Below are 56760 nucleotides of genomic sequence, written 5' to 3'. Positions count from 1 at the left end.
TTGAGCGCCAGCACCCCCGCGCAGCGGCTGAACAGGCCGGGCCGGTCGGGGGCCCCGAAGGTGACCTGCTGCCCGTCGGCAACGTTCTGCACCCCGACGGTGACCGTTCCACCGCTCCCCGGCACCCCCGGCGTGGATGCAGTGACCTGCGGCTCGGTCGGTTCGAGCACCGGCCCGGGCGCCGGCGCGGCGACCAGGTGCGCGTGCACCCGGGCCACCAGCGCCGCGACCAGGTGCGCCTTCCACGGCGACCACGCCGACGTGCTGGTGGCGGCGCCGTCGGCCTGGGCCAGCGCGTGCAACAGCTGCAGCAGCCCCGGGTCCCCGCCGATGGTGGCGGCGACCCGCTCGATGGTCGCCGGGTCGTCGATGTCGCGCCGGATGGCGGTCGCCGGCAGCAGCAGGTGGTGGCGCACCAGCGCGGCCAGCACCGCGACGTCGGGCGGGGAGAAGCCCATCCGGGCGGCCATCTCCGCGGCGATGACCTCCCCGACGACGCTGTGGTCGCCGGACCACCCCTTGCCGATGTCGTGCAGCAGGGCCCCGACCAGCAGCAGGTCGGGCCGGTCGACGTCGCGGGTCAGCTCCGCCGCCGCAGCCGCGGCCTCGACCAGGTGCCGGTCGACGGTGAACCGGTGCCACGGATGGCGCTGGGGCAGCGAGCGCACCCGGTCCCACTCGGGGAGCATCCGGGACAGCAGCCCCTCCTGGTCCAGCTGCTCCAGAACCGGCACCGCACTGCGCCCGCTGGCCAGCAGCCGCAGGAAGGACCAGCGGACCTCCGGCGGCCACGGCTCGGGCAGCGGCGGAGCGTGCGCGGCCAGCACCTTGAGCGTGTAGGGCGACAGCAGCAGGTCGGCCCGGGCGGCCGCGGCGGCGCCGCGCAGCACCAGCCCGGATCGACGGCCGGACGCGCGTCGCGGGCGAGCACGACCTCGTCGCCCTGCCGCACCAGCCCCTCGGCGAGCGGCTCGCGGCGGACCCGGCGGTAGCGCGAGCGGGGACGGCGCACCATCGCGGCATCCACCCGGCGCCAGGTCTCGTCGGCGACGAAGGCGAGCCGCCGTCCGGCCAGGCTGACCTGGCGCAGCAGGACGTCGTCGTCGGCCATCCCGAGCGCCTCGGCGACCGGGCGCTGCGCCTGCCGGACGAGGGCGTCGCCGGCCCGGCCGTTGGACCGGCGCAGGGCGTCCCGGACGTCGAGCAGGAAGGCGTAGGCCTCCCCCGCATCGGCCGGCGGCTCGTCGGCCAACTGGGCCGCGGCCAGCGCCCGCAGCACCTGCCCCTCCCGCAGCCCGCCGTAGGCCTCCTTGAGGTCAGGCTCCAACAGGAAGCCCAGCTCGCCGACCTGCCGGCCCCGGGTGCGCCGCAGGTCGCGCAGCTGCGGCAGCAGCTCGTTCGCGTGCTGGCGCCAGGAGGACAGCGTGGCGCTGCGCAGGGTCGCGGCGAGTGCGGCGTCGCCGGCGACCAGCCGGACGTCGAGCAGACCGAGGCCGGCCTTGACGTCTCCCGCGGCGACCGACACCGCTTCCCCGACGGTGCGCACCGAGTGGTCCAGCCGCAGGCCGGCGTCCCAGATCGGGTACCAGAGTGCGTCGGCGATCGCCCCGATCCCGGCGCGGCCATCGTGCACCAGGACCAGGTCCAGGTCCCCGTGCGGCGGTAGCTCCCGGCGTCCGAGGCTGCCCACGGCCACCAGCGCCACCCCCGTGTCGTCCGGGACGGAGGCCGCACCACGGCGCGGCGCGGGCCGCGGCGTGCCGGCCACCGCCTCGGTCAGCAGACCGGTCAGCCAGCTCTCGAGCACCGCCCCCCGTTCAGTGCGGCTCAGGCCTGGCAGTACGTCGGTGTCGAGCACGGTTGCCATTCCCCGGAGGTCAGAGCGCGTCGGCGCCACGTTCGCCGGTGCGGACCCGGACGATCTCGTCGATCGTGGTGACCCACACCTTGCCGTCGCCGATCTGGCCGGTGGAGGCCGACTCGACCACGGCGTCGACCACCCGGGCGGCGTCCGTCTCGCTGACGACGACCTCGATGCGCACCTTGGGGACGAAGTCCACCTGGTACTCCGCACCGCGGTAGACCTCGGTGTGCCCACGCTGCCGGCCGAAACCCTGGACCTCTGAGACTGTGAGCCCGGCGATGCCGATCAGCTCGAGGGCGTTCTTGACGTCGTCGAGCTTGAATGGCTTGACGATCGCGGTGACGAGCTTCATGCCCGGGTCGCTCCTTCGGTGTGACGGGCCGTGTCCTGGGACGGAGGGCGCGCCTGGCCGACCAGTGTGGCGCCACCGCTCCCGCCGAGGGAGGCGAAGTCGTAGGCGGTCTCAGCGTGCACGACGCTGTCGATGCCGCTGACCTCCTCCTCCTCGGTGATGCGGAAGCCGATGGTCTTCTGGATGAGGGACCCGATGGCCAGCGTGAGGACGAACGAGTACACCAGGACGGCGAGCGCCCCGACGACCTGGCGCCACAACTGGTCGAGGCCGCCGCCGTAGAAGAGCCCGTCCACGCCGGCCGTCGTGGCCGCGGAGGCAAAGAAGCCGACTGCAATCGTGCCCCAGAGCCCACCGATCAGGTGGACGCCGACGACGTCGAGGGAGTCGTCGTAGCCGAGCTTGTACTTCAGGCCCACGGCCAGGGCGCAGAGGACGCCGGCGACCAGGCCAACGACGATCGCGCCCAGCGGCGTGACCGAGGAACAGAACGGGGTGATGGCGACCAGCCCGGCGACAACCCCGGAGGCCGCACCGAGTGAGGTGGCGTGCCCGTCGCGGATTTTCTCCGTCAGCAGCCAGCCCAGCGCCGCGGCACCGGTCGCGACCAGGGTGGTGACGAACACCTCCGCGGCCTGGCCGTTGGCCGACAGGGCGGAACCGGCGTTGAAGCCGAACCAGCCGAACCAGAGCAGGCCGGCGCCGATCATCACCAGCGGCAGGTTGTGCGGGCGCATCGGGTCCCGCCCGAAGCCGCGGCGCTTGCCGAGGACCAGGGCGAGGGCGAGGCCGGCCGCACCGGCGTTGATGTGCACCGCGGTGCCGCCGGCGAAGTCGATGGCCAGCAGCTTGTTCGCGATCCAGCCGCCGGTCTCGGACTGCGCGCCGTCGAAGGCGAAGACCCAGTGCGCAACAGGGAAGTAGACGATCGTCGCCCAGACACCGGCGAAGAGCATCCACGGGCCGAAGCGGGCCCGGTCGGCGATCGCACCGGAGATCAGGGCGACGGTGATGATGGCGAAGACGGCCTGGAAGGCGACGAAGGCCATCGAGGGGATGGTGGCGACCAGGTGGGTGGCGGCGAAGCCGCCCTCGATGCCCTCGGTCCCGAGCAGGCCCTGCAGGCCGAAGAACTCGAGCGGGGCGCCCAGCAGGCCGCCGCCGACGTCGTTCCCGAAGGCCATCGAGTAGCCGTAGAGCACCCAGAGCACGCTGATCAGCGCGAGTGCCCCGAAGCTCATCATCATCATGTTCAGCACGCTCTTCGCGCGGACCATGCCGCCGTAGAAGAGTGCGAGACCCGGGGTCATCAGCAGCACCAGTGCGGCGCTGGCCAGGACCCAGGCGGTGTCGCCGGTGTCCACGGCAACCTCCTGAGGAGTCGGGAAGGCGCTGCCGGGGACGGCGACGCGGGGACAACCGTGCCGACACCGTGTTTCCGCAGGCGGCGCGGACGTGTTTCGCAGTGGTGAACTCACCACTGCGTGTCGGCCCCCGTGTTCCAGTCCTGTTGCGCGGCCCTCAGGGGCCTCAGTGACCCCTCAGCGGATCAGCCGACGATCGCCTCGGCGAACGCCTCCGGCTCGAACGGCGCGAGGTCGTCGGGGCCCTCGCCGAGGCCGATGAGCTTCACCGGGATGCCCAGCTCGCGCTGCACGGAGACGACGATCCCGCCCTTCGCGGTGCCGTCGAGCTTGGTCAGCACGATGCCGGTGACGTGCGCGGCCTCGGTGAACACCCGGGCCTGGACGATGCCGTTCTGGCCGGTGGTCGCGTCCAGCACCAGCAACACCTCGCTGACCGGTGCCTGCTTCTCCACCACTCGCTTGATCTTCCCCAGCTCGTCCATCAGCCCCGACTTGGTGTGCAGCCGGCCGGCGGTGTCGACCAGGACGGCGTCCACCTCGGCCTCGGCGCCGGTGCGCACCGCCTCGAAGGCCACCGATGCCGGGTCGCCGCCCTCCCTGCCACGCACGGTGAGCACGCCGACCCGCTCCCCCCAGGTCTCCAGCTGGTCGGCCGCCGCCGCGCGGAAGGTGTCGGCGGCACCCAGCAGCACGCTCTTGCCGTCGCCGACGAGCACCCGGGCAATCTTGCCCACCGTCGTCGTCTTGCCGGCGCCGTTCACCCCGACCACCAGGATGACGGCCGGCAGGCCATCGTGCCGGTCGGTGGCCAGCGTGCGGTCCAGGTCCGGCCCCAGGACGGCGGTCAGCTCCCGCACCACCAGTGACCGGAGGTCCGCACCGGAGGCGGTGGCCAGCACCAGGGTCTGGGTGCGCAGCCGCTGCACGATCTGGGTGGTCGCGGAGATGCCGACGTCGGCGGCCAGCAGCGTCTCCTCGACCTCTTCCCAGTCGTCCTCGGTGAGCTTCTCCCGGGCCAGCACCGTGAGCAGGCCGCGACCGAGCGAGGACTGGGACCGGGCCAGCCGGGAGCGCAGCCGCACCAGCCGGCCGGCCGAGGGCAGTGGGGTCTCGAAGACCAGCCCCGGCTCCGGCTCGGCCGGCGGCAGCTCCACCGGTGCCTCGGGCGGGGCGGGTGGCCCGGTGTAGAGGTCCGCGGCCGTCGCTCCTCCGAGGGCGGGCGGCGGTGCGCTGTCCGTTGTCGGCTGCGGTGGCCGCGGCCGGGTCAGCGTCGTGCCCGCCGCGTCGTCGGCGTCCAGCCGGGTGGTCCGGCGTCCCCGGCCGACTAGCAGGCTGACCCCGACGAGCAGGGCCACCACGAGGATCGCGATCGCGATCAGCACGAACTCCATGCCGCCAGTCTCCCAGCCCCTGCACGTCCCCGGCCGGGCACCGTCGCACCCGGTGGCCCCGTGGATCGGGCAGGCTGTCGGACATGCCCGAGACCCCCGGCACCCGGCCCCTTCTGCTCCTCGGCCCCGCGCTGCGCCACGTCGACCCCGTCTCGGCCACCATCTGGGTGGAAACCGACCGGCCGTGCGAGGTCACCGTGCTCGGCCGCAGTGCCCGCACGTTCTGCGTGCACGGCCACCACTACGCCCTGGTCGTCGTCGAGGACCTGGAGCCCGGCAGCACCACGCCCTACGAGGTGCACCTGGACGGGCAACCGGTCTGGCCGCAGCCGCACTCGGCCCTCCCGCCCAGCCGCATCCGCACCGTCGGTCGCCCGGGGCCCTTCCGGATCGCCTTCGGCTCGTGCCGCTACGCCACGCCCACCACGGTCGACGTGCGCGACGGCATCCCGCCGGACGCGCTGGACAGCTACGCCCGGCAGATCTCCGACACCCCCGAGGGCGAGTGGCCCGACGCCCTGGTCCTGCTGGGCGACCAGGTCTACGCCGACGAGGTGGCGCCGGGGACGGAGAACTGGCTGGCGCTGCGCCGCGACCTGGAGCCGGGCACCGACGCCCAGGCCTCGGACTTCGAGGAGTACACCCGGCTCTACGCGGAGTCCTGGGGCGACCCGCAGGTGCGCTGGCTGATGTCGACCATCCCGTCCTCGATGGTCTTCGACGACCACGAGATGATCGACGACTGGAACACCTCGGCGACCTGGCGCGCGCAGGTGACGCCGACCGACTGGTGGAAGAAGCGCATCTGCGGCGGCCTGACCAGCTACTGGGTCTACCAGCACCTGGGCAACCTGTCCCCGCACGAGTTGTCGCAGAATGTGACCTGGCAGGCGATCAGCACCCGGGACGACGGGTCCGACGACGCCGGCCCGATGCTGGACGAGATGGCCCGGGCCGCCGACGAGGAGCCGGAGTCGGTGCGCTGGAGCTACGTGCGGCACTGGGGCTCCGCCCGGTTGATCATGGTCGACAGCCGGGCCGGCCGGGTGCTGACCGAGAACGACCGAAAGATGCTCGACGACGACGAGTTCGCCTGGATCGACGCCGCGGTCCAGCGCTCGGTCGAGGACGGCGTGGATCACCTGCTCATCGGCACCTCGCTGCCCTGGCTGCTGCCACACGCCGTCCACCACATCGAGCGCTGGAACGAGACGCTCGCCGCCCGGCACGCCGGCCGGCCGCTGGGGAAGCTGGCCGAGAAGCTGCGCCAGGCCGCCGACCTCGAGCACTGGGCCGCCTTCGGGCAGTCCTTCGAGCGGCTGGGCCGCACCCTGGTCGCCGCCGCCCGCGGCGACTTCGGCGCGGCACCGGCCACCGCCCTGGTGCTCTCCGGCGACGTCCACCACGCCTACGCCGCCGAGCTGGTGCGGCCCGGTGGGCTGCGTAGCAGGGTGCACCAACTCACCGTCTCCCCGCTGCACAACCAGGCTCCGCACGCCATCGAGATCGGCTTCAAGGTCGGCTGGAGCCGATGGGCCCGGGCGATCACCCGGGGCATCGGCGGGCTCGCCCGGGTGGGCACGTCCCAGCTGCGGTGGGAGAAGGAGGCGGGTCCGTTCTTCGGCAACGAACTGGGCGAGCTGGTGCTCGAGGGCCGCAATGCCCGGTTCCGGCTGTTCGCCACCAGCCGGGACGACGACGGGCGCCCGCACTTCGACCAGGTGCTGGACGCCGAGCTGTCGTAACCCGCCCGCCAGGCCCGGCCGCCGTCCCGGTTCGCCTGGTGACGTTCAACGTTCACCACGGCGTGGGCGACGACGGCCGGCACGACCTGGCCCGGGTGGCCCAGCTGCTGGCCTCGACCGACGCCGACGTGATCTGCCTTCAGGAGGTCGACCGGCACTTCGGGCCGCGCAGCGAGGGGGTCGACCAGGCGCTGCTGTTGGCTCGGGCGCTGGACATGGGGCTGGCCTGGGGCCCGGCGATCGACCGGCCGGGCACGCCCGAGCGCCGGCAGTACGGCAACGCGCTGCTGTCCCGACTGCCCGTCCTGGACCGCGCCGTGCACCTGTTGCCCGGCGGCGGGGAGCCGCGCAGCGCCCTGCGCGTCCGGGTGCGGCTGAACGGCTGCGCGCTGTGGGTGACCACCACCCACCTGAGCTCCCGGTCGGCGGCCGACCGGGCCGCCCAGGCCGCGGCGGTCGTGGAGTTGCACACCGGACCCGGCGAGGCCGGCGTGGTGGCCGGTGACCTCAACGCCGACGCCGGTGCCCCGGAGCTCGACGCACTGCGCCAGCGGTTCGCCGACGCCTGGCCCCTGGCTTCGGTGCGGGCCGACCAGGGCGGCCGGTGGTCGCTGCACCGCGACGAGGGCCGCACGCACCCCGCCCGCCGTCCGCACGTCCGGATCGACCAGGTCTGGGTGTCGGCGGGCGTGACCGTTCCCGCGGCCCAGGTGCTCGACGGCTCGGCGTGCTCCGATCACCATCCGTTGCTGGTCGACCTCGGGGTCCGCTCCGGCGTCTGACCCTGCCGGTCGGCTCCGGCCAGCACCGTCAGGTGCCGGTGCACCGCGGCGGTCGTCCGTTCGAGCTCGCCGGTGGCGAGCAGGTCGAGCAGTCCGCCGCGCAGCACGGCCAGGGCGAGCGTCCGTTCCGCTCGTCCGGTCGCGGTGTGCCGCTGGCTGGGATCTTGCGCGCCGGCCAGCACGGCGAGCCAGTCCTCGACGGTGGCGAGGGCGAAGCCGGCCCACGGCCCCTCCGGATCGACCAGGGAGCGCGCGTACCCCTCGACCCACAGGGTCAGCAGGTCCCGGTGTCCCGGTGCCGCCAGCCAGGACCACACCTGTTCGGCGACCTCGGCCAGCCCGGCTCCGTTCCCGTCGTCCCGTCGGTCTCCCGTACGCAGCCGGGCGAGCAGGTCCAGTTCGTCGGTGCGGGCACGTACCAGCAGCGCCCGGACCAGGCCCTCCTTGCTCCCGAACAGGTAGAGCAGAACTCGAGGGCTCGATCCGATCGCGGCTGCGAGCGGCCGCAGCGACAGAGCGCCCAGCCCATGCTGCAGGACATAGCCGTAGGCAGCTTCGAGCAACTCCGTCTGTCGTGCCGATGGGGTTGCCTCCCGGTCCCGCATGCCGCCATGCTGGCACGACTGAAACAGTTGTGTCAGTTGGGCGCGCATTGAGCGAGGAACAGACATGGTGCAGTCGGGAGGTCAGGGTCTTCGACCCGCGGGCGGTCCTCCGCAGGTCGTGATCCGCCGGCTCGGACGGCCGGGCGACCTCGGCTGGGTGGTGATGGCGCACGGCGAGGTCTACGCCGAGCAGTTCGGCTGGGACACCAGCTTCGAAGCCCTGGTGGCCCGCATCGTGGCCGACTACGCCGGCGATGACGACCCGGCGAGGGAGGCCGCCTGGATCGCGGAGGTCGACGGCGAGCGCGCCGGGTGCGTCTTCTGCGTGACGGCGGACGAGGCGACCGCCCAGCTGCGGATTCTCCTTATCCATCCCGCTGCGCGCGGCCTCGGTGCCGGGGGCCTCCTCGTCGGCACGTGCCTGGACTTCGCCCGGGCGGCCGGCTACCGGCGCATGACCCTGTGGACCAATGACGCGCTGGCCTCGGCCCGCCGGATCTACGTGGCGGCCGGGTTCGAGCTCGTCGACGAGGAGCGCCACGCCAGCTTCGGACACGACCTCGTCGGGCAGAACTGGGCACGGGACCTGTAGGCCGCCGGATGGACGCGCCCGCGACCGCACCGGTCGCCGACATCGCCGGCCGGCGATGGATCGGCGCAGCGATCATGTTGAGCCTGGCGGCGACCGTGCTAGGACTGTCCCGGTTCGGCTACGGCGTCCTGCTGCCGGCGATGCGGGCGGAGCTGGGCTGGAGCTACGCCCAGGCCGGACTGCTGGAGACCGCCAACGCGGTCGGCTATCTGGCCGGCGCCCTGGGCCTCCCCGCGCTGTTGGCGCGCGTCGGGCTGACGACCACGCTGCGGAGCTGCGCCGCGGTGGCGACGATCAGCCTGCTCGGCTGTGCGGCCACCCCGGACCTGGCGCTGCTGCTCGCGTTGCGAGGGATCGGTGGGGCGGCCTCGGCCGCGCTCTTGGTCGCCGGAGCCCTGCTCGCAGCCAGGCTGGCGACCGCCACCGACGTAGCCGCCGGCCTGCTGATCCTGGCGACCGTGACCGCGTGCCTCCGACTCGCGCCGGACCGGCCCTGAGCCGAGAGGCGACGCCGCGAACGACGTGACGGCCTCGCTGCAGCCCTCGACGGGCTCAGGCGGTGCCCGCCGGCCTGACCCCGCGCCCCGATCCGCTCCCTCCTCGCAGAGCTCGGTCGATGCTCCCGTGGCTGTCGTCAGGCGACGTCGGGCTCCCGCAGCCGCTGGCTGATCACCCCGGTGATGCCGTCGCCACGCATGCTGACCCCGTAGAGGGCGTCGGCGATCTCCATCGTCCGCTTCTGGTGGGTGATGACGATCAGCTGCGAGGTGCCACGCAGCTGCTCGACGAGGGTGAGCAACCGGCCCAGGTTGACGTCGTCCAGGGCGGCCTCGATCTCGTCGAGCACGTAGAACGGCGAGGGCCGGGCCCGGAAGATGGCGACCAGCAGCGCGACGGCGGTCAGCGAGCGCTCCCCGCCGGACAGCAGCGACAGTCGCTTGACCTTCTTGCCCGGTGGCCGGGCCTCGACCTCGACGCCGGTGGTGAGCAGATCGTCGGGGTCGGTGAGGAAGATCCGCCCCTCCCCGCCCGGGAAGAGGGTGGCGAAGACCTCGGTGAATTCCCGCTGGGTGTCGGCGAACGCGGCGGCGAAGACGTCGTGGATGCGCGCGTCGACCTCGCGGACGACGGTCAGCAAGTCACGCCGGGTGGCCTTGAGGTCCTCCAGCTGAGTGGCCAGGAACGTGTGCCGCTCCTCCAGCGCCGCGAACTCCTCCAGGGCCAGGGGGTTCACGCTGCCCAGGGTGGCGAGGTCGCGCTCCGCGCGGGCCGCCCGCCGTTCCTGGGTGGCCCGGTCGTAGGGGACCGGCTGCGGCTCGGGGTCGCCAGCCGCCTCGGCGGCCGCGACCTGCGCCTGGGTGGGCGGCACCAGCGCGGCCGGGCCGTATTCGGCGACCAGGGTGGGCAGGTCGACGCCGTACTCCTCGGCGGCCCGCGCCTCCAGCGCCTCGATGCGCAGCCGCTGCTCGGCGCGGGCGACCTCGTCGCGGTGCACCTCGTCGGTGAGCCGGTCCAGCTCGGCGGTGTGTTCCCGCACCTGCGCCCGGACGACGAGCAGCTGCGCCTCCCGCCCGGTGCGGGCCTCGGCCAGGGCCTCCCGCTCGGCCTCGGCCCGGGCCAGCGAGGTCGCCAACGCGGTGAGCACGGCCTCGGCGCCGGCCTGGACGCCGGCGGCCACCCCGGCGCCACGCTCCCGGGCCACCCGGGCGGCGGCCGCCCGTTCCCGTGCCGCACGCTCGGCGCGGGCCTGCCTGCGCAGCGACTCGGCGCGCCCGGCCAGGGAGCGGGCACGCTCCTCGGCGGTGCGCACCGCCAGCCGGGCCTCGGTCTCGGCCTGCCGCGCGGCGCCGGCCGCGGCGCGCAGCCGGTCCCGCTCGTCGGGGGCCGGCTCGGCGTCCATCGGTGCGGCCTCGGCCTCGGCCAGCCGCTGCTCCCACTCGATCAGCCCCGCACCGGCCTGCTCCCATGCCTGCTCGGCCCGGACCCGCGCGGCGTCGGTCCGTTCGGCCTCGGCGACCGCGGACCGGGCCGCCGCCCCCAGCTCCGCCAGCTCGGTAGCCACCGCGGAACGCGCCCGGTCGCCGACCTGCCGGGCGGCCAACGCCGCCTCGACGTCGGCGGACCGGTCGGCGGCGGCCTGCCGAGCCTGGGCCAGCCGCTCGGCGAGGTCCTCGGCGCCGGCGGTCGCCTGGGTCAGCTCGGCGGCGGCCTCGTCGACGCGGGCCCGCAGCTCGAGCCCGGACGGTGCGTCGGGCTGGCCGCCGCGGGACCAGTCGGCGCCCAGCAGGTCCCCGTCGGCGGTGACCGCCCGGACCCGGGGGTGCGTGCGGAGCAGGGCGACCGCCGCGGGCAGGTCGGCGACGACGGCCACCCGCTCCAGCGCGCGGGCCAACGCAGGGGCGAGCTCGGGAGGAGCCGCCACCAGGTCCAGCGCCCAGCAGGCCCCGGCCGGCAGCTCCGGCCAGCCGTCCCGGGTCACCGGCGGCAGGCCGGCGGCGACCAGCAGCCCGACCCGGCCGCCGGCGCCGTCCTTGAGGTGGGTGAGCGCGTCCGCGGCCTCGGCGACCCCGGCGACGATGACGGCATCGGCCATGCCGCCCAGGGCCGCGGCGATCGCCACCTCGTCCCCGGTCCGGACGTGCAGGCACTCGGCGAGGGGGCCAAGCACCCCGGGCAGGTCGCCGGCCAGCACGACCGCGGCGCCGTCGGCCGGAGTCAGGCCCTGGGCGAGGGCGTCGCGGCGGGCCAGCCAGCCGGCCCGGTCCCGTTCGGCGGAGCGCTCGGCCGCGGCCAGCTCGGTCACCGCCCGGACGGCGGCGGTGTGCGCGGTGACCGCGTCGGCGTGCGCGGTGACCAGGCCGAGGTCGGAGTCGGCGGCGTCGTCCAGCGACCCGCGCCGCTCGACGAGCCGATCGGCGGCGGTCTCGGCGCGGTCGGCGGCCTCGGCGGCCGCGGCGGCCAGCCGCTCGATCTCCGCCTGCCCGGCGGCGGCCCGGGACCGGCCGGCGGCCACCTGACCGGAGAGCCGGGCGAGCTGCTCGCGCCGGTCGGCCAGCGCCCGGGCGGCGGCGACCAGCGCCCGTTCGGCGTCGGTGAGGGCCTGCTCGACCTCGGTGCGGGCGGTCACCGCGGCGGCCAGCCTGGACCGCTCGGCGGTGAGGTTGTCGGCCAGCTCGCGCTCGGTGGCCTCGATCCGGTCGGCCTCGGCGTCCAGGGCGTCGGGGTCCCGGCCGGGGGCACTGGCCGGGGCGACGGCGGTGAGGTGGCGGTGCCGTTCGCCGGCGAGCTGTCCGACACCGCGGAAGCGCTCGGCCAGGGTGGACAGCCGGTGCCAGGTGTCCTGGGCGGTGGCCAGCCGAGGGGCGTCGGCGGCGAGCTGGGTCTCCAGCGCCGACTCGGTGCCGGCCGCCGTCCCGAGGGCTGCCTCGACGGTGGCCCGGCGCGCCCGGGCCGCGTTCTCGTCGGCGACATCGGAGTCCAGGGCGTCGCGCAGCTGCACCAGGTCGTCGGCGAGCAGCCGCAGCCGGGCATCGCGCAGGTCCGCCTGCACCCCGGCGGCCCGGCGGGCCACCTCGGCCTGCTTGCCCAGCGGCTTGAGCTGGCGGCGCAGCTCGGCGGTCAGGTCGGCCAGCCGGTCGAGGTTGGCCTGCATCGCGTCGAGCTTGCGGAGCGCCTTCTCCTTGCGCTTGCGGTGCTTGAGGACGCCGGCCGCCTCCTCCACGAACGCACGCCGGTCCTCTGGGCGGCCGGACAGCACGGCGTCCAGCTGTCCCTGGCCGACGATGACGTGCATCTCCCGGCCGATGCCCGAGTCACTGAGCAGCTCCTGGACGTCGAGCAGCCGCACCTTGTCGCCGTTGATCTCGTACTCGCTCTCCCCGGAGCGGTACATGCGGCGGGTGATCGACACCTCGGTGTACGCGATTGGGAGCGCACCGTCGGTGTTGTCGATGGTCAGGGTCACCTCGGCCCGGCCGAGCGCCGGACGGCCGGCGGTGCCGGCGAAGATGACGTCTTCCATCTTGCCGCCGCGCAGGCTCTTGGCGCCCTGCTCGCCGAGGACCCAGGCGATGGCGTCGACGACGTTGGATTTGCCCGAACCGTTGGGGCCGACGACGGCGGTGATGCCAGGCTCCAGGCGCAACGTCGTGGCGGACGCGAAGGACTTGAAGCCCTTGAGCGTCAGGCTAGACAGATGCACAGGAGCACAATCTAGTCCAGCGGCTGCACTGCCGGCCCCGTCCCGGAGCCCGCCCTGAGCGTGCGAAGGGTGGGGAGGACGGGGTCCTTCAGGGGGCCACCACGCCTACGGCGTCAGGCGGAGGTGCTGGCGAGCGCGGGCTCGGCCGTGTGCTCGCCGGCCATGCTGAGCAGCTCGCGGGCGATCGCCGCGTCGCGCTCCTCGCGCAGCTCGGCCAGCTGCTGCTCCAGGCGGCGCACCCGGGTGCGCAGGGCGGCGTTCTCCTCGGCTACTCGAAGCTCGTGCGGAGCGACGATCGAACCGAACAGTGCCTTGGCCATGGCTGAGCGGCCTTTCCGAGTGCGAGAGGGATCCCGTCGCACCGTCGGTGAGGGCGGTCGGCGCGGGTGGGGTGCACTCAGGGTGACACCAGCGGGGACCGCGGTCAACGGCGCGGCGCAGTCCCCGAGCTCGGCAGGATGTCATCTTCGTCACCCCGCGGTGAAGCCGGCTAGACCCCGCGGCTCCTCCTCGCGCTGCTCCACCCCCGCGACCCGGCCGGGAGCGTCCGGCCCGGACAGGTCCGCGACGAGCGCACGGACGTCGGCGGCGGGACCTTCCGCGATGACCTCGACCCGCCCGTCGGCCAGGTTGGTCGCCGAGCCGGACACTCCACCCGCGGCGGCCCGGCGGACGACGAAGGCGCGGTAGCCGACGCCCTGCACCAGCCCGCCCACCTGCGCGACGACACGCACCCGGTCGCTCATCTCGCGCTCCGACGGGGCCGCGGGGGTGGCTGGCAGCTCGGGCAGCTGTAGCTGGACCGGTTCATGAACGACTCCCGGACGATCGCCATCCCGCAGCGCGGGCACGGCCGGTCCTCCTGCCCGTAGACGGCCAGGAACCGGGAGAAGTAGCCGCTCTGGCCGTTGACGTCGACGTAGAGGGAGTCGAAGGACGTGCCCCCCTGGGCCAGCGCCTCGGCCAGCACGCTGCGGACGCCGTCCAGCACGTCGGCCACCTGCGCCCGGGTGAGCCGGTCGGTGGGGCGGGCGCCGTGCAGCCGGGCGCGCCAGAGCGACTCGTCGGCATAGATGTTGCCGACCCCGCCGATCAGCGTCTGGTCCAGCAGGGCGCGCTTGACCTCGGTGCGCCGCCGGCGCAGCGCGGCGGTGAACGCGGCCTCGTCGAAACCGGGGTCCAGCGGATCGATCGCGATGTGCGCCAGCCGCGGTGGGAAGCCGTCCCCGTCGGCGTCCTCGACCACCAGTCCGCCGAAAGTGCGCTGGTCGACGAAGCGCAGCTCGCGCCCACCGTCGGCGAACCGGAACCGGGCGCGCAGGTGCACCTCGTCGGGCTCCTCGGGCTTCTCCACGAGCAGCTGTCCGCTCATCCCGAGGTGGGCGACGAGCGCCCGCCCGGACGACGCGCCGTCCGGCTCGGCCAGCGGCAGCCAGAGGTACTTGCCACGGCGGTGCGCGGCGGTGAGGGTGCGACCGGTCAGGGTGGCGATGAAGGAGTCGCCGCCCTCCAGGTGCCGGCGGACCGCGCGCGGATGGTGCACCTCGACCGCGGCGATCGGCCGGCCGATGACCCAGCGGTCCAGTCCGCGCCGGACCACCTCGACCTCGGGCAGCTCGGGCACGGCTCAGTCCTCGGTGGTCAACGCGCGCCAGGCGGTCTCGGCGGCCTCCTGCTCGGCAGCCTTCTTGGTGCGCCCGGTGCCGCGGCCGTAGACGGTGCCACCGAGGAGGACCGCGGCGGTGAAGGTCTTGGCGTGGTCGGGACCGTCGTCCTCGACCGCGTAGATGGGGGCGCCCACCCCCCGGGCGGCGCCCAGCTCCTGGAGGCTGGTCTTCCAGTCCAGGCCGGCGCCGCGGGTGGCCGACTCGGCCAGCAGCGGGTCGAAGAGCCGGTGCACCAACTGTGAGGCAGTGTCCAGGCCGAGTCCGAGGTGGACCGCGCCCAGCAACGCCTCGAGGGCGTCGGCCAGGATCGAGTCCTTCTCCCGGCCGCCGGTGGTCACCTCCCCGCGGCCGAGCAGCAGGTACGGCCCGATGCCGCCGTCGCCGAGGGCGCGGGCCACCCGTGCCAGCGAGGTCATGTTCACCACCGAGGCCCGCAGCTTGGCCAGCTGCCCCTCGGGCAGCTCTGGGTGGCTGCGGTACAGCTCATCGGTGACGACCAGGCCGAGAACCGAATCGCCCAGGAACTCCAGACGTTCGTTCGTCGGCAGGCCGCCGTGCTCGTAGGCGTACGAGCGGTGGGTCAGCGCCAGGTACAGCAGGTCCCCGGGGAGCTCGACGCCGAGGGCGTCGAGCAGCCAGGCGGCCGCCGTCCGGCCGTGCTCAGGTCCAGCGGGCGACCCACCGCTGGCCTCCCCGGCCGCCGTCCGGCCGGCCGGGGACACCTCAGAAGTGGTTGTCGTCGCCACGCTGGGTTCTGCGGAGGATCGGGTCAGACCGCGAGGACCTGGCGGCCGTCGTGCTGACCGCAGGTCGGGCACGCCTGGTGCGGCGGCTTGAGCTCGCGGCAGGCCGGGTTCGGGCAGGGCGCCAGGGTGGGGGCCGTGGCCTTCCACTGCGACCGGCGGGAGCGGGTGTTGCTCCGGGACATCTTCCGCTTCGGGACGGCCACGGTCAGTTCTCCTCTGGGTTGGTGCGGGTGGATCCCGGCTGGGACCCCTCCGCGCTGTCGGTCTGATCGGCGAGACGGGCGGCGAGCCCGGCCCACCGGGGGTCGATGACCTCGTGCGAGTGGTCGGCGGGGAGGTCGTCGAGGCGCTCGCCGCAATCGACGCACAAGCCGGCACAGTCCGGGGTGCAGGTGGGGGCCAGCGGCAGGGTGAGGACGACGGTGTCGCGGACCAGCGGCGCGAGATCGAGGCGCTCGCCCTCGATGCGGCGGACCTCGTCCTCCTCGCTGGTCGCCTCGGTGGTGCTGCCGGCGTAGGCGTAGAGCTCCTGGACGTGCAGGTGCAGGGTGTCCGACAGCGGCTCCAGGCAGCGGGCGCACTGGCCGGTGACCGGCGCGTCGACCTCGCCGGAGACCAGCACGCCCTCCATGACCGACTCCAGGCGCAGGTGCAGCTCCACCGGGGCGCCTTCGGGTACGCCGATCAGCTCGATCCCCCAGCGCTCGGGGGCGGGGATGGTCTTCTTCCAGTCGCGCATCGAGCCGGCCCGGCGGCCGAGCTCACGCAGGTCCACCTTCCACGGGTCGGCAGCGGGACGCCGGGCGTCCGGAGACGCGGCGCCTGGGCGGGGCGAGGGTGCAGCAGGCATGTCAGTACTCATCGTCGGCAGTGGGGGCGGCCGGCGCGGCCCCCACGGGTGCGGGGGCGGTCAGCGACCGGACAGACGTCGAGCCTACCCGATGCTGTGCACGCGCCGTCCCGGTGCGCGGATCCGGGCACCGGGCGGTCAGGGCTGGCGCAGGGTCCCCCGCGCCGCATCGACCGAACGCATCATGTGGGACAAGGTGTTCCCGAAGTCGGCCAGCCGCGTGTCGACGTACTCGTCGACCTCGGCGCGCATACGCGCCACCTCGGCGGCGGTCTGCGCCCCCAGCTCATCGGCCCGGTCGACCGCGCCACGGTAGACCTCGGTCTCGGTGACCAACCGGTCGTGCTCCTCCTGCCCGGCAGCCACCAGCTCGTCGTGCTGCGCCTCGCCGTCGGCGATCAGCTGGTCGCGTCGGCGGCGACCCTCGGTGACCAAGCGCTCGGCCGCGGCCTCGGCGCGGGTCAGCAGGTCGTCCGCCTCGGCCTGGGCTGCGGTGAGCAGCTCGTCGCGGTGACGGCGGGCGGTGCCCATGAGCTCGTCGCGCTGACGGCGGGCGGTGCCGATCACCGACTCGCTCTCGCTGCGGGTGCGCCCGGTCAGCCGCTCCGCCTCCGCTTGGGCCTGCTGGAGGATTTCGGTGCGCTGCTCGACGATGGCGCCGGCCTGCTGCACCTCCTCGGGCAGGAACTCCCGCAGGTCGTCGAGCAGGTCGAGCAGGTGGTCGCGCGGGACCATGCAGGAGCTGGACATCGGCAGGCTGCGGGCGTTCTCGATGACCGTGGTCAGCTCGTCGACGGTCTCGTAGAGCCGGTAGACGACCTCGGTCATGAGGTACCTCCTGCACTGGTCGGGCGGGCGGCGACCAGCCGGTCGTTGACCGCCTTGGGCACCAGCGAGGAGACGTCGCCGCCGAACTTGGCGATCTGCTTCACCAGGCTGGAGGACAGGTGGCCGACCTGCGGGGCCGTCGGCACGAACAGGGTCTCCACGCCGGCGAGCTCGCGGTTCATCTGGGCCATCTGCAGCTCGTACTCGAAGTCCCCGACCGCGCGCAGACCCTTGACCACCACGGGAACGTCGTGTGCCCTGCAGTAGTCGACCAGCAGGCCCTCGAAGCTGTCGATGGTCACGTTGGGCAGGTCGACCACGGCCTCGTGGATGAGCGCCATGCGCTCATCCACCCCGAAGAGCCCCGCCTTGCCGGGGTTCACCAGGACCGCGACCACCAGCTCGTCGTACAGCGCGGCGGCACGGGTGATTACGTCGACATGGCCGTTGGTGACCGGGTCGAACGAACCGGGACAGACCGCTCGCCTCACGGTGCCCGACCGTACCGGAGCAACGCCTCGCCGTAGCGCCGATCGCGGAGCCCGGTCAGGGGTGTCGGCCACGCCCAGAGCTCCTCCCGGCTGGAACGCTCCACCACCACGACCGCCTCGGGAGCGAACCAGCCGCCGTCAGCGAGCGCCTGCAGCACGCTGAGCACCGGTACGACGCCGAGGGAGTAGGGCGGGTCGGCGAGCACGAGGTCGAAGGACCCGAGCGCCGCCCCGGCCACCACCGAGGGCACCGAACCCGCGACCACGCGCGCGCCGGCGAGCCCGAGGGAAGCGACATTGGCGCGCAGCACGGGCAGCACCTTCGGGCCGTTCTCGACCAGCACTGCCTCGGCCGCCCCCCGCGACAACGCCTCGAGCCCGAGGGCGCCGGAGCCGGCGTAGAGGTCGAGCACCCGGGCGCCGTCGAGATCGAGCAGCGAGCCGAGGGAGTTGAACAGGCCCTCGCGGGCCCGATCGCCGGTGGGCCGGACCCCGGAGGCCGGCACCGCCAGCCGCCGTCCGCGTGCCTGACCCGAGATGACCCGGGTCACGCCTTCTCCAGCCAGTCGGCGCGCTCGTCCGTCGCCAGCGCGGCGACGGCGGCGGCCAGCTCGGGGTGGTCGGCCAGCCCCCGGTCGCTCTCGACGAGCGCGGTGGCCTCGACCCGGGCCTCGCTGATCAGCGCCTCGTCGTCCAGCAGCGACAGCAGGCGCACCCCCGAGCGGCGGCCGGACTGGGCGGCGCCGAGCACGTCGCCCTCCCGGCGGGTCTCCAGGTCGAGCCGGGCCAGTTCGAACCCGTCGGTGGTGGCGGCCACCGCGGCCAGCCGCTGCCCGGTGGGCGAGGAGCTGGACGCCTCGCTGACCAGCAGGCACAGCCCGGCGTGCGCACCGCGGGCCACCCTGCCGCGCAGCTGGTGCAACTGGCTGACCCCGAACCGGTCGGCGTCCATCACGACCATGACCGTCGCGTTGGGCACGTCGACGCCGACCTCCACCACAGTGGTGGCCACCAGGACGTCGACCTCCCCGGCGGCGAAGGCCCGCATCCGGGCCTCCTTCTCCTCGGGCGGCAGGCGGCCGTGCAGCACCTCGACCCGTAGCGTCGACAGCGGTCCGGCGCGCAGGCCCTCGGCGACGTCGAGCACCGCCAGCGGCGGACGGCGGTCGCTGCTGCTGCCCTTCTCGTCGGGGGGCGCACCGTCGGCGTCGTCCGGGCCCTCGTCGGGGCCTCTGCCGTCGTTCGCGTTGCCCTCCTCCTCGCCGATCCGCGGGCAGACGACGTAGGCCTGTCGCCCGGCGGCCACCTCCTCGCGCACCCGCACCCAGGCCCGGTCCAGCCAGGCGGGCTTCTCTCCCACCGGCACCACGGAGCTGGACACCCCGCCGCGGCCGGCGGGCAACTGGCGCAGCGTGGAGGTCTCCAGGTCGCCGTAGACGGTCATCGCCACCGTGCGGGGGATCGGCGTCGCGGTCATCACGAGCACGTGCGGCGGCCGGGTGCCCTTGGCCCGCAGCGCGTCCCGCTGCTCGACCCCGAAGCGGTGCTGCTCGTCGACGACCACCAGCCCGAGGTCGGCGAACTCCACGCCCTCCTGGAGCAGGGCGTGCGTGCCGACGACGATGCCGGCGCTGCCGTCGGCGGCCGCCGCCCGGGCGGTGCGGCGGGCGGCGGCCTTCTGCGAGCCGGTGAGCAGCGTGACCCGGGTGCCGGCCGGGTCGCCGTCGAGCTCGCCGGCGCGGCCGAGCGGGCCCAGGATCGCGGTGAGGCTGCGGGCGTGCTGGGCGGCGAGCACCTCGGTGGGGGCCAACAGCGCGGCCTGACCGCCGGCGTCGACGACCTGCGCCATCGCGCGCAGCGCCACCACCGTCTTGCCGGACCCCACCTCGCCCTGCAGCAGCCGGTTCATCGGCTGCTCACGGCCCAGCTCGGCGGCCAGCTCGTCGCCGACCTCCCGCTGCCCCTCGGTCAGGCTGAACGGCAGCCGGGAGTCGACGGCATCGAGCAGGCCGCCGCTGCGTCGCGGCCGGGCGATGCCAGGCTCCAGCGCCGCGGCCCGGCGGCGGGCGGCCAGGGTCACCTGGAGGACCAGCGCCTCGTCCCACTTGAGCCGCTCGTCGGCGCGCTCGACGTCCTCGAGGGTCTCCGGGCGGTGCTTGTCGACCAGCGCCCGGGCCAGGGTGATCAGCCCGTGCCGACGGCGGACCGGCTCGGGGATCGGGTCGTCGAGGGCGGCATCGAGTGAGTGCGGGTCGTCCAGGAGCAGCTTCACCGACCGCTGGATCACCCAGCTGGAGACGTCCTTGCTCGCCGGGTAGATCGGCACCAGGGCACGGGCCCAGTCGTCGTCGTCACCGGTGATCACGTGGCAGTCGGGGTGGGTGAACTGCAACGCGCCCTGCCACTTGCCCACGGTGCCGGCGAACAGGCCCCACTCCCCCACCTTCAGGTGGGCGTGCTTGCTGGTGAAGAAGACCAGCCGCATGCTGCCCGCGCCGTCGCCCACGGTGACCTCGGTGAGGGTGCCGCGGCGCTGCCGCATCGGCCGGGTGCTGGCCGACTTCACCTGGGCCAGCACGGTGACCCGGTCGCCGACCTCGAGGTCGTCGAGCTTGCTCATCTCTCCGCGGCGGGCGTACCGACGCGGGTAGTGGCGCAGCAGGTCGCGGACGGTGTGCAGGGCCAGCTGGTCGGCCATGGCCGTGGCGGTCTTGGGCCCCAGCACCCTGACCAGCACGGTGTCCATCGCGATCACCACGTCACTCACTCCACCCCGATCAACAGCGGCACCGCCCCCGGGCCGCCGGTGTAGCGGACCACCTCGACGGTCGGGTGCTCGGTGGCCAGGTGTGCGCAGACCGCGTCGCCGAGCCCCCGGGTGACGTCGTCCTCGTCGCCCACGACCAGCGTGGCCAGCTCGCCGCCGGCCGACAGCAGCCGGTCCAGCAGCTCGCGGCCCACGGCGGCCGGGTCGCTGCCCAGGACGACGACGTCGCCCTCCGCGGAGCCGAGCACGTCGCCGGCCGAGCAGCGACCGGCGGAGGTCAGCGCCTCCCCGTCGGCGACGACGACCTCCGCCCAGCGGGTGGCCGCGGCCGCCTCGGCCATCGTGACGACGTCGTCGCCGAAGCGGCGGGTGGGGTCGGCGACGGCCAGGGCGGCCAGGCCCTGCACGGGCGAGCGGGTGGCCACCACGACGGCGTCCCGGCCCTCCTCGCGGGCCCGCTCGACCGCGCGGGCGGCCAGAGCGGTGAGCCCGGGGTGGTTGGGCAGCACGACGACCTGCTCCGCCCCGGTGCCCAGCACGGCGGCCAGCACCGCCTGCTCCTCGACCTGGTCGGCCGGCGCGGTCAGGACCGCGACGCCCTCGCCGCCGAAGAGGTCGGCCAGCCCGGCGGAGCAGGCGACGGCGACGACCGCGCGTTCGCCGGCGGCCGGCGCGGGCGGGCGCAGCCGGGCCAGCGGGGTCACCGAGATGCGGTGCGGCCGGCCGGCCTCGATGCTGGCCTCGACGGCGGCACCGACATCGCTGACGTGGACGTGCACGTTCCACTCGCGGCCGCCGGGGGTGTCGACGCCGACGACCACCAGACAGTCGCCGAGCTCGCCCAGCCGGGCCTGCAGGCGACCCACGGCGTCCTCGTCGGAGTTGGCGAGCAGGAACTGCACCTCGCTGCCCGGGCCGTCGGCCGGCTGGTGCACCGGGGGCGGCACGGGCCGGCGGCCGGGGCGAGCGTTCGCCCCGGACAGCGGGGGCCGGCTGGGCTCGATGCCGGTCACGACGGTGAGGAGGGCGTCCAGCACCACGCACCAGCCGGCCCCGCCGGCGTCCACGACGCCGGCGTCGCGCAGCACGGCCAGCTGGCCGGTGGTGGCCAGCAGGGCGGTGCGCGCACCGTCGGCCGCCGCCCGGACGACGTCGGCCAGCTCGGGGTGCCCGGCCGCCACCGCGGCGGTGGCGGCCTCCGCGCCGGCCCTGGCCACGGTGAGGAAGGTGCCCTCCTCGGGTTCGGCGACGGCGCCGTAAGCGGTGCGGGCGGCGCCGGACAGCGCGGCGGCCAGGGTGGCGCCGTCGACCTCGCGGGCGCCGGCGAGGTCGTCTGCCAGCCCGCGCAGCAGTTGGGCGAGGATCGCGCCGGAGTTGCCGCGGGCGCCGAGCACCGCACCACGGGCGAGCACCGTCCACGGCGACTCCGCCGGCCCGTCGCCCCGCGCGGTCAGGGCGGCGTGCCCTGCCTCGGCGGTGAGCAGCAGATTGGTGCCGGTGTCACCGTCGGGCACGGGGAAGACGTTGAGCTCGTCGAGTCGCGAGCGCGCGCCGGACAGGCCGTCGACGACGGTGCGGCTCCACCGGCCGACCGCCGCTCCGTCCAGCGCCTGCAGCACGTGCGGGAGGTTACCTGCGGGCACCGACAGCTCCGGCCGGGCGAGCCCGGCGGGCCCCGGCGACACCGCCGCGCGGCACCGGCTACAGTGGACCGAGCCTGATGCGGGTGCACTCTGCGCCCCGCGTCTCCTGAATGTCTTCTGAACCAACTTCCTGGGAGTGATCGACCGTGGCTGCCGTGTGCGATGTCTGTGGCAAGGGGCCCGGTTTCGGTATGTCGGTGTCGCACTCGCACCGCCGCACGCCGCGCCGCTGGAACCCCAACATCCAGGCTGTGAAGGCAGTCGTCGGTGCGGGCACCCGCCGCCGCATCAACGCCTGCACCTCCTGCATCCGGGCGGGCAAGGTCGTCCGGGGCTGACGCTCCGCTCGGCTCCACCCGCCCGCTGACGCCGGGCTGATCGACCTCGGAGGTCCTCGTGACCTCCGGGGTCTGTCGCGTTCCTGGCCTCAGTCGCCGATGCCCAGGGCGCGCGCCGCGGCGACCACCAGGTCCACCACGGTCGCGTGCGGCAGGGCGGTGCTGTCGACCACCAGGTGGTAGTGCCTGGCCTGCGCCGGGTCGCACCGGTAGAAGTGCCGGACGTAGGCGGTCCGCGCGGCGTCGGCGGCGTCCCGTTCCCGGCGCACCTCCTCTTCGGGCCGGCCCAGGTGCCCCACGGCGGCGGCCAGCCGCCGCTCCGGCGGGCCGTCGAGCCGGACGTGCAGCACGTCGGGACGGTCGGTGAGGACCATCGCGGCGGCCCGGCCCAGCACGACTCCACCGGGCCCGGCGGCGATCTCGCCGAGCACCCGCTCGGTCTGCTCCCGGTAGGCCCGCTCGTCGGGCAGCGTGGACGTCAGCAGCACGCCGCCGACCGGGTCGGGCATCGAGCCGAGCGAGGTGATCAGGCGCCACAGCCCGCGGGCGATCGTCTCGTCGTTGGCCTCCGCCTCGGCCACCGGCACACCGAGCCGGCCGGCGACCTGGACCGGAATGGCCCGGTCGTGGAAGGGCAGGCCCAGGCGCGCGGCCACGGCCGGGGCGATGTCCGCTCCGCCGGCGCCGAACGACGCCGACACCGTCACGACGCCCATCCGTCGACCTCCTCCTGCTCGTCGAGCTCGAGTTCCTCGAGCGGCTTGCCCAGGAACACCGCTTCCAGGGACTGCGCGTAGACGCCGTAGCCGGGCACCGGTGTGTACCCCGTGCGCGCGTAGAGCGCCAGCGCCTCCGGCTGGCGTCCCCCGGAGTTGAGTACCACCTCCCGATGACCGGCCCGGGCGGCGGTCGCCTCCAGCGCGGCGAGCAGGGTGCGCGCGATGCCGTGCCGGCGGAAACCGGGCGCGACGTACATCCGCTTGAGCTCCACCACCGTGCCTCCGCTCGCATCCGTGCCGTGGACCCGCCAGCCGCCGCACCCGGCCGGTTCCCCGTCCGCCTCGGCGACGAGGAACAGCCCGTGTGGGGCGGCGAACTCGTCCGGGTCCACCTGTGCGGCGTCCCGGCCCCCGTACCGGACGACGTACTCGTGCTGCACCTGCTCGACCAGCTGGATCGCCACCGCGTCGTCGTAACGCACCGCCCACAGCCGCACCGCACTCCTCGTCTGCTCAACCCACCGTTCAGCCGAAGTGGCTATGTCATCCGAAGTGCACATGCCCGGTCCCCTCCGCCCCCAGGTCGGCGGCGACGTCGGCCGCCGGGCGGCCGTCGACCCGGACGGCGGGGCCACCCGCCCCGACCCGGCCGACCACCTGCCAGCCGGCGGGCAGCGCCGCGTCGGCGGGGAACGTGGCGACCAGGGCGTGGTCCTCCCCGCCGGTGAGCACCCAGAGCATCGGGTCTCCGCCCAGCGCGGCCGCGACCTGCTGCAGCGGGCCCGGCGGGTCGAGGAACGCACGGGTCAGCGCGTCCCGGTCGAGCTCGACCACCACCCCGCTGTCGGCGGCGAGGTGGCCGGCGTCGGCGAGCAGTCCGTCGCTGGTGTCGCACATCGCGGTCGCCCCGGCGTCGGCGGCGGCCGGGCCGGCGGCGTAAGGGGGGATCGGGCGACGGTGCGCAGTGACCGCGGCGATCGGGCTGGCGAAGCCGCGGCGCAGCACCGCCAGGCCGCAGGCCGACCAGCCCAGCCGGCCGGCGACCGCCACGACGTCTCCGGGGCGGGCGCCGCCGCGGGTCACCGGCGCCCGGCCACCGAGGTCGCCCAGGGCGGTCACCGACAGCACGACGGCCGCGGAGCCCGGCGCGCTGGCCACGGTGTCGCCGCCGACGACGGCGGCGCCGAACGGGGCACACTCGGCCGCCAGCCCGTCCGCGACCTCCTCCAGCCAGGTCGCCGGGGTGTCGGCCGGGCAGGCCAGCCCGACCAGCAGCGCGGTCGGGACGGCGCCCATCGCGGCGATGTCGGCGAGGTTGGCGGCGGCGGCCTTGTGGCCGACGTCGGCCCCGGAGGACCAGTCGCGACGGAAGTGCCGCCCCTCGACCAGGACGTCGGTGCACGCCACCACGCGGCCGTCGGGGGTGCGCAGCACCGCGGCGTCGTCGCCGGGGCCGACGTCGGCGAGCGCGGCGGTCCCGGACCGGGCCAGCACCCGCGCGATCACCCCGAACTCGCCGACCACCCCGACGCTGTCCGCCCGGTCCGGGGTGGGCACCAGCGGCCGGGGGCGCGTCACCGGTCACCCCGCAGCACTGCGGTACGTTGCCGGTCGGCCCGCTGTTCGGCGGGCCGGTTCTGCCCCCAGCCGTTGCCGGATCGGTGACGCCCGAGGAAGGTCAGCCCGTGGTCCACGCCTACATTCTCATCCAGACCGAAGTCGGCAAGGCAGCCGCGGTCGCCGCGGCCATCGGAGAGATCGCCGGGGTGACCAAGGCCGAGGACGTCACCGGTCCCTACGACGTGATCGTGCGCGCCGAGGCCGGCAGCGTCGACGAGCTCGGCCGGCTGGTCGTCGCCCGCGTGCAGTCGGTGGACGGGATCACCCGTACGCTGACCTGCCCTGTCGTGAACATCTGACGCCCTGAGCACCGCCCCCCCGCCCGCCCCGTCGGGTCCTCCCCCGCCGGCCCCGCAACCGTCGGCCGCCCGGCCCGGCACCGACCCCGTGCTGCGCCGGGCGGCGGTGCTGGCGGCCGCGGTCGTGGTCCCGGTGGTGGTCGCCCTGGTCGTGCTGGTCAACGTCCTCGGCCCGGACGGCGACGGCGGGAACGGGCCGGTCGCCGACATCGAGGGGACGACGTCCGCCCCGCGCGGCGACCTGCCCACGATCGTCGTGGACACCCCCGAGGTGACCGCCGAGGCCGAGCTGGCCTGCCCGGTGCTGATGGGACAGCTGCCCCTGGAGCTGGCCGGCGAGAACTCGCGGATGGTCCGGTCGGACTCCCCGTACGCCTACGCCTGGGGCGACCCCGCGGTCGTGCTCATCTGCGGCGTCGCCCCGCCGGCCGGCTTCGTCGCCGACGCGGCCACCCTGGTTGTCAGCGGCGTCCAGTGGTTCGTCGACACCAGCGACCCCGACACCGTCGTGTGGACGACGGTGGACCGCATCGTGCCTGTCGAGGTCCGGGTGCCGGCCAGTGCGGACAGCGCCGTCCCGACCGCGCTGAGCCCGATCATCGCCACCGCGCTGCCCTACACCGAGCCGGTCCCCGCCGGCTGACCGGTCAGGTCAGCCGCCGCTCCATCGGCAACCGGGAGCGGACGACCAGCCCGGTGACCGTGACGGCGAGCAGGGGCACCGCCACGGGCGACGGCGCCCAGCAGCGTCCGCGGGACGTCCAGCACGTGCCCGGACACCCCGCCCATGGGTGGCGAGCACGCCGGCCGCGCCTGGCCTCGCACCGGGCGCGCAGCACCCGCAGCACCTCCTCCCCCGTGGTCGAGTCCAGCGCCCCGGTCGGCTCGTCGGCGAGCAGCAGGCGCCGGGGGCCGACCAGGGCGCGGGCGATCGCGACCCGCTGCTGCTGACCGCCGGACAGCTCGTCGGGGAAGCGGTCGGCGAGCTCGTCGACGCCGACCTCCTCCAGCGCCTGCCGCGCTTCCCGGCGGGCCTGGCGGGCGCGGACGCCGTCCAGCTCGCGGGGCAGCGCGACGTTCTCGGCCGCGGTGAGCGTGGGCAGCAGGTTGAGGTCCTGGAAGACGTAGCCGGCGCTGCGCCGGCGGGCCGCCGCCGATCCGGCCGCGGACAGCTCGGCCAGGTCGCGGCCCTCGACCTCCACCGAGCCGGCCGTTGGGGTGTCCAGGCCGCCGGCGATGTGCAGCAGGGTCGACTTCCCCGATCCCGAGGGGCCCATCACCGCTACCAGCTCGCCGGCGCACACCGTCAGGTCGACTGCGCGCAGCGCGGTCACGGTGGTTCCACCCTGGGCGTGGACGCGGTCCAGCGCGCAGCACCAGCACCGGCTCGCTCATCGACCCACCTCCGGTGCAGGAGCGGAACGGCTTCGCCGAACTGTCGAGCGCCTCATCGCTGTCCTCGCTTCCCGACCGCGGCGGTCGCGACTGGCTCGTCCGCCGGCGTCCGGCCGGCCGCCGGGCCGGGCGGGCCCGATCTGCTGGCCGCCGCCCGGGCGATGCGCGCCTCGCAGTGGTCGAGCCGTCGGCAGCAGCTCGGGAGCGCGCGGCCCTTGTAGGCCGAGGAGGAACATTTTCCCGCCCGTTGTCTCAGCCGACCGGCAGCAGGTCCAGCTGGTCTGCGGTGACCGACTCGACCTCGGCGCGGGCTTCCGCCGGGCTCGTGGAGACCACCGCCACCGACACGGTGAACACGCCGGCGGCGCACCACACGAACGCCGCCGGGCCGGACAGTTTCCCCGACGGGTCGGGGGCGTCCACCGTCAGCAGCGTGCAGCCCACGGGCAGCCCGGCCGGGGCGCTGTCGGGCACCCCGCCGTAGTACTCGGCGTCATTGCGGGCCAGGTCGTCGGCGTAGACCTCCGCGCCCTCGCGGCCGCTGAACTGGTCCAGGAAGACGCTGGTCAGCCGGTCACCGGTGCGCCAGAACCGCTCCCAGCCCCACTGGTAGCCGTAGTCCTGCAGCACCTGCCGCTGGTGGCCGGCGTCCGGCGCGTACCCGGCGACGTCCTCGACCGACTTACGGCCCGCCGGCGGGTCCAGCTCGTCGTCGGGTACCCGCGGCAGCCCGGACGGCACCTCGGCGAGCAGCAGTGCCGCCAGTCCGGAAGTGGCCGAGGGCGTCGCAGCCGTGGAGCCGCTCGCGCTCGCCGCGCCCGGCTGCTCCCCCTCGGCGGCGGTGCACCCGGTGCCGGCCGGAATGGCGAACACGAGCGCCGTGAGCACGGCGCTGCGCAGGCCCCGCGACGTCATCCCGAGGTCATCCGGTGGTCGGGTCGGCACCGATCGGGCCGGCGCCGTCCAGCGCGCTGGCCACCAGCCGGTCCACCAGCTCCGGATAAGACACGCCCGACGCCGCCCACATCCGAGGGAACATCGAGATCGGGGTGAACCCGGGCATCGTGTTCACCTCGTTGACCACCAGCCGGTCGACGCCCGTCGCGGGGTCGGTGGTCAGGAAGAAGTCGACCCGGGCCAGGCCGCGGCAGTCCATCGCCAGGTAGGCGCGGCGGGACATCTCCTGCACCGCGGCGGTCTGGGCCGCAGTCAGGTCGGCGGGGACGTCGAACTCCACGGCGTCCTCGAGGTACTTGGCGTCGAAGTCGTACCAGTCGGTGCCCGACCGCAGCCGGATCTCCGCCGGCAGGCTCGCCTCGGGCAGCCCGCCGCCGACGCCGGCCAGCACGCCGCACTCGACCTCCCGACCGGGGACGGAGGCCTCCACGATCACCTTCGGGTCGATCGCGGCCGCCGTGGCCACGGCGTCGGTGAACTGCGCCCAGTCGGTCACCTTGGTGATGCCGATACTCGATCCGGCCCGCGACGGCTTGACGAACACCGGCAGGCCCAGCCGCTCCCGCGCGGCCTCGTCGAGCAGGTCCGGGTCGGCGCGCAGCGCACCGGTCCCGTCGCGGAGGACGACGTGGTCGCCCTGCGGGATGCCGGCCGCGGTGAGGAGCTTCTTGGTGAACTCCTTGTCCATCGACGCCGCACTGGCGAAGACTCCGGAGCCGACGTAGGGCAGTCCGGACATCTCCAGCAGACCCTGGATGGTGCCGTCCTCGCCGTAGGAGCCGTGCAGCACCGGGAAGACGACGTCGACCTCGGTCAGCCGGCCGATCGCCTGCCCCGCCTCCAGCACCGCCAGGCCGCGCCCGGCCGGGTCACCGACCAGCGAGACGGCGGTGCCCGCTGACACCTCCGGCAGCACTCCCCCGGTGATCGCCAGCCGGCTCGGGTCGCCGTCGGTCAGCACCCAGCGCCCGTTCCGGGTGATGCCCACCGGCACCACCTCGTAGCGGTCCGGGTCCAGCGCGGCCAGCACGCTCCCGGCCGAGACACAGGAGATGGCGTGTTCCGCGCTGCGCCCTCCGAACACCACAGCGACCCGCAACTTCCTCGCCCCGCTCATCGCCGCCGACCCTAGCCGAGCGCCTGGGTCAGATCCGCGACCAGATCGGCGGTGTCCTCGATGCCGCAGGAAAACCGGAGGAAACCCTCCGGGACCGCGTCCCCGCCCCACTGGGCGCGCCGGTCGACCGTGGTGTGTACGCCACCGAAGCTGGTCGCGGCCAGGAAGAACCGGCTGCTGCGCACCAACTGCAGCACGGCGGCCTCGTCGGCGAACTCGGCGGAGACCACGCCGTTGGGCCGCAGCATCTGCCGCTGCGCCAGCGCGTAGGACGGGTCCTGCGGCCGCCACGGCCACCGGACGCCGCTCACCGCGGGGTGCCCGGCCAGCACCTCGACGATCGCCGCCGCGTTGGCCGCCTGCCGTGCCAGCCGCAGGTCCAGGGTCCCCATCGACCGGTGGCCCAGCCACGCCTCGAAGGCGCCCGGGGTGTTCCCGGTTGTCTTCCGCCAGGCCGCGATCCGGGTGTGCAGCTGCCGGCCGGTCTCGGTGCGGGCCGTGCTGACGTGCCCGAGCAGGACGTCGCTGTGCCCGGTGAGCGCCTTGGTGTCCGACCCGATGGTGATGTCGGCGCCCAGCGCCAGCGGCCGCTGCCCGATCGGGGACGCCGTGGTGTTGTCCACCGCCAGAACGGCGCCGGTGGCGGAGGTGGCCCGGGCGACGGCGGCGATGTCGCAGATCTCCAGCCGCGGGTTGCTCGGCGTCTCCAGCAGCACCAGCCGGACGCCGTCCAGGTCCCCGCGGGCGGCGACGTCCTCGATCTCCGGCGTCGCTACGAGGTCGACCCGCACCCCGAACCGCTCCAGCTCGTCGCGGGCCAGCACCCGGGTCGCGTAGTAGCCGTCCGAGGGCAGCACGACGCGGTCACCGGGCCGGACGACGGCCAGCACGGCCGAGCTGATCGCCGCCATGCCGGTGGCGAAGGACAGGCAGTCGCCGCCGTCGAGCTCGCCGACAGCGCGCTCGAACACCCGCAGGGTCGGGTTGTCGGGCCGGGCGTAGCCGTCGGCGCCCTGCCAGCCCGGGGGCTGGTCACCCAGGTGGTAGGGCGCGGCGAACACCGGGGAGGGCCGCAGCGGGGTGCCGGGCACGGCGGGGTCGTCGCCGGCGTGAACCAGCCGGGTGCCGTCACCGAGCGGGGAGGGGAGTTCAGGAATGGACACGCGTCGTCCTCTTGCTCGGGGGCCGGCGTCCCGGCACTGCTACTCGGGCTTCGCCTCGCGGGTCATCATCTCGCGCACCATCTGCGCGGCCGACTCGCCCTCGTGGCAGACCCGGACGACGGCCTCGGTGATCGGCATGTCGACCCCGTGCGCGCGGGCCAGGTCGAGCACCGAACGGCAGGTCTTCACGCCCTCGGCGGTCTGCCGGGTCGTCCGCTGGACCTCGGCCACCGACATGCCCCGCCCGATCCGCTCACCGAAGGTCCGGTTGCGCGACAGCGGCGAGGAGCACGTGGCCACCAGATCACCGAGACCGGCCAGCCCCGCGAACGTGGACGGCTCCGCGCCCAGGGCGACCCCGAGCCGGGCGGTCTCGGCGAGACCCCGGGTGATCAGCGAGGCCCGGGTGTTGTCGCCGAAGCCCATGCCCTCGGTGATCCCGACGGCCAGCGCGATCACGTTCTTCACCGCCCCGCCGAGCTCGCAGCCGACCAGATCGGCGTTGGTGTACGGCCGGAAGTAGCGGGTGTGGCAGGCCACCTGCAGCGCCTCCGCCCGGTCGATGTCCGCGCAGGCGATCACCGTGGCCGCCGGCTGCTCCTCCGCGATCTCGCGGGCCAGGTTGGGGCCGGACAGCGCCGCCACCCGGTCGGCGGAGGCGCCGGTCACGTCACAGATGACCTCGCTCATCCGCCTCGTCGTCCCCAGCTCGACGCCCTTCATCAGCGATAACAGGGTCGCCTCGGGCGGCAGCAGCGGCGCCCACATCGCAAGGTTCTCCCGCAGCGACTGGGACGGCACCGACAGCACCACGACGTCGGCGACGTCGAGGGCCTCGGCGGCGTTCCCGGTCGCCCGGACCCGGTCGGGCAGCCGCACCCCGGGCAGGTAGTCGGCGTTCACCCGGGTGGCGGTGATGGCGGCGGCCAGCTCGGGACGGCGGGCGTAGAGGGTGACGTCACCGCCGGCGTCGGCCAGCACCTTGGCGAAGGTGGTCCCCCAGGACCCGGCGCTGAGCACCGCGGCCCGCGTCACCCGGCGTCCCCGGGCACGTCACCGGGCACGTCACCGGGCAGCGTGCGGCGCGGGCGTGGGTGGAACGCCCTCGGGGGCTGCTCGCCGCGCAGCTCGGCGAGCTGGTCGCGCACACCGACCATCAGCCGTTCGGTCACCTCGTGCAGCAGCTGCCCGCTCAACGGCTGGCCGGCCCGCACCCTGGCCCGCAGGTCGGACAGGTCGACCGGCTCCCCGACCAGGTAGTCCGCCGGCGCCCGGAGCCGCGGGTGGAGCTTGCCGGAGTGGTAGTCGTGCACCCGCTGCGGGCCCCACTGGGCGACCGGCAGGACGACGGCCTCGGTGGTCAGCGCCAGCCGGGCGACGCCGGTGCGGCCCTCCATGGGCCACCAGTCCGGGTCCCGGGTGACCGAGCCCTCGGGGTAGATGACCACAAGGTCGCCGGCATCGAGCGCGGCCTTCGCGGTGTGTACCGAGGAGCTGGCCGCACTGGAGCCGCGCGAGACCGGGATCTGGCCGGCGGCGCGCAGGATCGTGCCGGCCAACCCCACGAAGACCGAGTCCTTGGCCAGGAAGTGCGGCACGCGCCCGGCGTCCCAGACCAGCCGCGCACACGCCAACGGGTCGAGGACCGACACGTGGTTGGCCACCAGCAGCACCCCGCCCGTGGGCGGGATGCGGGACAGGTACCGGTAGCGCAGCGCGAACAACAGCGACGCCACCGGGTAGACGACCAGGACGCACAGTCGCAGCGCCCACGGGACGGGGCGCCGGGTCTGCCGCCGGGTCGGCCGCGGGGCGGGCCCGCCGGGAGCGGCGGTCCCGGCCTGCTCGTGCGGCACCTGACACCTCTTCCGGTCTCGACGGGTGGTCCTGTTCACGATCGTGCTCCTCGCCCACCCCCGGGTCCGCACTGGCCCCCGGTCAGGCGGTGCCGGCGAACTGCTGGGCGCGGCGGGCTCGGAAGACCTCCACCGGCCAGGCGGAGATCCCGCCCAGCCGGACCCGGGCGGCGGTGCCGTCGTCCGCCCACTCGTACTCGACGGTCTCCCCCGGCGACCCGAAGCCGGCCACCGACTCCTGCCGCAGGGTGGACCCGCTCTCCACCGTGAGCTCCAGGTGGTCCTCGGTGGGGTCGGGCGCGCTGGGGTGCAGGAGCACGAGCCGACCGCCCAGCAGCGCGACGTCGGTGACGCCCCATAGGTTGGCGAACCGCCCGGCGAACGCCGAGGGGGCCGCGGGGCCGCCGTCGGCCGGCGGTTCGGGCGCCTCCAGCGCTAGGTCCAGCAGCCGGAACAGGCCCCGGGCGAGGACGTCGGCCGGCCCGTCGACGGCGTTGGTGAACACGCTGACCACCACCTGCGCCGCCGGGTCGACCCAACTGCGGGTGATGTGGCCCGGATAGCCGCCGCTGTGACCGACCAACCGACGCTCGCCCTGGGTGCGCAGATCCATGCCCAGGCCGTAGTGCCGCGGCTCCTGCCCGTGCACCCGGATCTCGGACTCCGCCCGCTGCATGAGCCGCTTGCTGGCGTCGGTGATCAGCCGGTCGTCGCCGGGCACGTGGGCCGCGAAGTAGGCGGTGAGGTCCTCGGCGGTGGAGGCGAAGCCGGTCGCGGCCGCCATCGCCCGGGTGTCGACGTGCGGAATGGTCGACCGGGTGTCCTCGCCGTCCAGCAGGCCGGTGTGCCCGGCCGCGTGGTCGGCGGCCCGGCCGGGATCCCACTCCGGCGCGGTGTCGGCCAGGCCCAGCGGGTCGACGACGGCCTGCTGGACGTGCTCGGCGTAGCTGGTGCCGGTGACCGCCTCGATCGCCATGCCCAGCAGCGAGTAGCCGACGTTGGAGTACTTGAAGTGCTCGTTCCGCTCGAACACCGCCCCACCGTCGGCGGCCAGCGCGAGCAGCTGATCGGCATCGGGGAAGGGCTGCAGGAGCTGCCAGTGGTCGTTGTCCCGGCCGTCCCGGACGACGCCGCCCTGGTGCCCCAGCAGTTCGCGCACGGTGACCCCGGCCAGCGCGGGCGCCCGGTCGGCCACCGCCGGCACCCACTGGGCGATCGGGTCGTCCAGCCGCATCCGCCCGGCCTGGACCAGCTGGAGGACCGCGGTGGCGGTGAAGGTCTTGGAGTGCGAGGCGATCCGGAACAGGTGCCGGGGCGTCAGCGGCTCGGCGGTGTCGAGATCGGCGACGCCGAGGGCGGTGGACAGCACCAGGCGGCCGCCGACCCGGATCGCCGCCTGGACGCCGGGCACCCGCAGCCGGCGGCGCTGGTGCTCCAGCCAGGACTCCAGGTAGGGCGCAGCCGCGGCAGCGACCTCGGCGACGTCTCGGGCCGGGTCCGGGGCAGTGCTCATCGCGGGGCGCTCCTCGTCGAGGTGGGCGGCGCGACTCCGGGCGCGCGCGTGTGCTGAGCTTCCCAGGTGGAGGGGAGGCCGGAGCGGCGGTGGTCGGTGGTGGTGCCGGCCAAGCGGCTCGCCGTCGCCAAGACCCGGCTCCGCCCGCTCACCGACCGCCCGGACGGCACCGGCGGCGGCCACGACGAGCTGGTGCTGGCGCTGCTGGCCGACACCGTCGCCGCGATCACCGCGTGCCCCGCGGTGGGCGACATCGTGGTGGTCACCGACGACCCGCGGGCCGCCGCGCTGGTCACCGGGCTGGGTGCGCGGACGGTCGCCGACGAGCCGGACCGGGGGCTCAACGCCGCCCTGGTGCACGGCGCCCGCACCGCCGGCACCGGTCCGGTGGCCGCCGTCTCCTCCGACCTGCCGGCGCTGCGGCCCGCGGAGCTGGCCGGCGCGCTGGCCGAGGCCGGCCGGCTGGCCGCCGCTGCCGGCGGCGACCGCTGCTTCACCGCCGACGCCGCCGGCACCGGGACGACGCTGCTGGCCGCGGCCACCGGCGACCTGGACCCGCACTTCGGGCCCGGCTCCGCGGCCGCCCACGAGGCTTCGGGGGCGGTGCGGCTGCCCGCGCGGTGGCCCGGGCTCGCCCGCGACGTGGACACCCCGGCCGACCTGCGGGCCGCCGCGCTGCTGGGCCTGGGCCCGGCCACCGGGGCGCTCACCGGCGACTGACGGGCGCCCGCGTCCGCCGCCCGCCGTCCACCTGGGTGCGGCACCATGGCCACGTGCCCCGAGAGACGACACCGAGCGCCCCCCTCCCGGCCGACCGATTCCTCAACCGGGAGCTGTCCTGGCTGGACTTCAACGCCCGGGTGCTCGAGCTGGCCGAGGACGACGCCGCCCCCCTGCTGGAGCGGGTGAAGTTCCTGGCCATCTTCGCCAGCAATCTCGACGAGTTCTTCATGGTCCGCATCGCCGGGCTCAAGCGCCGGCAGAACACCGGCCTGAGCGTCCGGTCCCCCGACGGGCTCACCATCCGCGAGCAGCTGGCCCGGGTCACCGAGCGGACCCAGGACCTGGTCCACCGGCACGCGAGCGTGTTCGACAAGGACGTCGCCCCGCGCCTGGAGGCCGAGGGCATCGCGATCGTGCACTGGGCCGACCTGGACGACGCCGACGCGATGCGGCTGCGCGAATACTTCCGCGACCAGGTCTTTCCCGTGCTGACCCCCCTCGCGGTCGACCCGGCGCATCCCTTTCCCTACATCAGCGGCCTGTCGCTGAACCTGGCCGTCTCGGTGCGCGACCCGGAGAGCGGCGCCCCCCGGTTCGCCCGGCTCAAGGTGCCCGACAACGTGCCCCGGTTCATCCCTGTGGGGGCGGGCGGGTCGTTGGGCACGGACTCCGAGGCGGTGTTCCTGCCGCTGGAGGACCTCATCTCCGCGCACCTCTCCTCGCTGTTCCCCGGGCTGGACGTGCTGGACCACCACCTGTTCCGGGTGACCCGCAACGCCGACCTGGAGGTCGAGGAGGACCGGGACGAGGACCTGCTGCAGGCCCTCGAGCGCGAGCTGGCCCGTCGCCGGTTCGGCCCGGCGGTGCGGCTGGAGGTCACCGACTCGATGGACCCGCAGATCCTCGACGTCCTGGTGCACGAGCTGGAGATCAGCCCCGCCGACGTGGTGCACGTGCCGGGTCTGCTGGACCTCGCCGCGCTGATGGCGCTCTACGACCTGGACCGCCCCGAGCTCAAGGACGAGCCGTTCGTCCCCGCCACCCATCCGCGGTTGAGCGAGGGTGAGACGCCCAAGAGCGTGTTCGCCACCCTGCGCGAGGGCGACGTCCTGGTGCACCACCCCTACGACTCCTTCGCCACCAGCGTGCAGCGCTTCATCGAGCAGGCCGCAGCCGACCCGAACGTGCTGGCGATCAAGCAGACGCTGTACCGCACCTCCGGTGACTCCCCGATCGTGCAGGCGCTGATCGAGGCGGCGTCGGCCGGCAAGCAGGTCGTCGTGCTGGTCGAGATCAAGGCCCGCTTCGACGAGGAGGCCAACATCAGCTGGGCCCGCTCGCTGGAGCGGGCCGGCTGCCACGTCGTCTACGGGCTGGTCGGACTGAAGACGCACTGCAAGACCGCGCTCGTGGTCCGTCGGGAGAACGACGTGCTCCGCCGCTACTGCCACATCGGCACCGGCAACTACAACCCGAAGACCGCCCGGATCTACGAGGACATCGGCATCCTGACCGCCGACCCGCGGGTGGGCGCCGACCTCACCGACCTGTTCAACACCCTCACCGGGTACTCCCGGCAGACCACCTACCGGTCGCTGATGGTCGCCCCGCACGGCATCCGCGCCGGGCTGGTGGAGAAGATCCGCCGGGAGGCCCGGCACGCCACCGAGGGCAAGCCGGCTGGGATCCGGATCAAGGTCAACTCGCTGGTCGACGAGGTCATCATCGATGCGCTGTACGAGGCGTCGAACGCCGGCGTCCGGGTCGAGCTGCTGATCCGCGGCATCTGCACGCTGCGCCCCGGGGTGCCGGGCCTGAGCGAGAACGTGCACGTCCGCTCGATCGTGGGCCGCTTCCTGGAGCACTCGCGCGCGATGTCCTTCCGCAACGCCGGGTCGCCGGAGTGGTGGATCGGCAGTGCGGATCTGATGCACCGCAACCTCGACCGCCGGGTCGAGGTGCTGCTGCGGGTCAACGACCCGGTGGCGCAGCGGGACCTGCAGCGGGTCTTCGACGCCGCGCTGGCCCCCGACGTGCGCTGCTGGCAGCTGGCCGCGGACGCCGGCTGGACCCGGTCCGGGGAGCGGGACCACCAGGCCGAGCTGCTCGCCGTCCGGGGTGAGCACGCTGGCTGACCCCACAGTCGTGCGCGCGGCCGGCGGCGTGGTCTGGCGGCGCGACACGGACGGCCGGCTGGAGACCGCGCTGGTGCACCGGCCCAAGTACGACGACTGGTCGCTGCCCAAGGGCAAGCCGGATGCCGGAGAGCATCCGCTGGAGACCGCCGTCCGTGAGGTGGTCGAGGAGACCGGCCTGTCGGTGGTGGCTGGGCGGCGCAGCGTGCGCACCCGCTACCCGGTGACCCTGCGGGACGGCCGGGCGGCGCCCAAGGAGGTCGACTACTGGCTCATGCACGGCAGCGGCGACTTCGTGCCCAACGACGAGGTCGACCAGCTGTGCTGGCTCGGTCTGGACGACGCCGCCGGGCTGGTCAGCCACGAGCACGACCGCGCCGTGCTCGCCGACCTGGCGCGCACCGACGTCCCCCGCACCCCGACGCTGCTGCTGGTGCGGCACGCGAGCGCCGGCGATCGGTCGGACTTCGACGGCCCCGACGAGCTCCGCCCACTCGACCGGCGCGGCCGGGCGCAGGCCCGCCGGCTGGCCGAGGTGCTCGCCCTCTTCGGCCCGGTCGACGTCCTCTCGGCACCGCCGGTCCGCTGCGGGCAGACCGTAGCGCCGCTGGCCGAGCGACTGCGCCTCACCGTGCGGGAAGTCCCCGAACTCGGCGAGGAGGCCTTCGGCGACGACCCGGCGACCGGGCTGGCCGTGGTCGAACGCCTGCTGTCGAACCGTGCGGACGGCACGCCGGGCGTGACGATCGTGTGCAGCCAGGGCGGGGCGATCCCCTCGGTGCTGCTGGCGCTGGGCGTGCGCTGGCACGCCACCGCCGGGGCGCTGTGGCCACCGTCGGCCAAGGGCAGCGTGTGGGCCCTGGGCCGCCGGGGCGGTGAGCTGTCCGCCGACTACTACCGCAATGTCGGTCCGAACCCGGCCGGCTGACCGGCCCGAGCGGCCATTGTGGCCACAATGGCCGCTCGAGAGTCAGGCCGACGCCGGCTGCGAACGGGGCAGCCAGGCCGGACGGCGCTCCTCGAACGCGGTGACGTCCTCGAGGTGCCGCTCGGTGAGCCCGACGTCGTCCAGACCCTCCAGCAGCCGCCACCGGGTGTAGCCGTCCACCTGGAAGCCCACCACGCGGGCGCCGTAGCGCACCTCGCCCGCCTCCAGGTCGACCGTGACCTCCAGGTCGGGGTCGGCTTCGAGCTCCTTCCACAGCAGCTCGACCTCCTCCTGCGACAGCAGCACCGTCAGCAGGCCGGCCTTGGTCGAGTTGTTGCGGAAGATGTCGCCGAACCGCGAGCTGATGACCACCCGGAACCCGCCGTCCAGCAGCGCCCAGACGGCGTGCTCGCGGGAGGAGCCGGTGCCGAAGTCCGGGCCGGCCACGAGGATCGAGGCGCCGGCGTACTGAGGCTGGTTGAGGACGAACTCCGGCTCGTTGGTGCGCCAGGCGACGAAGAGCCCGTCCTCGAACCCGGTCCGGGTGATCCGCTTGAGGTACTCCGCCGGGATGATCTGGTCGGTGTCGACGTTCGAGCGGCGCAGCGGGGCCGCGGTGCCGGTGTGCGTGGTGAAGGCATCCATGGTCAGACTCCAGCAGTCTCGAGGTCGGCGGGGGCGGTGAGCTTCCCGGTCAGCGCGGTCGCGGCAGCGACGGCCGGGGACACCAGGTGGGTGCGCCCGCCCTTGCCCTGCCGGCCCTGGAAGTTGCGGTTGCTGGTGGAGGCCGACCGCTCCCCCGGCTTGAGCTGGTCGGGGTTCATGCCCAGGCACATCGAGCACCCGGCGCCGCGCCACTCGGCGCCGGCGTCGAGGAAGACCCGGTCCAGCCCCTCCTCCTCGGCCTGCAGCTTGACCGCCACCGACCCGGGGACGACGAGCATCCGGGTGTGCGCGTCGACCTTCCGGCCCTTCAGCAGGGCCGCGGCGACCCGCAGGTCCTCGATCCGGCCGTTGGTGCACGAGCCCAGGAACACGGTGTCGACGTCGATCTCGCGCAGCGGCGTACCGGCGGTCAGGCCCATGTAGGCCAGCGCGGACTCCGCGGCCCGGCGGTCGCCCTCGTCGACGATGGCGGCCGGGTCCGGCACGCTGGCGCCGATCGGCAGCCCCTGGCCGGGGTTGGTGCCCCAGGTGACGTAGGGGCTCAACGACGCGGCGTCGATGTGCACCTCGCGATCGAAGACGGCGTCGGGGTCGGTGTGCAGCGTCGACCAGTGCGCGACCGCGGCATCCCAGTCGGCGCCCTGCGGGGCGTGCGGGCGGCCCGCCAGGAAGTCGAAGGTCGTCTGGTCCGGCGCGATCAGCCCCGCGCGGGCCCCCGCCTCGATCGACATGTTGCAGATCGTCATCCGGGCCTCCATCGACAGCGCCTCGATGGTGCTTCCGCGGTACTCGAGAACGTGGCCCTGGCCACCCCCGGTGCCGATCTGGGCGATGACGGCGAGGATGACGTCCTTGGCCGAGACCCCCGGCGGCAGCTCGCCGTCCACGGTCACCGACATCTGCTTGACCGGGTACTGCGGCAGCGTCTGGGTGGCGAGCACGTGCTCGACCTCGCTCGTGCCGATGCCGAAGGCCAGCGCGCCGAACGCGCCGTGGGTGGAGGTGTGGCTGTCCCCGCACACGATCGTCATGCCCGGCTGGGTCAGCCCCAGCTGCGGGCCGATGACGTGCACGATGCCCTGGTCGCGGTCGCCCATCGGCGCAAGCCGGATGCCGAACTCGGCGGCGTTGCGGCGCAGCGCGTCGACCTGGGCCCGGGACACCGGGTCGGCGATCGGGCTCAGAATGTCCAGCGTCGGGACGTTGTGGTCCTCGGTGGCCATGGTGAGGTCGGGTCGGCGGACGGTGCGCCCAGCCACCCGGAGGCCGTCGAAGGCCTGCGGGCTGGTCACCTCGTGCACGAGGTGGAGGTCGATGTAGAGCAGGTCGGGTTCGCCCTCGGTGCGCCGGACGACGTGCTGCTCATACACCTTCTGCGCCAGGGTCTGGCCCATGACGGTCCTCCTCGGGTCTGTCGTCCCACGGTTTGTCATCTCACGCAGTGAGATGTAAGTATTGCTGCGTGGGACAGCCTAACCCCGTTGCCGTGCTCGACAAAGTCGTGGCCATCCTGCGCGCCGTGGCCGACGAACCGGCCAGCCTCGCCGACCTGGTGGCCCGCACGGGGCTGCCCCGGGCCACCGCCCACCGGCTGGCGAGCGCCCTCGAGGGACACCGCCTGCTGCGACGCACCAACGCAGGTGAGTGGGCACCGGGCGCGGCGCTGGGCGAGCTCGCCCGGGCCGGTGCCGATCTGGCCGAGGTGGCCGGCCGGCACCTGCCCGCGCTACGGGACGTCAGCGGGGAGAGCGCGCAGTTCTACGTCCGCGACGGCGGCAGCCGGGTGTGCATCGCCGCCGCGGAACGGGCCAGCGGGCTGCGCGACACCGTTCCGGTGGGCGCCCGGCTGCCGCTCACCGCGGGGTCGGCGGCGCACGCGCTGCTCGCCTTCGCCCCGGTCGAGGAGGTCACCGCGCTCCTGCCGACGGCCAGCTTCACCGCCCGGACGCTGCTCGACGTCCGGCGCCGGGGTTGGGCGCACAGTGTCGCCGAGCGGGAGTCCGGGGTGGCGTCGCTCTCGGCACCGGTCCGGGACGGCGCGGGCCACGTGCTTGGCGCGGTGTCGATCTCCGGCCCGGTCGAGCGGGTGGGCCGCCGGCCGAGCCCGGAGGTGGTCAGCGCGGTGCTGGACGCGGCCTCGGCGATCGGCCGCGCCGCGCGCTGAGTCCGGTCAGGGCTCGCGGGCCGAGGACTGCTCGTCGCCGGTGGTGGTCGCGGCCGGGGCGTCCACGACGACCGGGCGCAACCGCGTCCAGACGGCGAAGACCAGCGCGACCACGATCATCACGATGCCCGACCACAGGTTCGCGTTCCACCCGCCGGTCTTGGCCTGGTCCTCCGCGGAGCTGCCGACGATGCCCAGGACCACCAGCACGATGCCGTAGAGCCCGATCAGCCCGGCGATGACGTTGCGGACGTCGAAGGCCCCGGCGGTGTGCTTGCCTGCGGTGTGCTCGGCGGGGGCGGCGGTGGGGTCGCTCATGACGGTGCTCCTGTCGTCCGCGTCAGCGGAAGATCACGTTGAGGACGATGACCATGACCAGCGAGATGCCGGCCAGCCTGGTCGGCGACCGGTACCACGGCAGCCGGTGCGCGTCAGGGTCGGTACGCACCTCCTTGGGCGTCTCGGAGTAGACCAGCCCGGCGAGCTCGGCGACCGGCTTGGGTGCGGTGACCATGCTGACCGCCACGCTGACGATGATGTCGACGACGAACGCGGCGGCGGCGGCCACGAACGCGGCACCCTGACCCGGCAGGCTGATGACCCCTGTCTCGTTCATCACGAACACCACGATCGCGGCCCCCGTGCCCGAGACCAGTCCCGTCCAGCCGGCTGTCGGCGTCATCCGCTTCCAGAACATGCCCAGGATGAACGTGGCGAACAGCGGGGCGTTGAAGAAGCCGAACAGCGTCTGCAGGTAGTTCATCAGATTGCTGTAACCGGCGGCGATCAGTGCCGTCCCGATCGCGATGACGGTGCCGCCGACCGTGGCCCACCGGCCGACCTTCAGGTAGTAGGCGTCGGGCCGGTCCTTTCTCACGTACTGCTGCCACAGGTCGTAGCTGAAGACGGTGTTAAAGGCCGACAGGTTGGCGGCCATGCCGGCCATGAAGGCGGCCAGCAGTCCGGCGATCGCGATGCCGAGCAGTCCGTTGGGCAGCACGTCCCGGACCAGGGCCAGGATCGCCTCGTTGTAGGTGAGAGAGCTGTCGCCGCCGTTCTTCAGCTGGGTGATCTCCGGCACCAGGACGGCGGCGATCATTCCGGGGATCACCACGATGAACGGCACGAACATCTTCGGGAACGACCCGATGACCGGGGTGCTGCGGGCCGCGGACATCGACTTGGTCGCCATCGCTCGCTGGACCTCGACGAAGTTCGTCGTCCAGTAGCCGAAGGACAGCACGAAGCCCAGGCCGAACACGATGCCGACGACCGAGAGCACCGGGTTCTGGAACCCGGACAGTTCGGTGCCCGGCCAGGAGGACAACTGCTCGCCGGCGCCGCCCGGTGAGCCGTTGATGCGGTCGATGAGACCGCCCACGCCGCCGACCCGGTGCAGGCCGATCACGGTCAGCGGCAGCAGCGCCGCGACGATGACGAAGAACTGCAGCACCTCGTTGTAGATCGCCGCGGACAGCCCACCGAGGGTGATGTAGCTGAGCACGATGATGGCGGCGATGATCAGCGATATCCACAGCGCCCAGCCCAGCAGCGCGTTGACGATCGTGGCCAGCAGGAACAGGTTGATCCCGGCGATGAGCACCTGGGCCAGCGCGAAACTCAGTGCGTTCACCAGGTGCGCTCCGGTGCCGAAGCGGCGGCGCATGAACTCCGGGACGCTGCGGACCTTCGATCCGTAGTAGAAGGGCATCATCACGATGCCGAGGAACAGCATCGCCGGGACGGCGCCGATCCAGAAGTAGTGCATCGTCGGCATGCCGTACTGGGCGCCGTTGGCCGACATGCCGATGATCTCGACCGCACCGAGGTTGGCCGAGATGAACGCCAGGCCGGTGACCCAGGCGGGCAGCGACCGGCCGGACAGGAAGAAGTCGAGGCTGTCCGACACCCGTCGACGGGCAGCGAAGCCGATCAGCAGGACGACGGCGAAGTAGGCGGCCACCAACGCGTAGTCGACGAACGAGGCGTCGAGCCGCAGGGTGTCGTCCGCAGCGAGGACCACGGGGGTCTTCTCCTCAGATCAGGTACCTCGAGCCGACGACCTGGTGAACCGGCGGACCCCTGGTGCTGTCGGGCCGGGCGCGGTCCGTGCGACCCGGTGATCAACACCGGCGACGCTAACACCGGTCCGCGCCATCCGCAGATGGATGATCACTGCACCCACCCCGAGACGGCGAGAGCCCGCGACCGGTGAGGTCGGGGGCTCTCGCATCGTGTAGCCCCGAAGGGATTCGAACCCTCGCTACCGCCGTGAGAGGGCGGCGTCCTGGGCCGCTAGACGACGGGGCCAGTGCTGCTGCATCGATGATGGCATGCCCACCGCCGGGGATCGAGCCGAGGGGTGCGGCCGGCCGGCGACGGCCGCAGGGACGGCGAGAGCCCCCGACCGGGGAGGTCGGGGGCTCTCGCGTGGTGTAGCCCCGAAGGGATTCGAACCCTCGCTACCGCCGTGAGAGGGCGGCGTCCTGGGCCGCTAGACGACGGGGCCAGGCCGTGCTGTGGTGCTGGATCGTGCCGCAGAGGAGATCGTGCTTCCTCGCTGGGGTACCAGGACTCGAACCTAGACTAACGGAACCAGAAACCGTCGGGCTGCCAATTACCCCATACCCCAAGGGTGGTGCGGCGCCTCATGGCGCCGGGAGAGAACTGTACCCGATGCCGGCCGGGGACCCGCACCCGCCCTCACCACCGGGGGCGTCCCGCTTCTCCACCGAGGCTGCTCCCGGGGCCACTTCCAGGACGTTGGCCCTGGTCAGCGGGGGGACGAGCCCAGCGCTCGTCCGGCGGCGGCCCACCCCGACGCGGCGCCGGAAGACCCGGCGGCGGATACCAGCCCGGACCCGGACCCGAGTACGGCACCGGGCCCCAGGACGGGGCGGGGGGCGGGAACGGGCGCTGGAACGGGGGCTGGAGCGGCGGTCCCGCGACCGGCCGGGCACCCCGCAGGTCCAGGGCGGGGCTGAGTAGCTCGGGATGCAGCCGCTCCCGGAGGAATGCGACCCAGACCACGAAGCCGGCCATGCCGACCACCCCCAGCACGGTCGTGCCCCAGCCCAGCAGACCGGTCGCGTCCGCGGCCACCTCACCGCCCAGCAAACCACCCAGGAGAAAGACCACGACGTTGTTGACCGCGTGCAGGACGATCGCCGCTTCCAGTCCGCCGGTCAGCCACACCGCGGCGGAGAACGCCAGCCCGATGGCGAAGCGGTACAGGAAAGCTTGGCTGAACACCCCGCCCGGTGGCGCATGCGCGAGGGAGAACAGGACCGCGGTCACCACGGCGGCGACGATCGCCCCGGCCCGCGGCCGGCCGATCCAACCGGCGATGGCCTGGCTCAGGTAGCCGCGGAAGACGTACTCCTCCGCCGCGGCCTGCAGCGGCGTGGTGAACAGCACGACCAGCACCAGCCAGCCGAAGGAGGACGCCGGGCCGGTGAGTCCGTCGGCACCGGTGAGCACGCTGATGAGCACGGTCAGCGCGACGGCGAGGCCCAGCGAGGCGAGCGCGCGCCAGGTGAGCGGCACGAACAGCCGCCAGCGCAACCTGCCCAGCACCGAGGAGGACCAACCGATCCGCAGGCCGTGCGGCACCAGCCAGCACAGCCAGATCATCGGGATGGCGACGATCAGCGAGACGTTGGTGAGCAGCAGCACACCAGCATCGGTGAGGTCGACCAGCAGGTCACCGGTCAGGCCGCCGATCGCGGCGGTGAAGCCCAGGAGCAGCGCGGAGACGCCGTAGAGGACGGCGAACAACAGCAGCCCCAGCAGCGGACGCCACCACGACCAGTCCCGGGTGCGCATCAGCAGCGCGTGCGGCTGCGGGACGTCGTGCGGCGGCGCTCCCGGAGGCGTCACGGGCGTCGCCCGCCGCCCGGCGGGGACCGGAGGCCGGACAGGGCCGTACCAGGCAGCGGACGGCGGGCCGAGCGCCACCCGCGGCGGTGCGGCGTAGCGGCCGGTGGCTGGGGGCCCGGCGTAGGGCTGCGCTGGACCGGGCCCTCCGACCGGAGCGCTCCCCCACCCCGCGCCGGTCATGCGCCCGTCTGCGCCCGGGCGGCCGCGAGCCGGGCGAGCGTGCGCTCCCGGCCGAGCAGCTCCATCGACTCGTAGAGCGGCGGGGACACCGTGCGGCCGCTGACCGCGACCCGCACCGGCCCGAACGCCTGCCGGGGCTTGCGACCCAGCCCATCGACGAGGGCGTCCTTGAGCGCACTCTCCAGCGCCGGCGTCGTCCAGTCCTCGAGCTCGGTGAGCGCCCGCGTGGCGGCGTCGAGCACCTCGGCGGCGTCCGCGCCGGCCAGCTGCTTGGCCGCCGCGGCGGGGTCGATCTCCACCTCGTCGGTGAACAGGAACCCCAGCAGCCCGACGGCGTCGGAGAGCACGATCATCCGCTCCTGGGCGAGCGGGGCGATCGCCTCGAGGACGGCGAGCTGCTCGGCGGTGGGCTGGGTGCCCACCAGCCCGGCACCGGCCAGGTAGGGCACCACCCGCTCGATGAACTCCGAGACCGGCAGCGCCCGCAGGTGCGTGGAGTTGATCGCCTCGGCCTTCTTCAGGTCGAAGCGGGCCGGGTTGGCGCTGACCCGGGTGACGTCAAAGGCCTGGACCAGCTCGGCGACGGAGAAGATGTCGCGGTCCTCGGCGATCGACCAGCCCAGCAGGGACAGGTAGTTGGCCAGCCCCTCGGGCAGGAAGCCGCGCTCTGGGTAGACGTCGAAGTTGGCCTGCGGGTCGCGCTTGGACAGCTTCTTGTTGCCCTCTCCCATCACGTAGGGCAGGTGGCCGAACCGCGGGGTGCCCGAGGCGACCCCGATGTCGGTGAGCGCGGCATAGAGGGCCAGCTGCCGCGGGGTGGAGGGCAGCAGGTCCTCTCCCCGCAGCACGTCGGTGATCTGCATCAGCGCGTCGTCGACCGGGTTGACGAACGGGTACAGCGGCGCACCGTTGCCGCGCACCAGCACGAAGTCGGGCACGGAGCCGGCCGCGAACCGCACCTCGCCACGCACGAGGTCGCTCCAGACGAGGTCCTCGTCGGGCATCCGGAGCCGGAGCACCGGCGAGCGGCCCTCGTCGCGGAAGGCGGTCCGCTGCGCGTCGGTCAGGAACCGGTCGTTGTTGTCGTAGCCCAGTTTGGGGTCCTGGCCGGCCGCCCGGCGACGCGCGTCGACCTCCTCGTTGGTGGAGAAGGACTCGTAGGCGTGCCCGGAGGCCAGCAGCTTCGCCGCCACCTCGCGGTAGACCTCGCCCCGCTCGGACTGCCGGTAGGGCCCGTGCGGGCCGCCGACCTCGGGGCCCTCGTCCCAGTCAAGACCCAGCCAGCGCAGGCTGTCGACCAGGTGCCGGTAGGACTCCTCGGAGTCGCGGGCAGCGTCGGTGTCCTCGATCCGGAAGACGAAGGCGCCCCCGTTGTGCCGGGCGTGCGCCCAGTTGAACAACGCCGTGCGGACCAGCCCGACGTGCACCATCCCCGTCGGCGAGGGGCAGAACCGGGTGCGGACGGTGGCGTCCGGCGCACTCATCGGGTGACGCCGGCGGTGGAGGTGGGGTCGGCGCCGGCCACGCTGTTGGTCAGCGAGCCGAGGCTCTCGATCGAGCACTCGACCCGTTGTCCGGGCGCGATCGGGCCGACGCCGGACGGTGTGCCGGTGAGGATGACATCGCCGGGCAACAGGGTCATCACCTGCGAGATGTGCGAGATCAGCGTGGGCAGGCCGAACAACAGCCGGCTCGTGCGTCCGGACTGGCGCAGCTCGCCGTCCACCCGGCAGGTGATCTCCAGGTCGGCGGGGTCCTTGCCCAGCCCGGCCAGGTCGGTCTCGATCCACGGGCCCAGCGGGCAGAAGGAGTCGAAGCCCTTGGCCCGGGTCCACTGCCCGTCGCTCTTCTGCATGTCCCGCTCGGAGACGTCGTTGCCGATCGTGTAGCCGAAGACGCTGGCCATCGCCTGCTCCGGGCTGACCGAGCGGGCCCCGCGGGCGCCGATGACGACGGCCAGCTCGACCTCGTGGTGGACGTTGGTGCTGCCGGCCGGAATGCGGATGGCGTCGCCGGGGCCGATCACCGACGTGGAGGGCTTGAGGAAGATCAGCGGCTCCTCCGGCGCGTCACCGGTGGCCATCTCCGTGACGTGGTCGGCGTAGTTCTTGCCGATGCCCACCACCTTGCTGGGCAGGATCGGGGAGAGCAGCCGGACGTCGGCGGCGGCGTACCGCTGGCCCGTGAAGGAGATCTGACCGAAGGGATGGCCCTCGATCTGGGCGACCTGGCCGTCCCCGTCGAGGACCCCGAAGGACATGCCGGCCGGGTGGGCGAAGCGGACGATGCGCACGTCGCCGAGGTTAGTCGTCAGCGAGATCGCTCCCCGGATCGGTCGCCCGCTACCGTCCCGGGATGGCCAACCGGATCACCGCCGTGACCATCGACAGCCGCGACCCCGCCGCCCTGGCCGAGTGGTGGCGCACGGTGCTCGGCTACGAGGTCGTGGCCACCGACGCCGACGGCTTCACCGAGATCGGTACTCCCGACCAGGGGGCTGGTGGCCTCGTGCCGACGCTGGCGTTCGTCCCGGTGGCCGACCCGACCCCGGGCAAGGTGCGGCTGCACCTCGACCTCAACGCCACCGACCGCGACCAGGACGCCGAGCTGGAGCGGCTGCTGGCCCTGGGCGCCACCCGGGCCGACGTGGGACAGGGCCCGCTCACCGAGGCGATGACCTGGCACGTGCTGGCCGACCCCGAGGGCAACGAGTTCTGCCTGCTGCGCTCCCGGGTCGCCCCGTTGTGACGAGCGGGCCCAACGGGCAGCGGCTCAGCGCCCCTCGGGCACAGCACCCGGCCGCGGTGTCGGCCGAAGGCCGACAGTGTCACGGTGACGAACGGCGTACGTCAGCGCGTCGACCAGCGCGTGCCAGGACGCCTCGACGATGTTGGCGTGCACCCCGACCGTGGTCCACTCCCCCACCCCGTCGGTGGTGTCGACGAGCACCCGGGTGGTGGCGCCGGTGCCGCCCTTCCAGCCCAGGATGCGCACCTTGTAGTCGGCCAGCGAGACCCCGGCCAGGTGGGGATACCGGGCGACCAGCGCCTGACGCAGGGCGTTGTCCAGAGCGTTGACCGGGCCGTTGCCCTCGCCGGTGCTGATGATCCGCTCCGCCGTCCCGTCGCCGTTGGGGAGGTGCACCTTGACCGTCGCCTCGCTCACCACCACCCCGTTGCCCCAGTGCTCGACCGACGTGCGGTAGCTCTCCAGCTCGAACAGCGGCTCCGGCGCGCCGGGGAGCTCGGCGCGCAGCAGCAGCTCGAAGGAGGCGTCGGCGGCCTCGAAGGACCAGCCGTCGGCCTCCAGCACCTTCACCCGGTCGACCACCCGGCCGATCGCGTCGGACTGGTCGGTCACGTCGACCCCGAGTTCCCGGCCCTTCAGCTCGACCGAGGCGCGCCCGGCCATCTCGGTGACCAGGATGCGCATGTCGTTGCCCACGACCGTCGGGTCCAGGTGGTTGTAGAGCCCCGGGCTGACCTTGATCGCGCTGGCATGCAGGCCGGCCTTGTGCGCGAACGCCGACGCGCCGACGAAGGGCTGGTGGTCGTCGGGGGCGATGTTGGCCAGCTCGGCGATGGCGTGGCTGACCCGCTTGAGCTCGGGCAGGCACTCGGCCGGCACCACCGGCAGCCCCATCTTGGTGACCAGGTTGCCGATCAGGGCGAAGGTGTCGGCATTGCCGGCGCGCTCTCCGTAGCCGTTCGCCGTCCCCTGCACATGGGTGACCCCGGCCTCCACCGCGGCCAGCGTGTTGGCCACCGCGCAGCCGGTGTCGTCCTGGCAGTGGATGCCCAGCCGGCCCGTGGTGCGGGCCCGCACGTCGGCCACCACGCGCCCGACGCCCATCGGCAGCATGCCGCCGTTCGTGTCACAGAGGACGCCGACCTCGGCGCCGGCGGCGAAGGCGGCCTGCAGCACCTGAACGCCGTGGTCGGGGTCGGCGGCGTACCCGTCGAAGAAGTGCTCGCAGTCGAGGAAGACGCGGCGTCCGTGGTCCACCAGGAAGGCCACGGTGTCGGCCACCATCGCCAGGTTCTCCGCCACCGTGGTGCGCAGCGCCTCTCGCACGTGCCGGACGTCGGACTTGGCGACCAGGCAGATCACCGGCGTTCCGGCGTCCAGCAGGGCCTTCACCTGCGGGTCGTCCTCGACCCGGACGCCGGCCCTGCGGGTGGCGCCGAAGGCGACCAGCTGGGCGTGCCGCAGCGTCAGCTCGGTGCGCGCCCGGGCGAAGAACTCGGTGTCCTTGGGCAGCGCCCCCGGCCAGCCGCCCTCGATGAACCCGACACCGATCTCGTCCAGCAGCCGGGCGACGGCCAGCTTGTCGGTGACGGAGTAGCTGACACCCTCCCGCTGCGCGCCGTCGCGCAGCGTGGTGTCGAAGACGTGGAAGTCCAGCTCGGTGGGCACGGGTCGCTCCGGGGATGAGGTGTGCGCAGGCCCTGAACGCGAAAAGACCCCCCGGGGTACGGGAGGTCGGCGCGCAGTCGGGGAGGACTGCGCGCTAGGTGATGATGATCGTGTCGGTGGCGTACATCGCGACCAGTACAGCACGCGCCGACCCGGGGAGCCGCCCGGGTCGGCGCGGAACGCTCAGCCGCCCGCGAGGGCCGCCAGCCGGTCGCCCACGTCGCTGGTGCGCACCGGACCCTTCGGGTCGCGGGTGGACAGGTCGAAGGCCACTGCGGCGTTGACCTTCCGCGCCTGGTCCGGCCGGCCCAGGTGCTCCAGCAGCAGCGCCACGGACAGCACGGTGGCCGTCGGGTCGGCGATGCCCTGACCGGCGATGTCGGGCGCCGAGCCGTGCACCGGCTCGAACATCGACGGGTTCGTGCCGGAGACGTCGAGGTTGCCGCTGGCCGCCAGCCCGATGCCGCCGGTGACCGCGGCCGCCACGTCGGTGATGATGTCGCCGAAGAGGTTGTCGGTGACGATGACGTCGTAGCGGCCCGGGTCGGTGATGAAGAACATCGACGCGGCGTCCACGTGCGAGTAGGCGACGGTGACCTCGGGGAACTCGGCGGCCACCTCCTCGACCGTTCGCGACCACAGTGACCCGGCGTGGGTGAGCACGTTGGTCTTGTGGATCAGCGTCAGGTGCTTGCGCGGCCGGGCGACCGCGCGCTCGAAGCCGTAGCGGACCACCCGCTCCACGCCGAAGGCGGTGTTCAGGCTCACCTCGGTGGCCACCTCGTGCGGGGTGTCACGGCGGAGCACTCCGCCGTTGCCCACGTAGGGGCCCTCGGTGCCCTCGCGGATGCAGAGCATGTCGATCTCGCCGGGCTCGGCCAGCGGGCTGCGGACGCCGTCGTAGAGCTTGGCCGGCCGCAGGTTGACGTGGTGGTCGAGCTCGAAGCGGAGCTTGAGCAGCAGCCCCCGCTCGAGGATGCCGGCCGGGACGGTGGGATCACCGACCGCACCGAGCAGGATCGCGTCGTACTGGCGCAGCTCGTCCAGCACCGAGTCCGGGAGCAGCTCCCCGGTGCGCTGCCAGCGGGCGGCACCCAGGTCGTAGGGCGTGCTCTCCATGTCGGGGGCGACCGCGTTCAGGACCTTGAGCCCCTCCGCCACCACCTCGGGACCGATGCCGTCTCCAGGGACGACTGCCAGGCGCATGAGGCCAGAGGTTAGTGGGCGGCCTCGCGGAGACCGCCACCGCACGCGCCGGACGCCCCCGGCGAGGAGGTCCTCGCCGGGGGCGTCCGGGTGTCGCTGGGTGGTGCGGTAGGGCCCGCCGGCCGGGTCAGCTCACCCCGCGGGCGGCGGGGTGGCCTCCCCGCCGACGATCGGGACGGACTGTGCACGGCCGGTGGCGGTGTCGTTGTGCGGCAACACGACCAGAGCCCCCTTCTGCGCTCCCCCGATGGCGACGTCGGCGGCGTAGGACGCCGGGTCCTGGATGACCGTCAGCGTCGTCCCGTCCCCGGCCGGCAGCAGCAGCGCCGTCCCGCCGTCGGGCCCGGTGAAGGACAGCCCCGGGTGCAGCGGGTCGAAGCTCATCGCCTGCGGCGCGAGCTCGGTCCCGCTCGGCGTGGCCACGGTCCCCAGATCGTCGACCGTCCCGTAGGCACTGATCGCTTCGACCCCGAAGGAGATGCGGCCGAGGTGACCGTTGGCAGCACCGTTGCTGTTGCCACCGCCGTTCCCCTTGCCGTTGCCGTTGCCCTGGCCGCCCCCGTGGTCCCCGGCACCGGGTCGCTCGGTACCGATGAGCGGCATGGCCGACAGCGGCGCACCCAGGACCTGGACGTCGGAGTCGAGGGCGTTGGTGTCGACGTTCCCGTCCACCAGGTTCATGAAGCCGATGAAGGGCGCCGTTGCTGGGCATCAGGTTGTAGTCCCGGTCGGTGACGACCACCAGCGGAACGTCGAAGTCCGGGATCCGGGTGGTCGTCACCTGGTAGTCCCACAGACCGTCGCCGGTCGCGTCGAGGTACACGCCGTAGTTCACGGTCGTCTCGGCCGAGGTGTACTTGCCGTGCGCCGACACGGCGAAGTACAGCCCCGGGTCGTCGGCATAGGAGCCCACGTCCGAGGTCGCCCCGATTGCGGCCAGGTCCACCGAACGCTCGAGCTCGGACTTGTAGCAGCCCGGCCCGACGTCGGTCGTGCACTTCGACATCTCGGGGCTGGCCCCGAGCTGTTCGAAGACGTCGACCAGCGAGGTGTAGGAGTCCTGCTGGTAGGCCTCGCCGTTGGCGACGCCCTCCCCGGTCAGGGTGATGGTCGAGCCATCCGGACTCCCCGTGGCCGTCAGCGTGGACGACGGCTTGGCGTTGCTGTGCACCGGCACGCGCAACTGCACGCCGCCATCCGCCGGGGTGAAGAGGACACGCCCGCTGGACTCGCCGACGAACTGTCGACCGTCCCTGGTCGCGACCGTGGGATCGGCGCCCTTGCGCAGCCGGTCCTGGACGGCGGTCATGGTGACCGCCACGGTCCGGGTCTCCCCACCAGGGACGACCACGTACTGGGTGTCCGGCGAGTAGGAGACGCCCGGCTGGGACACCACCGAGTCGTAGGCCACCCGGTACGCCACCTGCGACGTTCCGGTGTTCTGGAGCGTGATGGTCTTCGTCGCCGTCACCTGCTCGTCCGCCACCTCGACGACCCCGAAGGATGCCGAGACCACACCGGAGCCGGCGTCGGAGTAGGCGAGGACCTGGTTGTCCAGGGCCGCCTTGGCGTCGATCCGTCCGGCACCCTGGCGGTTGGGACCGTAGAAGGTCCCGTCCGCGGTGTGCACGTCGTGGCCGGCGGTGTTCATCAGGTCCGCCTTGACCTGCTCGGTCGTCCAGTCCGGGTGCGCCGCGCGGATGAGCGCGGTGACCCCGGCCGTCGTCGGGGTGGCCATCGAGGTGCCGGACTCGCTGACGCCCTGGCTGCCGGTGCCGACGGCCGCGGAGTAGAGCGTCACGCCCGGCGCCGAGACGTCGGGCTTCAGGTCGCCGGCCTGCCGGGTCCCCCGGGAGGAGAAGGAGGCGAGCAGGTCCACCTGGGCCGGGTCGTTCACGGTCGCCTCGTCCTTCAGGCTGGGCCCGAAGGTGACCGTGACGGTGCCCGTGGTGGCGGCGGCCGCGAGCTTCTCACCGTCGGTGTTGGTGGTGAGGAGTCCCGGGATGGAGGCAACTCCGGTGATGCCGGTCTCCAGCAGGTCGTCGTCGGCGATGATCATGAAGCCGGCGGCCCCGGCATTGGCCGCGTTGGTGCCCTTGGTCACCGAACCGCAGCCGAAGCCGGCGGCCTCGATGAGCAGGATCTGCCCGGCGTAGTCGCCCGTCAGCGGCGCACACGCGGTCGGGTCGTCCCCGGCGACCGGGGACGCCACCGGTGCGGTGATGTCCGCGATGCCGGTGTAGGTGACCGAGCGCAGGCCCGGCCGGATGCCGTCGACGACGCCCGCGGGCGAGACGACCTGCCAGCCGTCGAAGACGCCGTAGCCGTCGTTGCTGGCGGCGACGCCGATGCTGCGCGGCGCGTTGCCCGGGGAACCGCCGATGTCGTAGCTGTCACCGGCGTTGCCGGCGGCCATGACCACGAGGATGCCGTTGGCCATCGCCTGGTCGGCGGCGAGCGCGTCGGCGTCGTCGGCGACCCCGTAGTCCGAACCGAGGGAGAGGTTGACCACGTCGAGGTGGTCGGTGATCGCCCCGTCGTGGTTGGGGTCCATCGCCCACTCGAGGGCCGGGATGGTGGCGTTGGTGGAGCCCTCGCAGCCGAAGACCTTCAGCGCGTAGAGCGAGGCGTCCGGCGCCATGCCGGGGCCGATGCGCAGTGCGTCGGGGTCGAACCCGGCGCCGTAGCCGCCGGTGTAGGTCGCACCCTCGGCCGTGACGCCCTGGCCGGCGGCGGTGCCGGCGACGTGGCTGCCGTGGCCGTTGCAGTCCAGCGGGTTGGGGTCAGGGGCAGGCACGTCCTTGTCGGGGGTGCTGGCGTCGTAGCCGTCCCCGACGAAGTCGTAGCCGCCGACGACCTTGACGCTGGGAAAGACGCCGTCGGGAGCCGGGGCGGCCTCGGCGGCCTGCAGCGCGTGGAACTGGTCCACGTCGCCGTTGCCACCGAAGTCGGCGTGGGTGTAGTCGATCCCGGTGTCGATGATACCGATCCGGACGCCCTTGCCGGTGTTGCCGAGGTCGGCCCACGCCTGCACCGCGCGGGTGACGCCGGCCGCGCCGGTGTTGCTGACCTTCTTGGGGGTGATCGCGTGCACGGCGGTGACACCGGGCAGCTGGCGGAGCGCGTCGTAGTCGCTCGCGTCCGCGCTGACCGCGACGCCGGAGAGCACCGTCGAGGCGGTGTAGAGCACGTCGGCATCCGGGACGGCGGCGGGCAGCTCGGCCACCACCTCCTCGGCGGCGGCCTCGGCCTCGGGCTTGGCGGCCCGCGCAGCCGCGGAGGCCTTGGCCTCGCCCTGGGGCAGCGCGTCGGCGTAGACCTGTGAGGTCGACGGCGTTGCCAGTTCGATGAAGAAGGACGCCGGACCGCTGCCGGGCAGCCCGGACGGGCGGGTCCCGTCCTGACGGACGGCGAGTTGGTCGCGGACCTGCTGCAGCTGCTCGCCGTTCAGCGTCAGGCCCTGGCCGCCGAAGCGGTCGACGATGGTGGCCGGTGAGGCCAGCGCGCTGCCGGTCCCCCCGGTGGCCGCGAGCGCGGCGGCGATGGCGACGACCCCGGTACGGACGGCGACGCGTCGGCGTCCCGTCCGGGTCGTCAGTGATGTTCTCGGACCCACGTGCACCCCTGTCAGCGGAATTCCATCGGACTGCCCGCCGGCCCTCCCGGGAACGCAGAGAACCGAGCTGCGACAGACTGTGTGCACCTGTTCACGGAATGCAAGCCCCTCCACCGTGGTCGTTGCCATCGTCAACGGCCAATAGGCCGTTCGGAGCACCGCGATCCGTCACATGACGCACTCGGGCCCAACGGCCCTCTTCGCGACGTGTGATCCAGAGCAACTGCTGTCCGGGCGCGCAGCAATCAGCGCAGATGGCCCGAGTGCATTGAGCCGGACGCCACGTTGCACGAAGGCTCAAGCGTCGGGGACACCGCCGGTCGTGGCGCCGCCCTGTCGGCGACCTGTCAGCCGGCCCTGAAGACGGCTCAGCCCGCGCGCATCCGTCGAACGCAGCGAGGCCGCGCCGTCCGGAGGGACGACGCGGCCTGGTGGCCGGGGTGGCCGCCGCGGGAAGCGGACGGCCGGTCAGCGGGGGTCAGAGCGGGTTCAGGTCGGCGGCCCGGGCCTGCCGCGCCCCGATCTGACCGGCGATACCGGCCAGCAGATCACCGCTGACCGGGCTGTCCACGGTGACCGCCATCAGCGCATCGCCGCCCTGGGTGGTCCGGCTCACCTGGGCGCCGGCGATGTTGACCCCGGCCGCCCCCAGCGCCGCGCCGACGGTGCCCACGACGCCGGGCCGGTCGGCGTAGACGAAGAAGAGCAGATAGCCGGCCGCCTCGAGGTCGAGATCGAAGCCGCCGACCTCGGTGAGCTTCGGCACCTGGTTCTTGCCGTAGAGCGTCCCGGACACGGTGACCTCCGCCCCGTCGGCCATCGCGCCGCGGACCGTGATGAGGTTGCGGTAGTCGGGGCTCTCCGGGTCGCTGGTCAGCGCCACCTCCAGGCCCCGCTGACCGGCCAGCAGGGGCGCGTTCACGTAGGTGACGGGCTCCTCGACCACGTCGGCGAAGACGCCGCGCAGCACCGCGAGCTGGACGACCGAGACGTCGAACTCAGCGATCTTGCCGCGCACGTCGACGGTCACCGACTGGGCGAGTCCCCCGGCGACGGCGGTGAACACCCGCCCCAGCTTCTCCGCGAGCGGCAGCCCGGGACGCACGTCCTCGGCCACGATGCCACCGGCCTGGACGTTGACCGCGTCCGGGACGAAGTCGCCCTGCAGGGCGAGCCGTACGCTGCGCGCGACGGCGGTCCCCGCCTTGTCCTGGGCCTCGGTGGTCGAAGCACCCAGGTGCGGGGTCACCACGACGTTGGGCAGGCCGAACAGCGGGCTGTCGGTGCACGGCTCCTTAGCGTACACGTCGATGCCGGCCGCGCCGACCTGACCCGACCGCAGGGCTGCGGCCAGCGCGGCCTCGTCGACCAGGCCCCCGCGGGCGGCGTTCACGATGATCACCCCTGGCTTGGTGGCGGCCAGCTGCTCCGCGCCGATCAGCCCGAGGGTCTCCGGGGTCTTGGGCAGGTGGATGGTGATGAAGTCCGACTCGCGCAGCAGCTCGTCCAGGGAGACCAGCCGCACGCCGAGCTGGGCGGCCCTGCCCGGCTGGATGTACGGGTCGTAGGCGATGAGAGTGACGCCGAAAGCGGCCAGCCGCTGGGCGACCAGGACGCCGATGCGCCCCAGGCCCACGACGCCCACGGTCTTCTCAGTCACCTCGACGCCGGTGAACTTCGACCGGGCCCACTTCCCCTCCCGCAGCGAGGCGTCGGCGGCCGGGATGTGCCGGGCGGCGGCCAGCAGCAGGGCGACGGCGTGCTCGGCGGCGCTGACGATGTTCGAGGTGGGGGCGTTGACGACCAGCACACCGCGCTCGGTGGCGGCGGCGACGTCGACGTTGTCCAGGCCGATGCCGGCCCGGGCGACGACCTTCAGCCCCGGTGCCGCGGCCAGCGCCTCGGCGTCGATCTGGGTGGCGGAGCGGATGAGCACGGCGGAGGCGTCGGCGAGCGCCGGGAGCAACGCCGCACGGTCGGCTCCGTCGACGTGGCGGATCTCCACGTCGTTCCCCAACACCTCCAGCACACTGGGGGCGAGCTCTTCGGCGATCAGGACGACGGGCGCGGACGTGGTCACGGGGCAGAAGCCTAGGAGGTGGCGGCGGGGACGACACACCAGCACCCGCGCACGCTTGCTCCGCCCGACTCGCCCCTACCATCCTGGCGGCGCAGCGCCGGTGCCGCCGGCCGCACCCGGAGGAGATCATGAGCAACGAGCGGGACGACGCCCAGGGCCGGTCCGAGGACCAGGAGCAGCCCTACGGCCAGCGGCCGGAGGCGCACGACTCGTCCGCACACGGGCAGCCGGACGCCCACGGGGAACCCTCGCCGTACGGCCAGACCGAGCAGTACGGCGACGTCGGCTACGGACAGGCCGGCTACGGACAGGCCGGCTACGGCCGGACTGAGCCCTTCGGCCAGCCCGGGTACGGCCAGCCCCAGCCCTACGGGCAGCCGGGCTACGGCCAGCCTGGGTACGGCCAGCCCGGCTACGGACAGCCGCAGCCCTATGGGCAGCCCGGGTACGGGCAGTACGGCGGCTACGGGCAGACCGCGGCGCCGGCCCGCCCGGGCGGTGTCATCACCGCCGCCGTCCTCGGGTTCGTTCTGGGCGCCCTCGGCGTCGTCGTCAGCTTCTTTCTGGTCGTCTTCGGCGCGGCCGTGGCCGGCGGGGCGAGCAGTCTGCAGGACGTCCCCGGCCTCGACGTGTTCAGCGGCGCGTTCGCCGGCGTGCTCCTGGTGCTGGGCCTGCTCGCCGCGGTCTGGACGGTCCTCATGATCTGGGGTTCGGCGTGGGCGCTGACCGGGCGCACCAGGGTGATGCTGATCGTCGGTGGGTCCATCGCCATCCTGGCCACCGGCGTCACGCTGATCGGGAGCCTCAGCGACGGGGACCGCGGCGGCATCGTGTTCGCCCTGCTGCTCTTCGCTGCCGCCGTCGCCACCGTCGTCCTGTTGTGCCTGCCGCCCGCGATCGAGTTCTTCGCCGCGTCCCGGGCCCGCCGCGGCCGCTGAGCGGCATTGCGGGGGCACACCACCCACGTACGACGGCCCCTGCCGCGCAGCTGCGCGGCAGGGGCCGTCGTGGTGTCGGGGGTGGTCCTCCCCCGGTGGGTCAGTTCCGTGCCGCGCTGCCGGTGTAGTCGTCAGTGGTCGACACCCAGCTCATCAGCCCGCGCAGCTGCCGGCCGGTCTCCTCGATCGGGTGCGCCTCGGCGGCGGCCCGCTTGGCCGTGAAATCCGGGGCCCCGGCGTCCTGGTCGGCGATGAAGCCGGCGGCCCAGGAGCCGTCCTGGATGGCGGTCAGCACGTCCTTCATCGTCGCCTTGACCCGCTCGTCGATGACCTTCGGGCCCGAGGTGTAGTCGCCGTACTCGGCGGTGTCGGACACCGACCAGCGCTGCTTGGCGATGCCGCCCTCGTACATCAGGTCGACGATCAGCTTGAGCTCGTGCAGGCACTCGAAGTAGGCGATCTCGGGCTGGTAGCCGGCCTCGGTGAGGGTCTCGAAGCCGGCGGTCACCAGCGCGGACATGCCGCCGCAGAGCACGGCCTGCTCACCGAAGAGGTCGGTCTCGGTCTCCTCGGCGAACGTGGTCTTGATGACCCCGGCGCGCGTGCCACCGATGGCCTTGGCGTAGGACAGCGCGAGCTGCTGGGCCGCGCCGCTGGCGTCCTGCTCCACGGCGATCAGGCAGGGCACGCCCTTGCCGTCGCTGAACTCGCGGCGCACCAGGTGGCCGGGGCCCTTGGGGGCGACCATCGCCACGTCAACGCCGGCCGGGGGCTTGATGTAGCCGAAGCGGATGTTGAACCCGTGGCCGAAGAACAGGGCGTCGCCGTCCTGCAGGTTCGGCTCGACGGACTCGGTGTAGAGGCTTCGCTGCACGTGGTCCGGTGCCAGGATCATGATCAGGTCGGCCTCGGCGGCCGCCTCGGCGGGGGTGACCACGCGCAGGCCCTCGGCCTCGGCCTT

The 56760-nt window shown here is 73.7% G+C and carries 53 protein-coding genes and 3 tRNA genes (2 of these 56 running past the window's edge); 13 read left to right on the top strand and 43 right to left on the bottom strand.

The genetic code is table 11. The features are described from left to right. The 5 genes from BLW04_RS28020 to ftsY all read right to left on the bottom strand — a co-directional run. Positions 1–689: the 5' portion of an ACT domain-containing protein gene (locus BLW04_RS28020; RefSeq protein WP_254781044.1), read on the bottom strand. The gene continues 517 nt to the left of window position 1, outside the view; the window shows 689 of its 1206 coding nt (coding positions 1–689); the start codon lies at positions 687–689; the stop codon falls past the left edge of the window. Next, entirely contained in the window at positions 581–1867 is a 1287-nt protein-coding gene (locus BLW04_RS28015) for a [protein-PII] uridylyltransferase family protein (RefSeq protein WP_254781040.1), read from the bottom strand. Before BLW04_RS28015 ends, BLW04_RS28020 begins: the two co-directional genes overlap by 109 nt. 10 nt (positions 1868–1877) lie before the next feature. Further along, complete coding sequence (locus tag BLW04_RS04095; protein ID WP_056288122.1) at positions 1878–2216, bottom strand: P-II family nitrogen regulator; 339 nt, start codon at positions 2214–2216, stop codon at positions 1878–1880. Beyond that, positions 2213–3580 (bottom strand): ammonium transporter, encoded by a 1368-nt coding sequence (locus BLW04_RS04090; protein ID WP_091537510.1) that lies wholly within the window; start codon positions 3578–3580, stop codon positions 2213–2215. Before BLW04_RS04090 ends, BLW04_RS04095 begins: the two co-directional genes overlap by 4 nt. Before the next feature lie 185 nt (positions 3581–3765). Then, positions 3766–4974, bottom strand: coding sequence for a signal recognition particle-docking protein FtsY (gene ftsY, locus BLW04_RS04085; protein WP_091537509.1), 1209 nt, complete (start codon positions 4972–4974; stop codon positions 3766–3768). Positions 4975–5057: 83 nt separating this feature from the next. Between ftsY and BLW04_RS04080 the strand changes: the two genes are divergently transcribed. After that, a complete protein-coding gene (locus BLW04_RS04080) occupies positions 5058–6719 on the top strand; it encodes an alkaline phosphatase D family protein (protein ID WP_091537508.1) in 1662 nt (553 codons plus the stop codon). A 38-nt stretch (positions 6720–6757) separates the two neighbouring features. Next, the gene (locus BLW04_RS04075) at positions 6758–7501 is read left to right on the top strand and encodes an endonuclease/exonuclease/phosphatase family protein (protein WP_254781039.1); all 744 of its coding nucleotides are present in this window, start codon (positions 6758–6760) and stop codon (positions 7499–7501) included. Here BLW04_RS04075 and BLW04_RS04070 read toward each other — a convergent pair. Continuing rightward, a complete protein-coding gene (locus tag BLW04_RS04070) occupies positions 7456–8106 on the bottom strand; it encodes a TetR family transcriptional regulator (protein ID WP_091537507.1) in 651 nt (216 codons plus the stop codon). The two genes, BLW04_RS04075 and BLW04_RS04070, sit on opposite strands and share 46 nt — an antisense overlap. 64 nt (positions 8107–8170) lie before the next feature. Between BLW04_RS04070 and BLW04_RS04065 the strand changes: the two genes are divergently transcribed. Together BLW04_RS04065 and BLW04_RS04060 are read left to right on the top strand one after the other, a co-directional pair. Then, on the top strand, positions 8171–8698 hold the full coding sequence (locus tag BLW04_RS04065; RefSeq protein ID WP_091537506.1) for a GNAT family N-acetyltransferase: 528 nt from the start codon (positions 8171–8173) through the stop codon (positions 8696–8698). An 8-nt stretch (positions 8699–8706) separates the two neighbouring features. Beyond that, positions 8707–9195, top strand: a complete 489-nt coding sequence (locus tag BLW04_RS04060; protein ID WP_091537505.1) for a YbfB/YjiJ family MFS transporter — start codon at positions 8707–8709, stop codon at positions 9193–9195. 137 nt (positions 9196–9332) lie between these two features. Here BLW04_RS04060 and smc read toward each other — a convergent pair whose 3' ends face one another. The 12 genes from smc to BLW04_RS04000 all read right to left on the bottom strand — a co-directional run bounded on the left by smc (position 9333) and on the right by BLW04_RS04000 (position 21891). Beyond that, complete coding sequence (gene smc / locus BLW04_RS04055; RefSeq protein ID WP_091537504.1) at positions 9333–12899, bottom strand: chromosome segregation protein SMC; 3567 nt, start codon at positions 12897–12899, stop codon at positions 9333–9335. 113 nt (positions 12900–13012) lie between these two features. After that, positions 13013–13219: a hypothetical protein gene (locus BLW04_RS04050; protein ID WP_091537503.1), complete on the bottom strand. Its 207-nt coding sequence runs from the start codon at positions 13217–13219 to the stop codon at positions 13013–13015. A gap of 150 nt (positions 13220–13369) precedes the next feature. Further along, a complete protein-coding gene (locus BLW04_RS04045) occupies positions 13370–13645 on the bottom strand; it encodes an acylphosphatase (RefSeq protein WP_091537502.1) in 276 nt (91 codons plus the stop codon). Further along, positions 13642–14523: a bifunctional DNA-formamidopyrimidine glycosylase/DNA-(apurinic or apyrimidinic site) lyase gene (mutM, locus tag BLW04_RS04040; RefSeq protein ID WP_091537501.1), complete on the bottom strand. Its 882-nt coding sequence runs from the start codon at positions 14521–14523 to the stop codon at positions 13642–13644. Before mutM ends, BLW04_RS04045 begins: the two co-directional genes overlap by 4 nt. A 3-nt stretch (positions 14524–14526) precedes the next feature. Then, complete coding sequence (gene rnc, locus BLW04_RS04035; protein ID WP_091537547.1) at positions 14527–15201, bottom strand: ribonuclease III; 675 nt, start codon at positions 15199–15201, stop codon at positions 14527–14529. Between the two features lie 134 nt (positions 15202–15335). Beyond that, positions 15336–15515, bottom strand: a complete 180-nt coding sequence (rpmF, locus tag BLW04_RS04030) for a 50S ribosomal protein L32 (RefSeq protein ID WP_091537500.1) — start codon at positions 15513–15515, stop codon at positions 15336–15338. Between the two features lie 2 nt (positions 15516–15517). Further along, on the bottom strand, positions 15518–16162 hold the full coding sequence (locus BLW04_RS04025) for a YceD family protein (RefSeq protein WP_091537499.1): 645 nt from the start codon (positions 16160–16162) through the stop codon (positions 15518–15520). Positions 16163–16300: 138 nt separating this feature from the next. After that, on the bottom strand, positions 16301–16990 hold the full coding sequence (locus tag BLW04_RS04020) for a hypothetical protein (RefSeq protein WP_091537498.1): 690 nt from the start codon (positions 16988–16990) through the stop codon (positions 16301–16303). Further along, on the bottom strand, positions 16987–17481 hold the full coding sequence (gene coaD / locus BLW04_RS04015; protein ID WP_091537497.1) for a pantetheine-phosphate adenylyltransferase: 495 nt from the start codon (positions 17479–17481) through the stop codon (positions 16987–16989). Before coaD ends, BLW04_RS04020 begins: the two co-directional genes overlap by 4 nt. Further along, entirely contained in the window at positions 17478–18032 is a 555-nt protein-coding gene (rsmD, locus tag BLW04_RS04010) for a 16S rRNA (guanine(966)-N(2))-methyltransferase RsmD (RefSeq protein ID WP_091537496.1), read from the bottom strand. Before rsmD ends, coaD begins: the two co-directional genes overlap by 4 nt. Next, positions 18029–20248, bottom strand: a complete 2220-nt coding sequence (gene recG, locus BLW04_RS04005) for an ATP-dependent DNA helicase RecG (RefSeq protein WP_254781036.1) — start codon at positions 20246–20248, stop codon at positions 18029–18031. The genes rsmD and recG overlap by 4 nt, the downstream gene beginning before the upstream one ends. Beyond that, positions 20245–21891 (bottom strand): DAK2 domain-containing protein, encoded by a 1647-nt coding sequence (locus BLW04_RS04000; RefSeq protein ID WP_254781034.1) that lies wholly within the window; start codon positions 21889–21891, stop codon positions 20245–20247. The genes recG and BLW04_RS04000 overlap by 4 nt, the downstream gene beginning before the upstream one ends. A 146-nt stretch (positions 21892–22037) precedes the next feature. Between BLW04_RS04000 and rpmB the strand changes: the two genes are divergently transcribed. Beyond that, the gene (rpmB, locus tag BLW04_RS03995; protein WP_091537495.1) at positions 22038–22229 is read left to right on the top strand and encodes a 50S ribosomal protein L28; all 192 of its coding nucleotides are present in this window, start codon (positions 22038–22040) and stop codon (positions 22227–22229) included. Between the two features lie 89 nt (positions 22230–22318). On the opposite strand, the gene BLW04_RS03990 is transcribed toward rpmB, so the two are convergent. Genes BLW04_RS03990 through BLW04_RS03980 form a run of 3 tightly spaced genes read right to left on the bottom strand, consistent with a single transcriptional unit; the run spans position 22319 to position 24526 of the window. Then, a complete protein-coding gene (locus BLW04_RS03990; RefSeq protein ID WP_091537494.1) occupies positions 22319–22945 on the bottom strand; it encodes a cytidylate kinase-like family protein in 627 nt (208 codons plus the stop codon). Then, a complete protein-coding gene (locus BLW04_RS03985; RefSeq protein ID WP_254781032.1) occupies positions 22933–23445 on the bottom strand; it encodes a GNAT family N-acetyltransferase in 513 nt (170 codons plus the stop codon). The genes BLW04_RS03990 and BLW04_RS03985 overlap by 13 nt, the downstream gene beginning before the upstream one ends. Positions 23446–23491: 46 nt before the next feature. After that, positions 23492–24526, bottom strand: coding sequence for a thiamine-phosphate kinase (locus BLW04_RS03980; protein ID WP_175483894.1), 1035 nt, complete (start codon positions 24524–24526; stop codon positions 23492–23494). Between the two features lie 107 nt (positions 24527–24633). Here BLW04_RS03980 and BLW04_RS03975 point away from each other — a divergent pair, with 107 nt between their 5' ends. Beyond that, positions 24634–24867: an Lrp/AsnC ligand binding domain-containing protein gene (locus tag BLW04_RS03975; protein ID WP_091537492.1), complete on the top strand. Its 234-nt coding sequence runs from the start codon at positions 24634–24636 to the stop codon at positions 24865–24867. An 88-nt stretch (positions 24868–24955) separates the two neighbouring features. Further along, complete coding sequence (locus BLW04_RS03970; RefSeq protein ID WP_254781030.1) at positions 24956–25510, top strand: DUF3515 domain-containing protein; 555 nt, start codon at positions 24956–24958, stop codon at positions 25508–25510. Between the two features lie 4 nt (positions 25511–25514). Here the strand turns inward: BLW04_RS03970 and BLW04_RS03965 are convergent, their stop codons facing one another. The 7 genes from BLW04_RS03965 to BLW04_RS03935 form a co-directional block, all read right to left on the bottom strand. Further along, the gene (locus BLW04_RS03965; RefSeq protein ID WP_254781029.1) at positions 25515–26201 is read right to left on the bottom strand and encodes an ABC transporter ATP-binding protein; all 687 of its coding nucleotides are present in this window, start codon (positions 26199–26201) and stop codon (positions 25515–25517) included. Between the two features lie 313 nt (positions 26202–26514). Then, positions 26515–27177, bottom strand: a complete 663-nt coding sequence (locus BLW04_RS03960; RefSeq protein ID WP_254781027.1) for a hypothetical protein — start codon at positions 27175–27177, stop codon at positions 26515–26517. Between the two features lie 7 nt (positions 27178–27184). Next, positions 27185–28336, bottom strand: a complete 1152-nt coding sequence (locus tag BLW04_RS03955; protein WP_091537491.1) for a D-alanine--D-alanine ligase family protein — start codon at positions 28334–28336, stop codon at positions 27185–27187. An 11-nt stretch (positions 28337–28347) separates the two neighbouring features. Continuing rightward, positions 28348–29499 carry a cystathionine gamma-lyase gene (locus tag BLW04_RS03950; RefSeq protein ID WP_091537490.1) on the bottom strand — a complete coding sequence of 384 codons (1152 nt, stop codon included), beginning with the start codon at positions 29497–29499 and terminating at the stop codon, positions 28348–28350. Between the two features lie 39 nt (positions 29500–29538). Further along, positions 29539–30534, bottom strand: coding sequence for an NAD(P)H-dependent glycerol-3-phosphate dehydrogenase (locus BLW04_RS03945; RefSeq protein ID WP_091537489.1), 996 nt, complete (start codon positions 30532–30534; stop codon positions 29539–29541). Beyond that, complete coding sequence (locus BLW04_RS03940; RefSeq protein ID WP_254781025.1) at positions 30531–31394, bottom strand: lysophospholipid acyltransferase family protein; 864 nt, start codon at positions 31392–31394, stop codon at positions 30531–30533. The genes BLW04_RS03945 and BLW04_RS03940 overlap by 4 nt, the downstream gene beginning before the upstream one ends. A gap of 43 nt (positions 31395–31437) precedes the next feature. Beyond that, positions 31438–32868 (bottom strand): serine hydrolase domain-containing protein, encoded by a 1431-nt coding sequence (locus tag BLW04_RS03935; protein ID WP_091537487.1) that lies wholly within the window; start codon positions 32866–32868, stop codon positions 31438–31440. A gap of 66 nt (positions 32869–32934) precedes the next feature. On the opposite strand from BLW04_RS03935, the gene cofC reads away from it, so the two are divergent. The 3 genes from cofC to BLW04_RS03920 are packed head-to-tail and all read left to right on the top strand — an operon-like array spanning position 32935 to position 36654. Then, on the top strand, positions 32935–33588 hold the full coding sequence (gene cofC / locus BLW04_RS03930) for a 2-phospho-L-lactate guanylyltransferase (protein WP_091537486.1): 654 nt from the start codon (positions 32935–32937) through the stop codon (positions 33586–33588). 53 nt (positions 33589–33641) lie between these two features. Then, positions 33642–35726 (top strand): RNA degradosome polyphosphate kinase, encoded by a 2085-nt coding sequence (locus BLW04_RS03925; protein ID WP_254781024.1) that lies wholly within the window; start codon positions 33642–33644, stop codon positions 35724–35726. Continuing rightward, positions 35710–36654: an NUDIX hydrolase gene (locus tag BLW04_RS03920; protein ID WP_091537484.1), complete on the top strand. Its 945-nt coding sequence runs from the start codon at positions 35710–35712 to the stop codon at positions 36652–36654. Before BLW04_RS03925 ends, BLW04_RS03920 begins: the two co-directional genes overlap by 17 nt. 42 nt (positions 36655–36696) lie before the next feature. On the opposite strand, the gene leuD is transcribed toward BLW04_RS03920, so the two are convergent. Continuing rightward, positions 36697–37299: a 3-isopropylmalate dehydratase small subunit gene (gene leuD / locus BLW04_RS03915; RefSeq protein ID WP_091537483.1), complete on the bottom strand. Its 603-nt coding sequence runs from the start codon at positions 37297–37299 to the stop codon at positions 36697–36699. 2 nt (positions 37300–37301) lie between these two features. Further along, positions 37302–38714 carry a 3-isopropylmalate dehydratase large subunit gene (gene leuC / locus BLW04_RS03910; RefSeq protein WP_091537482.1) on the bottom strand — a complete coding sequence of 471 codons (1413 nt, stop codon included), beginning with the start codon at positions 38712–38714 and terminating at the stop codon, positions 37302–37304. Positions 38715–38782: 68 nt separating this feature from the next. On the opposite strand from leuC, the gene BLW04_RS03905 reads away from it, so the two are divergent. After that, positions 38783–39484, top strand: coding sequence for an IclR family transcriptional regulator (locus BLW04_RS03905; RefSeq protein WP_091537481.1), 702 nt, complete (start codon positions 38783–38785; stop codon positions 39482–39484). A 6-nt stretch (positions 39485–39490) separates the two neighbouring features. On the opposite strand, the gene BLW04_RS03900 is transcribed toward BLW04_RS03905, so the two are convergent. The 8 genes from BLW04_RS03900 to BLW04_RS03865 form a co-directional block, all read right to left on the bottom strand. Next, on the bottom strand, positions 39491–39802 hold the full coding sequence (locus BLW04_RS03900; protein ID WP_091537480.1) for a hypothetical protein: 312 nt from the start codon (positions 39800–39802) through the stop codon (positions 39491–39493). A gap of 22 nt (positions 39803–39824) precedes the next feature. Next, complete coding sequence (locus BLW04_RS03895; protein WP_091537479.1) at positions 39825–41507, bottom strand: sodium:solute symporter family protein; 1683 nt, start codon at positions 41505–41507, stop codon at positions 39825–39827. Positions 41508–41721: 214 nt separating this feature from the next. Beyond that, positions 41722–41794: transfer RNA gene (locus BLW04_RS03890), tRNA-Glu, on the bottom strand. Between the two features lie 126 nt (positions 41795–41920). Then, a tRNA-Glu gene (locus BLW04_RS03885) sits at positions 41921–41993 on the bottom strand. A 51-nt stretch (positions 41994–42044) separates the two neighbouring features. Then, a tRNA-Gln gene (locus BLW04_RS03880) sits at positions 42045–42116 on the bottom strand. 71 nt (positions 42117–42187) lie between these two features. Beyond that, on the bottom strand, positions 42188–43363 hold the full coding sequence (locus BLW04_RS03875) for a CPBP family intramembrane glutamic endopeptidase (RefSeq protein ID WP_175483893.1): 1176 nt from the start codon (positions 43361–43363) through the stop codon (positions 42188–42190). Between the two features lie 176 nt (positions 43364–43539). Then, a complete protein-coding gene (gene gltX / locus BLW04_RS03870) occupies positions 43540–45027 on the bottom strand; it encodes a glutamate--tRNA ligase (RefSeq protein WP_091537477.1) in 1488 nt (495 codons plus the stop codon). After that, positions 45024–45836, bottom strand: coding sequence for a fumarylacetoacetate hydrolase family protein (locus BLW04_RS03865; RefSeq protein ID WP_091537476.1), 813 nt, complete (start codon positions 45834–45836; stop codon positions 45024–45026). The genes gltX and BLW04_RS03865 overlap by 4 nt, the downstream gene beginning before the upstream one ends. 62 nt (positions 45837–45898) lie before the next feature. Here BLW04_RS03865 and BLW04_RS03860 point away from each other — a divergent pair, with 62 nt between their 5' ends. Next, positions 45899–46291, top strand: coding sequence for a VOC family protein (locus BLW04_RS03860; RefSeq protein ID WP_091537475.1), 393 nt, complete (start codon positions 45899–45901; stop codon positions 46289–46291). A 24-nt stretch (positions 46292–46315) separates the two neighbouring features. Here BLW04_RS03860 and cimA read toward each other — a convergent pair whose 3' ends face one another. From cimA to serA, 4 genes are all read right to left on the bottom strand, one after another. Further along, positions 46316–47959, bottom strand: a complete 1644-nt coding sequence (gene cimA, locus BLW04_RS03855) for a citramalate synthase (protein WP_091537474.1) — start codon at positions 47957–47959, stop codon at positions 46316–46318. Positions 47960–48142: 183 nt separating this feature from the next. After that, entirely contained in the window at positions 48143–49165 is a 1023-nt protein-coding gene (locus BLW04_RS03850) for a 3-isopropylmalate dehydrogenase (RefSeq protein WP_091537473.1), read from the bottom strand. A 127-nt stretch (positions 49166–49292) separates the two neighbouring features. After that, positions 49293–52787 (bottom strand): S8 family peptidase, encoded by a 3495-nt coding sequence (locus tag BLW04_RS03845; RefSeq protein ID WP_139306721.1) that lies wholly within the window; start codon positions 52785–52787, stop codon positions 49293–49295. A gap of 472 nt (positions 52788–53259) precedes the next feature. Continuing rightward, entirely contained in the window at positions 53260–54861 is a 1602-nt protein-coding gene (gene serA, locus BLW04_RS03840) for a phosphoglycerate dehydrogenase (protein ID WP_091537471.1), read from the bottom strand. Positions 54862–54989: 128 nt separating this feature from the next. Between serA and BLW04_RS03835 the strand changes: the two genes are divergently transcribed. Then, positions 54990–55799: a hypothetical protein gene (locus BLW04_RS03835; protein ID WP_091537470.1), complete on the top strand. Its 810-nt coding sequence runs from the start codon at positions 54990–54992 to the stop codon at positions 55797–55799. A 100-nt stretch (positions 55800–55899) separates the two neighbouring features. Here the strand turns inward: BLW04_RS03835 and ilvC are convergent, their stop codons facing one another. Continuing rightward, a protein-coding gene (ilvC, locus tag BLW04_RS03830; protein WP_091537469.1) for a ketol-acid reductoisomerase crosses the window boundary here: on the bottom strand, positions 55900–56760 show its 3' portion. The gene runs 168 nt beyond the window's last position; 861 of the gene's 1029 nt are visible here — the last part of the coding sequence; its start codon lies beyond the right edge, outside the window; the stop codon is at positions 55900–55902.

Source organism: Modestobacter sp. DSM 44400 (assembly GCF_900107175.1).
Taxonomy (GTDB): Bacteria; Actinomycetota; Actinomycetes; order Mycobacteriales; family Geodermatophilaceae; genus Modestobacter.
This window is presented reverse-complemented; position numbering and strand designations above follow the sequence as displayed.

Excerpts from the sequence above, each read along its gene's own strand:
- BLW04_RS03850 (WP_091537473.1), bottom strand. The coding sequence starts at position 49,165 with ATGCGCCTGGCAGTCGTCCCTGGAGACGGCATCGGTCCCGAGGTGGTG.
- BLW04_RS03990 (WP_091537494.1), bottom strand. The coding sequence starts at position 22,945 with ATGGGCGTCGTGACGGTGTCGGCGTCGTTCGGCGCCGGCGGAGCGGAC.
- BLW04_RS03900 (WP_091537480.1), bottom strand. The coding sequence starts at position 39,802 with ATGAGCGACCCCACCGCCGCCCCCGCCGAGCACACCGCAGGCAAGCAC.
- BLW04_RS03935 (WP_091537487.1), bottom strand. The coding sequence starts at position 32,868 with ATGAGCACTGCCCCGGACCCGGCCCGAGACGTCGCCGAGGTCGCTGCC.
- BLW04_RS04065 (WP_091537506.1), top strand. The coding sequence starts at position 8,171 with ATGGTGCAGTCGGGAGGTCAGGGTCTTCGACCCGCGGGCGGTCCTCCG.
- ftsY (WP_091537509.1), bottom strand. The coding sequence starts at position 4,974 with ATGGAGTTCGTGCTGATCGCGATCGCGATCCTCGTGGTGGCCCTGCTC.
- BLW04_RS04045 (WP_091537502.1), bottom strand. The coding sequence starts at position 13,645 with ATGAGCGACCGGGTGCGTGTCGTCGCGCAGGTGGGCGGGCTGGTGCAG.
- BLW04_RS04025 (WP_091537499.1), bottom strand. The coding sequence starts at position 16,162 with ATGCCTGCTGCACCCTCGCCCCGCCCAGGCGCCGCGTCTCCGGACGCC.
- leuD (WP_091537483.1), bottom strand. The coding sequence starts at position 37,299 with ATGGATGCCTTCACCACGCACACCGGCACCGCGGCCCCGCTGCGCCGC.
- BLW04_RS04095 (WP_056288122.1), bottom strand. The coding sequence starts at position 2,216 with ATGAAGCTCGTCACCGCGATCGTCAAGCCATTCAAGCTCGACGACGTC.
- gltX (WP_091537477.1), bottom strand. The coding sequence starts at position 45,027 with ATGAGTGCGCCGGACGCCACCGTCCGCACCCGGTTCTGCCCCTCGCCG.
- BLW04_RS03860 (WP_091537475.1), top strand. The coding sequence starts at position 45,899 with ATGGCCAACCGGATCACCGCCGTGACCATCGACAGCCGCGACCCCGCC.
- BLW04_RS04070 (WP_091537507.1), bottom strand. The coding sequence starts at position 8,106 with ATGCGGGACCGGGAGGCAACCCCATCGGCACGACAGACGGAGTTGCTC.
- BLW04_RS03835 (WP_091537470.1), top strand. The coding sequence starts at position 54,990 with ATGAGCAACGAGCGGGACGACGCCCAGGGCCGGTCCGAGGACCAGGAG.
- BLW04_RS04080 (WP_091537508.1), top strand. The coding sequence starts at position 5,058 with ATGCCCGAGACCCCCGGCACCCGGCCCCTTCTGCTCCTCGGCCCCGCG.
- BLW04_RS04060 (WP_091537505.1), top strand. The coding sequence starts at position 8,707 with ATGGACGCGCCCGCGACCGCACCGGTCGCCGACATCGCCGGCCGGCGA.
- BLW04_RS03960 (WP_254781027.1), bottom strand. The coding sequence starts at position 27,177 with ATGACGTCGCGGGGCCTGCGCAGCGCCGTGCTCACGGCGCTCGTGTTC.
- BLW04_RS04050 (WP_091537503.1), bottom strand. The coding sequence starts at position 13,219 with ATGGCCAAGGCACTGTTCGGTTCGATCGTCGCTCCGCACGAGCTTCGA.
- leuC (WP_091537482.1), bottom strand. The coding sequence starts at position 38,714 with ATGGGCCAGACCCTGGCGCAGAAGGTGTATGAGCAGCACGTCGTCCGG.
- BLW04_RS28015 (WP_254781040.1), bottom strand. The coding sequence starts at position 1,867 with ATGGCAACCGTGCTCGACACCGACGTACTGCCAGGCCTGAGCCGCACT.
- BLW04_RS03955 (WP_091537491.1), bottom strand. The coding sequence starts at position 28,336 with ATGAGCGGGGCGAGGAAGTTGCGGGTCGCTGTGGTGTTCGGAGGGCGC.
- BLW04_RS04020 (WP_091537498.1), bottom strand. The coding sequence starts at position 16,990 with ATGACCGAGGTCGTCTACCGGCTCTACGAGACCGTCGACGAGCTGACC.